The sequence below is a fragment of the Arthrobacter sp. 3Tela_A genome, from assembly GCF_049311025.1.
In the GTDB taxonomy this organism is placed as follows: Bacteria; Actinomycetota; Actinomycetes; order Actinomycetales; family Micrococcaceae; genus Arthrobacter_B.
The window spans coordinates 1-56,201 of the sequence record NZ_JAXIOM010000014.1; the positions used below are offsets into that span (position 1 = coordinate 1).

Here is a 56,201-nt window from a genome sequence, read left to right on the forward strand (position 1 = left end):
CGAAGGGACTGCCCCTGCCGGCCGGACCGCCGCCCGACCCCACCCCCGACAAACCCCGCACACAAAACGCCGCGGCACCCCTTTTGCGGGGGGCCGCTCCTTTTTGCTGAAACCTGTTCGCGCTAGCTGCGGGCGTCGGAGTCCTCTGCCGGTGCGTCCTGCAGGTCCTCTTCGTCGTCGTCATCGTCCCTGCGGTAGGGATCGGCGTCGCCGGCGTAAGCGGCACCCTGCTTCAGCGCTGCGAGTTCTTCGTCGCGCTTCTTGGCTTCCCGGATCAGTTCTTCCAAGTGGCTGGCGTTCACCGGAATCTCGTCAGCGACGAATTCAAGCGTCGGGGTGAGCCGGACCGTGATGTTCTTGCCCACCTCCGAGCGGAGGATGCCGCGGGCGGATTCCAGGGCTGCCTTGGTGTCTGCCTGCTGTGCTTCGTCGCCGAAAACGGTGTAGTAAACGGTGGCGTGCTGCAGGTCATTGGTAACGCGGGCGTCGGTGATGGTCACGAATCCCAGCCGGGGATCCTTGATCCGCCGCTCGAGCGCCTGGGCAACTACCACCTTGATGCGGTCAGCGAGTTTCGCAGCGCGTGCTGGATCTGCCATTACCTCTCCTTAGATTAAGATGTGGGGTTCGCAGCGACGGCGACCGGGAAGGGCCGCCGTCGTGCGCTGAAGTGCCTCCGGCCTGCAGGTACTGCGCGGCCAGCCGAGGCAGAGCGGACCCAAAAGGTCCGCAGGCAGGGGCCCCCCCGGCCGGCGGCCCCAGGCCGGGGTACTAGACCCGCGGCTTCTCGCGCATCTCGAAGGTCTCGATGATGTCGCCTTCCTTGACGTCGTTGAAGGACCCCAGGCCGATACCACACTCGAAGTCCGTGCGGACCTCGGTGGCGTCGTCCTTGAACCGCTTGAGCGAATCAACGGTGAGGTTCTCGCCGATGACCTTGCCGTCGCGGGTGACCCGTGCCTTGGCGTTGCGCCGGATAACACCGGAGCGGACAATCGAGCCGGCAATGTTGCCGAACTTGGAGGAACGGAAGACTTCGCGGACCTCGGCGGTGCCGAGCTGGACTTCCTCGTACTCCGGCTTGAGCATGCCCTTGAGGGCCAGCTCAATGTCATCAATTGCTGCGTAGATGACGGAGTAGAAGCGCATGTCCACGCCTTCGCGCTCGGCCAGGTCGGCCACACGCTCTGCAGGCTTGACGTTGAAGCCGATGATGATCGCGTTGTCCACGGTCGCCAGGTTGACGTCGTTCTGCGTGATGGCACCGACGCCGCGGTGGATAACGCGCAGCTGCACGCCGTCCCCGACGTCGATCTTGAGCAGGGAGTCTTCCAGGGCTTCAACGGCACCGGAAACGTCACCCTTGAGGATGAGGTTAAGGGTGTCAACCTTGCCGTCAGCGACAGCCTGGTCGAAGTCCTCAAGGCTGATGCGCTTGCGGCGCTTGGCCAGAGCGGCGTTGCGGTCCGCAGCTTCACGCTTCTCGGCGATCTGGCGGGCAGTACGCTCGTCATCGGTCACGAAGAAGGTGTCACCGGCACGCGGGACGTTGGACAGGCCGAGGACCTGGACCGGACGCGACGGTCCGGCTTCGGTTACGGCGTCGCCGTTCTCGTCGAACATGGCACGAACGCGGCCGTGGGCGGTGCCCGCCACGATCGTGTCGCCGACGCGCAGCGTACCTGACTGGACCAGGACGGTCGCGACGGCGCCGCGGCCCTTGTCCAGGTTCGCTTCGATGGCAATGCCTCGAGCGTCCTTGTTCGGGTTGGCACGCATGTCCAGGGCAGCATCTGCGGTAAGCAGCACGGCCTCGAGCAGGGCGTCGATGTTCAGGTTCTGGCGTGCCGAGACCTCAACGAACATGGTGTCGCCACCGTATTCTTCCGGAACCAGGCCGTACTCGGTCAGCTGGCCGCGGACCTTCTCCGGGTTGGCGCCTTCCTTGTCGATCTTGTTCACGGCAACCACGATCGGCACGTTTGCTGCCTGTGCGTGGTTGAGTGCCTCAACGGTCTGCGGCATAACGCCGTCGTCCGCTGCCACAACCAGGACAGCAATGTCGGTGACCTTCGCACCACGGGCACGCATGGCGGTGAACGCCTCGTGGCCCGGGGTATCGATGAAGGTGATGGCCCGCTCAGTGTCTTCGTGTTCGAAGGCGATCTGGTAGGCACCGATGTGCTGGGTAATGCCGCCGGCTTCGCCTTCAACAACCTTGGTGTTGCGGATGGCGTCAAGCAGGCGGGTCTTACCGTGGTCAACGTGGCCCATGACGGTGACTACCGGAGGACGGGCCTCAAGTTCGTCGTCGCCTTCGGCTTCCAGCTCGGCTTCGAAGTCGATGTCGAAGCTGGAGAGCAGCTCGCGCTCTTCGTCTTCCGGCGAGACAACCTGGATCTTGTAGCCCAGTTCCTCACCGAGTACACCGAACGTCTCTTCGTCCAGGGACTGGGTGGCCGTGGCCATTTCACCGAGGTGGAACAGCACGGTGACCAGTGCTGCCGGGTTTGCCTCAATCTTGTCAGCGAAGTCCGTGATGGACGCGCCGCGGCGGAGCCGGACAACGGTGTTGCCGTCGCCGCGGGGTACCGAAACGCCGCCCAGCGACGGAGCCGACATCTGCTCCAGTTCCTGCCGCTTTGCCCGCTTCGACTTGCGCTGCTTGCCGCGTCCTGCGCCGCCCTTGCCGAAAGCCCCGGCTGTGCCGCCGCGTCCGGGGCCGCCCTTCCCGACGCCGCGGCCAACGGCACCGCGGCGGGACCCGGGCGCGCCGCGGGGTCCGCGGCGGGGTCCGCCTGCGCCCGGACGTGCCGGGGCTGCGGGCCGCTCAGTGCGGTTGGGCATCATGCCCGGAGTCGGACGGTTTCCGGAAGCGCCGCCGGGGCGCGGAGCGCCGGGACGGGGAGCACCCGGACGCGGTGCACCCGGACGGGGTGCGCCGGGACGGGGACCGCCTGCACCGGCTGCCGGACGGGGTCCTGCTGCGCCGGGAGCTCCGGTGCGCTCGGACTCGTCACGGCGCTGGCCGGGACGGGGCATGCCCTGGGAAGTGGCAAACGGGTTGTTGCCCGGACGGGGACCGCCCTGGCCACGATCGCCGTCGCCGCGGCCGCGGGGACGGGGCATTCCCTGGGAGGTAGCGAACGGGTTGTTGCCGGGGCGCGGGCCGGAAGCTCCGGGGCGCGGTGCACCCGGGCGGGGTGCTGAAGAGGAATCGGCCGGTGCTGCCGGAGCGGCGGGCTTGTCCTCGGTTTTGGGAGCCGGGGCGGGTGCCGGGGCTGCGGGCTTGTTCTCTGCCTTGGGCGCCGGTGCCGCGGGAGCTGCCGGGGTGGGAGCCGACGGCGTGGGTGCGGTCGGCGCCGGAGCAGCGGGCTTCTCTGCAGCGGGAGCGGGGGCTTCTGCTGCCGCCTCCGCTGCGGGTGCTGCCGGTGCCGGAGCCGCCGGGCGGGGGGCAGAGCTGGCCGGCTTTGCGGCCGGCTTTGACGCTGCGTCGGGGAATGCCCCACGAAGCTTCTTGACTACGGGCGCTTCAATGGTTGAAGACGCCGACCGGACGAATTCGCCCAGTTCCTGCAGTTTTGCGACTGCGTCCTTCGAGGTAATGCCGAGCTCTTTGGCGAGCTCGTGTACGCGGACCTTGGCCACATTTCTCCTGTCTCGGTCCGCACCGAGCCAGGCACGAACCGTCTATTTGCTGCGGGCTTCCACTGCGGATGCAGCAGGGCCCATCACAGAGCACAACAAAGTACTCATCGCTGGGTACTCATCGGGTTTCCATCAGATTTCTGACCCGCTTTCAGGTTGGACGGTTTCGAGGGGGTTCCGGGTCGGACCCGCCTCTTGAGCTTCGAACCACTGCTCTACTGCCGAGGGATCAGCCTGCGCCCGGAAGGCGCGGCCAAAAGCCCGGCGTTTCACAGCTGTTGCGAGGCATGCTGTGTCGGGGTGCAACCAGGCGCCCCGGCCAGACATACGGCGGCTCTCATCAACGAGGACGGCGTTACCGCCGTTCCCTGAATCCAGCGCCAGCCGCATCAGTGCAGCCTGGTCATCCTTCTTCCTGCAGCCAATGCATGTCCGTTGTGGAACATGCACCGATCCTGCCGCAGGCCGCACCGATTCAACGGGCTCCTGCGGTTGCTGGAAGGCGGACGGTGACCCGGCCATGTACATTCTACCGCGTTTCTATTCTCTTGCCTTCATCCTGCCCGCCGGGCGGGGATGTTAGGCGGACTTTGCGTCGGAAACGATGTCGATCCGCCAGCCCGTGAGCTTTGCGGCCAGGCGGGCATTCTGCCCTTCCTTGCCGATCGCCAGGGACAGCTGGTAATCCGGCACCACTACCCGTGCGGAACGTGTATCCGCGTCGGTGATGGTGACCGAGTTTACCCGAGAAGGAGAAAGTGCGTTGGCGATGAACGTTGCGGGGTCTTCACTGAAGTCCACAATGTCGATCTTTTCGTCATGCAGTTCGGTCATTACGGCACGCACACGCGAACCCATTTCACCGATGCAGGCGCCCTTGGCGTTAATGCCCGGCACGTTGGCCTTCACCGCAATCTTGGTCCGGTGGCCGGCCTCGCGTGCCAGCGCCACGATCTCCACGGATCCGTCGGCAATCTCCGGAACTTCCAGCTCAAAGAGTTTGCGCACCAGACCCGGGTGGGAGCGGGAGAGGGTGATGGACGGACCCTTGAACCCGCGGCGAACGTCGACGACGAAGGCACGCACGCGTGAACCGTGGAGGTACTTCTCCCCCGGCACCTGCTCGGTGGGCGGCAGCAGCGCCTCCACGGAGCCCAGGTTGACCTGGACCATGTGCGGGTTGTTGCCCTGCTGGATCTGGCCGGAGACCAGTTCGCCTTCACGTCCCTTGAACTCACCAAGGATGTTGTCGTCTTCCACATCCCGCAGACGCTGCAGGATGATCTGCCGTGCGGTGCTGGCAGCGATGCGTCCGAAACCTGCCGGGGTGTCGTCGAACTCGCCAACGGCCTCGCCGTCGTCGTCAAGCTCTGTTGCCCAGATCGTCACGTGGCCGCTCTTGCGGTCCAGCTCGGCACGGGCCTTCTCCTGCGAGCCGGTCGTCTTGTGGTAGGCCACGAGCAGTGCCTGCTCAATCGTGGGGATCAGCTTCTCCAGCGGGATCTCCCGCTCCGCTTCAAGCAGCCTCAGCGCACTCATATCAATATCCATTTAGGCCTCCTCGGCTGTGCTTTTCATTCCGTCGGCGTCCTCGCCAGCCGGTTCGTCCTCAAGGTGGGCGAATTCGATTTCGACCCGTCCCTTGGCAATCTGGTCAAAAGCCAGGTGCATCTTTTCGCCCTGCTTGGGTTTCATTCCCTTTTTGACCGCAAGTTCGGGTATCAGCGTGATGCCTGAATCGTCGACCTCCAGCAGGCGGCCGGTTACGGCATCTCCGCGGACGGGGGTCACGCTGACCATCCGGCCGGCGTTCCGGCGCCAGTGCCTGGGCTCCGTCAGCGGACGGGAGACTCCGGGCGAGGAGACTTCCAGGCTGTACGGGCGTCCGTCGTCCTGCGGGTCCTGGTCCATGGCATCGGAGAGGACGCGGGAAACGTCCGCAATCCGGTCAAGGCTCACGCCGCCGCTTTCCGTTTCCGGAAGGTCAACGATCACGTGGACGGTTCGGTGGGCACCGGCGATCTGGATCTCGATGTCCTCCAGGAAGAGGTTCTCACCGGCAACTGTGGGAGCCAGGTAGTCCTTGAGCCGCTGCGTCTCCGCCGCCACCTCGGCGCGCTGCGCGTTCTTGCGGTAGTTAGACGACGTGTCTTTTTTAGGGCTGGGGCGACCCGCCATTACTGCCTCCCACTAGATGTTGTTGTAGCTCCTAGCCTACCGACTTTTCCCGGCGTCCCGGGTCACCGCCGCAGGTGGGGGCCCGTTCGTGGCATGATCGAGTGTTGTGGAGAAGCCCCTGAAAGCCCCGCAGCCGCCCGCTGCACACCCTTCCCGGGCCGCCGCGGCTGCCGGCTTTCTTCGGCGTACGCTCGCCTTGGGGCTTCTGGCCTGCGTCATCGCCTCGCTGGGCCTGACCGCGGGCACCCAGGCTGAACCCGAGCGGCCCAGGACCTTTTCCGAGCAGGCCTTGAATGAGGCGTTCGCCACGTCCCGCCTTCTGGCCGCCGAAGCAGAGTCCCTGGCAGGCTCCCTCCAGGGCCCCGCAGCCGCTGCCGTGCAGGAAGCGGCAGACACCCTGAACCAGCAGGCGCTGCTGCTGACCAGTCCGGGCGGGGCGGCTGCCCTGCAGACGGCGGAGGAAATCAGCGGCCAGTCCCTGCCGCAGGCCCTGGCGGAATCAGCCCGGAAGAACCTTGCCGCTGCCGGCCGGGCCGATCACGGCACTGCACGGCTGCTGGCCTCCACCGGCACCGGCCAGCTGCTGCTGGCCCTGCGCACGGCTCCCGCGCTGGGCAAGAAACCCGCGGAGGTCCCGAGATCCGGCTGGACACCGGTGCTCGACGACGCCGCGGCGGGCAAGTGCAGCGGTTCCGGCGGGTCAGGGCCGGATGCCGGGCCGGATGCCGCCGCATCGCTGCAGGCCGTGCTCGACGCAGAGTTCGGTGCCGCCTACGCGTATGAAGTGGCGCAGGCGCAGTTCGGTTCAGGCTTCACAGTGGTGGGCCAAGGGCCCGCCGAGCGCCGGGAAGCCCATCTGGAAGCCGGCGGCGAAGGCACTGGGCTCCTCCCGGCACTGTGCCTGCCGGAACTCACTCCCGTTCCGGCCTATGCACTGGCACCGGAGTTCATGACTGATCCGCTGGGGTCCCTCTCGCTGCTGGAGGAGGGCATGCCCACCCTCTATGCCAACCTGGCCGGCAGCAGCGACGGTGCCGTGCGATCCTGGGCGATTGACCGGCTGGTGGCCAGTTCGGTGCTGCTGTATTCCGGCGCCGATCAAATTCCTGCATCGCCGGGATTGGACGCGGAGCCAACGGCCCTGCCCTGGGCCTCCGGGTAGTTTCCGGCTTCCGGGCCCCCGCAGGACGGCAGGTCCCGCAATCCGGCCATGTAAATGCGCCTGCCCGTTCTGGCGCTTGCCGCGTCCCTGCGCATCCTGTGCTGCACTACCGCTGCTTAGGGGGCCGTAATGCCGCGGCTGCGAGTCTGCACAGTCCTGTCGCCGTGCAGCCGACTGCCCGGACACAGCCCGGTTGCCCGCGGGACAGTTGCCACGGCACGTCCGCCGCGGCAGGGACAGCACCAGGCCGCACCCCGGGGCCCGCATCAGCCACTGAATCACCCGGTCACCCGCCCTGCCCCTGCTGCACTGGCCTACGGCAGTGCAGGCACCCTAGGCTGGGTTGGTGGCCGCAACCGTCTCAGGCCCGCGTTTTACCCGCCAGCCACATCCCCCAGCCCGCAGGAGGCACCTTTATGGCATCCGCCGTCGTAGTTCCCGAGGCACTGCGCCAGCGTTACCGGCGCTCCCGCCAGGGCCGGGACTGGGTTGAGAGCCTCCCGGACCTGGTCGATGCGGCGTTCCGGTCCTTCGGAGTTCGGCCGGATGACTCCACCGTCGGCACCTGGCACGGCCACGGGGCGCTGGTGGTTCCTGTCCTCACCGGGACCGGTGCGCCCGCAGTGCTCAAGCTTCCATTCCCGCACCCGGAAGCGGCCTCCGAGGCGCCCGCACTGCAGCTTTGGGCCGGACACGGTGCCGTCCGGTTGCTGGACAGGGACCCGGCCGGAAGCGCGCTGCTGCTCGAACGGCTGGATCCGGACAAGACCCTCCTGGACGTTCCAGTGGAGGAGGCGGTCCGGGTGTGGGGAGGGATAGTCCGGGTGCTCGGCATCTCCGAGTCAGAGGACCCGGAATGGGCCGGCATCCCCTCCGTTGCCGAACGCGCTGAGCAGCTCTCGGATGAGCTGCCGGCCGAGTGGGAGTTCCTGGGCCAGCCGTTTGAACGCTGGCTGCTCGAAGAAGCACTGGCTGTCTGTCAGACCCGCGGCGTGGTGGGACGGCGCAGCAGCCGTGACGTGCTGGTGCATGCGGACCTGCATTTTGGCAACATACTGGCCCGGCCCGGGGACGGGTACGCGGCCATTGATCCGCAGGCTGTCTGCGGGGAGGCGGAGTACGCCGTCGCGCCGATGCTCTGGAACCGGCTCCAGGACCTGGACCCGGAGGCGCCGGAGCGCGCGCTGGTGCAGCGTCTGGAGGACCTCTGCCGGGCCGGCGGACTGGACCCGGCAGCCGCGGTTGAATGGAGCATCCTGCGCGAGGTCGCCAACGCCGTGGACTATCTCCGCGACGGCATGCCCGGCGATGCGCAGCGTTCCGTGTGGGTGGCCTCGGCCCTGGCGGGGCGGACCCATCCGGGCCTGCCGCCTGTGAGCGGGCTGCCCGCTGCCTAGCGGCACTGCAGGCCGGCACCGCACGCGGCCCGGCGGCAGCGACGGCATTGCAGGCGACGCCGGCCGCTGCCTACCCCTGGAAGTTCTCCATCCAGACGTCCGTGCCCAGCTTGATGATCAGCGCACCGACCACCACCAGGAACACGATCCGGATGAACTTGCTGCCCTGCTTCACGGCCATGCGGGCGCCGATGTACCCGCCGGTCATGTTTGCCAGCCCCAGGACCAGGCCCAGGCCCCACAGCAGCGAACCGTGCGGCAGGAAAAAGGCCAGGGCGCCGATGTTCGTCGCCATGTTCACGATCTTGGCCTTGGCGCTGGCTGCGAGGAAGTTGTAGCCGAGCAGCGTCACCATGGCGATGATCAGGAAGGACCCGGTGCCGGGACCGATCAGGCCGTCATAGAAACCGATCACCGCTCCGATTGCACCGGCGGTGACGTAGTGCCGGTTACCGGTGTGGCGGAGCTTGGTCAGCTCCCCCACCGTCGGCTTGGTGGCGGTGAAGATGGCGACGACGATCAGTGCCGCAACAATGATGGGCTTGAAGACCGAGGACGGCAGGGAGGCCGCCAGCACCGCTCCGCCAAAACTGCCAGCCAGCGCCACCCCGGCCATGGGCAGCGCCGTTTTCAGGTCGGGATGGGCGCGCCGGTAATAGGTAATGGCACTCGTGGTGGTCCCAAAGACCGACCCCATCTTGTTCGTTGCCAGCGCCTCCACAGGCGTGATGCCGGGAACCAGGAGAAGGGCAGGCAGCTGAAGCAGACCTCCCCCGCCAACGACGGCGTCGATCCAGCCTGCGGCGAGGCCCGCCACCACCACCAGGGCGATGGTGGCGAGCGTTATGTCCTCAAGCCCTGAGACCACCGAAGGGCTCAGGCCCGGGCAGCGCGGAGCACGTACTCCACTGCCTCGGCAACCGGAACGTTTTCTGCTTCGCCGGTGGCACGGTCCTTGATTTCGACGACACCGTCAGCCAGGCCGCGGCCGACCACCAGGATGGTGGGAACGCCGATCAGCTCGGCGTCGCCGAACTTCACGCCCGGGGAGACCTTGGGGCGGTCATCGTAAATGACCTCCAGGCCGGCTGCTTCGAGGTCTTCGGAGAGCTTGGCGGCGGCTTCGAAGATTTCGTCGCCGCGGCCGGTGGCAACCACGTGGACATCCGCCGGGGCGACGGCGCGCGGCCAGATGATGCCCTTGTCATCGCGGTGCGACTCGGCCAGCGCTGCAACGGCCCGGGTAACGCCCACACCGTAGGAACCCATGGTGACGGTGGCCAGCTTGCCGTTCTTGTCCAGGACCTTCAGGCCCAGGGCATCGGCGTACTTGCGGCCGAGCTGGAAGATGTGGCCCATTTCGATGCCGCGGGCTGCTTCCAGCGGTCCGGATCCGTCCGGAGCCTCGTCGCCTTCACGGACCTCGACGGCTTCGATGACGCCGTCCCAGCCAAAGTCGCGCTCGGCAACCAGGCCAATAACGTGCTTACCCGGCTCATTGGCTCCGGTGATCCATGCGGTGCCGGCAACCACGCGGGGGTCAACGAGGTAGAGCAGACCGGTGGCGGACTCTGCGCCCAGGACTGCTTCCTCCGGGGTCAGGCCCGGGCCGATGTAGCCCTTGACCAGGCCGGGGTGCTTCTTGAGATCCTCATCCGTAGCGGCTTCGACGCCGAGTTCGCCGGACATTTCAAGGTGCGAGCCGATGTTGGCTTCGATGCGCTTGAGGTCCACGGCACGGTCACCGGGAACGCCGACGACGACGATCTGCCGCTCTCCGGTGGGCAGGCTCACGGCGAGCACCACATTCTTGAGCGTGTCTGCGGCCGTCCACTCGCCGTCGTTCTTCGGGAAACGGGCGTTGACGTCCGCCACCAGGGTGTCGATAGTCGGGGTATCCGGGGTATCCACAACCTGCGCTGCGGGGGCGCCGGTGTAGTCGACCGGTTCCGGCGCCACGGTGGTGACGGCTTCGACGTTGGCTGCGTAGCCGCCGGCAGAACGGACGTAGGTATCCTCACCGACCGGTGTCGGGTGCAGGAATTCTTCGCTCTTGGAGCCGCCCATGGCGCCGGAGACAGCGGAGACCACAACGACATCGAGGCCCAGGCGCTCGAAGATACGCAGGTAGGCGCCCCGGTGGGCCTGGTAGCTGGCTTCGAGGCCTTCGTCGTCAATGTCGAAGGAGTAGGAGTCCTTCATGATGAACTCGCGGCCGCGGAGGAGCCCCGCACGCGGACGCGCTTCGTCGCGGTACTTGTTCTGGATCTGGAACAGCGAGACCGGAAGGTCCTTGTAGGAGCTGTAGAGGTCCTTGACCAGGAGGGTGAACATTTCCTCATGGGTCGGTGCCAGCAGGTAGTCCGCGCCCTTGCGGTCCTGGAGGCGGAAGAGGTTCTCGCCGTATTCGGTCCAGCGGTTGGACGCTTCGTAGGGTTCGCGCGGCAGCAGGGCCGGGAAGTGGACTTCCTGGGCGCCGATGGCGGCCATTTCCTCGCGGATGATGGTCTCCACCTTGCCGAGCACGCGCAGGCCCAGCGGCAGCCACGAGTAGATGCCGGGTGCGGCGCGGCGGATGTAGCCGGCACGCACCAGCAGGCGGTGGCTGGCGACGTCGGCGTCTGCCGGGTCTTCGCGCAGAGTGCGCAGGAAAAGGGTGGAAAGTCGAAGGACCACGCGTCGAATCCGTTTCTGCAGCCTGGGCTGCACGCTAAGTAAGAAGTTTCTCCCTACTAATCTAGCCCCTGGCCGGACATGCGCCGGACACACCGGCCGCGTGGCGGAAGGGGCTGCGGCTACAGGGAAGCGGGCTCAAGTTCGGCCAGCACGGCATCGATGAGCAGACCGGCTTCCCCCGCAGCCTGCTGCGCATCCCGGGGCGCCGGAACGGAGACAACCAGGCGCACGTTCCCGGTCCGTGCGCTGACCACCACCAGCTGTGTCGAGCCGGCCGGCGAGGACACCACGGTATGCAGCGCCAGGGTTGCTTCCGCGGCGGTCGCCGCATCCAGCCGGGTGTTGGTCACCGTCACCGTGGATCCGTCCCGTGACATCCGGACCTCCGCGCAGTCGGCGAGGACCGACTCATCAATGAAGTCCAGGGTGTCCAGGACCGAATCACCGCTGTACGCCGCGACGTTCAGGACGCTGGCGGCTTCCGCCTCCGAGCCGTACGCCAGGCCGGCCAGGGCGGCGTCCTGCACAGCCGTAACGGAATCAGCCGCGGCGATCTGCGCGCAGGCAGCCGGTTCAAAGGTCACTTCCGAGCCGATTGACCCGGCCTCGGGCAGCACCGCCCGGAGCGTTTCCCCGCTGAGGACTTCCCCGCCCAGGCCAAGGGAACGGTCTGCTTCCCTGACCGCGGCTTCCAGCCGGGCGGAGGTGTAGGCCGGCGCCGCGCTTTCGGATGCGCTGCCCGGGCCCGGGACGCTGCCGGTGGCGCCCTCTTCCGCGCCGGAGGTGCCTTCCGGTTCTGCTCCGCCGATGCCGTCAGCTCCCGGATCTGCGGGAGGAGGGAGCTCTGCAGTCGCCGTGGGTTCCGGACCGGCAGGCACAGTAACGGAGGGAGCAGTCCGGCCGTTCCCGGGCGACCCGGAACAGGCCGTCAGCAGCACGGCTGCGGCCAGCAGGCAGGAAATGGTTCTTCTCATGGTGGTCCCAGCCTAAGGGGGCACCGGCTGGGAACGTAAGGCTGCGTCCTGCCCGGATTGGTGCGCCCGAATGATCGGCGCCGGAATCAGAAGAGGATGGTGGCGAACGTGCCGACCTGCCGGAAGCCCACCGTTTCGTAGGTGGCCCGGGCAGGGGCATTGTAGGAGTTCACGTAAAGGGTGGTGACGGGCGCCAGCTCCTGGGCGAACTGGACCACGGCGGACATGTAGCCCGCGCTCAGGCCGCGGCCGCGGTAGGCCGGGTTCATCCAGACTCCCTGGACCTGCACGGCACTGCTGGATACCGTGCCCAGCTCGGCTTTGAAGATGACCTGCCCGGAGGGATCGAACTCCACCAGTGAATGCCCGTGCTGGATCAGCGAAAGCACCCGCTGCCGGTAGTGCCGGCTTCCCCCGGCCACGGGAGAGTAGCCGACCTCTTCCTCGAACATGGCTGTACAGGCCGGCAGCAGCCGGTCCAGGTCCGCAGGCCGGGCACGGCGCAGTCCCGGTGCCGGCGGAACCGGAGACGGACCGGTGATTTCCAGCAGCGGCTGGTCGCTGCGCACGTCAAAAGGGCGCGGCGAGGTGTGCTGCAGCTGGGACCAGAGGGACAGTACGGCCTCGGCCGGGCCGAACAGGGACGAAAAGCGCCTCCCGGTGCTGGCCAGGTACGCGCCGAACTCGGGGCCGGTTTCGGCGCTGACGCCGGTGGGCACGACGTTCACCCCGGCCCAGCAGGCAGCGGTAAGTTTCCCGCCGTCGAACATTCCCAGCACCTGGCCGCCGGATGCCGTCGGAGCGGCAGTGCCGGTGGTTTCCAGGTGCGAGAGCAGGAAGGTGTTGGCCACAGGGTCTGCGGCAGCAAGTTCGGTGAGGGCCGCGGTATCGGCCGCACCGAGGATGCGCAGCGTTCCAGTCATGTGTCCGCTGCGCATCTGGTCCGTCCTAGCCGACGGTAACCATGGGGCCACCCGTGCCAGCATCCTCGCCATCGGCTTCCCCCATATCCTCGGCGATCCTCATCGCTTCTTCGATCAGGGTCTCAACAATCTGGTCCTCGGGAACGGTCTTGATGACTTCGCCCTTGACGAAGATCTGACCCTTTCCGTTACCGGAGGCTACACCCAGATCAGCTTCGCGCGCTTCACCCGGGCCGTTTACCACGCAGCCCATAACGGCGACGCGCAGCGGCACTTCCATGCCTTCCAGCCCGGCGGTGACCTGCTCCGCGAGGGTGTAGACATCCACCTGGGCGCGGCCGCAGGAGGGGCAGGAGACGATTTCAAGCTTGCGGGGCCGCAGGTTCAGCGACTGCAGGATCTGGTTGCCTACCTTGATTTCCTCCACCGGAGGAGCGGAGAGCGACACGCGGATGGTGTCGCCGATGCCCTTGGAGAGCAGCGCCCCGAAGGCTGTGGCGGACTTGATGGTGCCCTGGAACGCGGGACCTGCTTCGGTCACGCCCAGGTGCAGGGGCCAGTCGCCCCGCTCGGCGAGCAGCTCGTAGGCACGGACCATAACCACGGGGTCATTGTGCTTCACGGAAATCTTGAAGTCGTGGAAGTCGTGTTCCTCGAACAGGGATGCTTCCCAGACGGCGGATTCGACCAGTGCCTCGGGGGTGGCCTTGCCGTACTTGGCGAGCAGGCGGGGATCCAGGGAACCGGCGTTGACGCCGATCCGGATGGATACGCCTGCGTCCTTGGCCTCTTTTGCGATCTGCTTGACCTGGTCGTCGAACTTGCGGATGTTGCCCGGGTTCACCCGGACTGCGGCGCAGCCGGCTTCGATCGCGGCGTAAACGTACTTCGGCTGGAAGTGGATGTCCGCGATGACCGGGATCTGGGACTTCTTGGCGATGATGGGCAGCGCGGCAGCGTCGTCGGCGCTGGGGCAGGCCACACGCACAATGTCGCAGCCCGACGCCGTCAGTTCGGCGATCTGCTGCAGCGTGGCGTTGATGTCCGTGGTGGGCGTGGTGGTCATGGACTGCACGCTGATCGGGAAGTCGGAGCCGACGCCCACGGAGCCCACCTTGATCTGGCGGGTTTTGCGCCTCGGGGCAAGGACGGGCGGCGGTGCTGCTGGCATTCCAAGGTTGACCGAGGTCAAAACATCCTCCATGTGCCCCGCAGGGGCAGGTATTAGTCTGTGGCGGCGGGGATAAGCACGCCTGTCTTATTATCCACCTGCCCGCAGCACCGTGTGCCGCAGGCGGGTGGAATATCACTCAGGGCTTAGCCTGCCAGGTGCGCAAAGGCTCCCGTAACCGGCTTCCACTCGGTGGTCTTGAGCCCGGAGATGCCTCCGCCGACGGCGAGCGGGTCCTGCTTGAGCAGGCTGTTCAGCTCGTCTTCGTCTGCCGCAGTGAAAATGAGCAGCGCTCCTGCGCCGTCCGTGAACGGGCCGCTGGCCAGGACCTTGCCCTCTTCGACCAGGGATGCAAGCCACTCGCGGTGGGCGGGGCGGTGCTCATCGCGCACCGCGGCTGATTCGGCGTCGTACACGTACTCAACTGCATAAATACTCATGATTTCCACCCTACGGGATTCAGCCGTGCAGCAGCGCCACCCGGACCGCCACGGCAATCCCCACGGCCCACAACATGGACGCGAGGGTGCCGATGATGAACCGCTCTGCGGCGGCAGGGGTCTCCTTCAGCTCCGCGTACCGGCCCAGTCCCTTGATCGCGACGACGTAGGCGATGGCAACCGGCTCATCCGCCAGGACGGCGGTGGCCACGGCGAGGCGTTCCAGGAAACCGATCACCAGTCCCCCGCGCAGGATCACGGGGCCGGCGGGCTGAGGACGCCGGTTCGGCAGCGGCGGCAGCACGGGACGGGCGCCTGCCTCGTGGACCTGGTCTGCTGCCGGGTCACGGGCAGGGTCCGGCCCGGGCCGGGCGGCTTCCACCGCGCGGGCCAGCTTCAGCACTCCGCCGGTGACCGGCCAGCCGCCGACGGCCGCAACCAGCAGCCCGAGCACGATCCAGAGCAGGTCCATGGAACTCCTTGTCATCCATCGAGATGGCAGAAACTGCACGTCTCGGCGCTGTAACGGGCAGTTTCTGCTATCTCGATGGTGCGACGGCTGCCCGGTCCGCCCGCTCCAGGAGCACCGCCGCTGCCGGGCGGGCGGCCCACTCTTCCTGCCACCCGGACCGCTGGACGGCGCTGCTCACTGCCTGGGAACTGACCCCGAGCATACGGGCTGCAGCGCTTTGCGCTCCCCATTTGTGCGGGTCAACGTGTTCCAGGATCCGCCACTCGGCCTCGCTCCGGCGGCAGACCAGGGCGGCAATGAGCACCAGCACGGCTTCAGCATGGGCGGCGGCTTCCGCCGCCTCCGGTCCCGCATTGGGGTCCGCGGCAACGGCGATGGGCGGGCGGTCCCCGGTTTTTTTCGCACGTTCGACGGCGGCGCGCGCAGCGATGAACGCCTCTCCCCCGGCTTCGCGGGAGGATGCCGGCAGCGGCAGCCCCACGCTGCCGACGCCGATTCCCACCGACCAGCCGCCCTGGCGCAGGGCCAGCAGTGCGGCGTTCACGACGGCGTCGGGCGACGAGGCAACAGCCTGCACCTCATCCCCAACGGTGCGTTCAAAGGGAAGTTCGAGTTCCTGCGAGCTGAGCAGTTCCAGCAGCCCGGGCACCCGGTCGGAACTGTTGCGGCTGTCCTTCTGGTCGATCGTCAGTACGAACATGTTGAAACCGTATTCGATTGCAAAATCATTTACAAGCGAAATCGATTTCAAATACGTTTGAAACTAAAAGAGGGTGACAGGTTTGACGATGTCCGCGTAGATCAGCAGCGCGCCCATGCCCATCAGCAGCACGGCCACGGCATAGGTGACGGGCAGCAGCTTGGCCATGTCGAACGGCCCCGGATCCGGGCGGCGGAACAGCTTCGCCACACCGCGGCGCAGCGATTCCCACAGCGCGCCGGCCACATGTCCGCCGTCCAGCGGCAGCAGCGGAATCAGGTTGAACACGAACAGTGCCAGATTCACGCTGCCCACCAGGCCGATCAGGGTGGCCACCCGGGTCTGCACCGGGGCTTCCTCCATGGAGGAGATTTCCCCGGCAATGCGGCCTACGCCCACTACTGACATGGGACCGTTGGGGTCGCGTTCCTCGGACGAGAAAGCCGCCTGCGCCACATCCGCGATCCGCTGCGGGAGGTTGATGACGACGCCGGCAATCCCCTGCAGGTTCTCCCCCACCATGGGCAGCACTTCGGTGGCGGGCTGGCGGACCAGGGCGGTCTGGGAACCGACGCCAATGAAACCGACTTCCTCGGTCACCGGGTTGCCGGCATCGTCCAGGACCGGGGTGCCGTCCTCTTCCGTGACGGGGCGTTCGGTCAGCAGCGGGGTGATGCTGGCTTCGGCTTCCGTGCCGTCCCGCTCGTAGGTCACGGTGACGGAGCGCCCGGCAGCTTCCCGGATCAGGTCGGAGAGCTGCGTCCATTCCGAAACCGGCTGGCCGTCGAACCGGGTGATCGTATCCCCGGGCAGCAGTCCGGCCTCGTGCGCCGGTGCCGCCGGGTCCGTCTCAGCACATTCGGTCTGGCCGGCGGCAGCCTGGCTGCCGCTGATCACGCATTCGTTCACGGATGCCAGGGTGGTGGTTGCCTGCGCGCTGCCGAATCCCATCAGCAGCACCGCGAAGAGCACGACGCCGATGAGCAGGTTCATAAACGGCCCGCCGAGCATGATGATGATCCGTTTCCAGACGGGCAGCTTGTAGAACACCCGGTTCTCATCGCCGGGTTCCAGCCGGTCGGTCTCTGCCTGGCGGGCATCCACGGCCAGCTGCTGGAACATGCCGGTGCTGGAGCGGCGCACATCGCCGTCGTGGGTTTCCTTGTTCGGCGGGAACATGCCGATCATCGACACGTACCCGCCCAGCGGCAGTGCCTTGACACCGTATTCGGTTTCGCCGCGCCTGCGGGAGAACACGGTGGGGCCAAAGCCGATCATGTACTGCGTCACGCGGACCTTGAACGCCTTGGCGGGAAGCAGGTGGCCAACTTCATGCAGCGCGATCGAAACCGCGATGCCGGCGGCCACGAACAGCACACCCAGGATAAAAAGTAGAACGCTCAACGGATTTCCTTAGATTGCTCGGCCTCTGCCGATTCGCGCCCGGGCTGCGGACCGGGCCCACTTTTCAGCCGCCAGCACTGAGTGCAGCGTCAGTTCGCCGGACTCGGTGTGCTCAGCCAGCACGGCGGCGATCGTATCAACTATGTCTGTGAATCCGATGAGACCGTCGTGGAAGGCATCCACGGCTTCCTCGTTGGCTGCGTTGTAGACGGCCATGCCGGTTCCGCCGGAAGCGGCGGCCTCCTTGGCGAGGCGCACGGCGGGGAAGGCCTCTTCGTCCAGCGGCTCGAAAGTCCATTCGGTGGCCTTGGTCCAGTCGCACGCGGCGGCGGCGCCGGGCACCCGCTCCGGCCAGCCCATGCCCAGGGCGATGGGCAGCTTCATGTCCGGCGGGGAAGCCTGGGCAATGGTGGAGCCGTCCGTGAACTGGACCATGGAGTGCACTACCGACTGCGGATGGACCACGACGTCGATCCGGTCCAGCGGGACGTCGAAGAGCAGGTGCGCTTCGATGACTTCCAGCGCCTTGTTCACCATGGTGGCGGAGTTGGTGGTGACCATCCGGCCCATCTTCCAGGTGGGGTGGGCCAGCGCCTGTTCGGGGGTGACGTCTGCCAGTTCTTCCCGGCGGCGGCCGCGGAACGGCCCGCCGGAGGCGGTGACCACCAGGCGGTCAACTTCCTCGAATGTGCCCGAGCGCAGTGCCTGGGCCAGGGCGGAGTGTTCCGAATCGACCGGCACCAGCTGTCCGGGGCGTGCAGCCTGCTTTACAAGCGCGCCGCCGACAATCAGTGATTCCTTGTTGGCCAGCGCCAGCATGTGGCCGGCGGCCAGCGCCGCGAGGGTCGGTTCCAGGCCGATGGAACCGGTCATGCCGTTGAGCACCACCTCGGCCTCGGGCCAGGCTGCGACGGCGGTGGCGGCACCGGGGCCAACGAACAGTTCGGGGTCGTATCCGGTCACGGAGGCGTCGGCGCAGGCCCGGCGCAGTGCGTCCTTCAGCGTGGCCAGGTCCGCTGCGGCGCAGCCGACGGCGGCGGCCCGGGTGTGGACGGCCTGCCGGGCGAGCAGGTCAAGGTTGTTGCCGCCTGCTGCCACGGCTACGATGCGGAACCGGTCGGGGGCTGCGTCGGCGACGTCGATCGCCTGGGTGCCGATTGAGCCGGTGGAACCCAGGAGGACCACACGCCGGGGAATCCGCTCGCCGCCGGATTCGGGCTGCGCGCCGGCTGCCGCTGTTACGGGTTCAAGGGACTCAGATGGCTGCATGCTCTCCAGTATCCCGCACCTCACCCCCGCCCGGCGTCAGCCCCGGCCCTGCCGGCCGGTTTTTTGGCCGCCGGCGCCGGCCGGATTCAGAGTGCAACCGGCAGGGCAGCCACGGCATCCGGGATGGGGTCCGTTCCCGTCACCAGCCCCAGGACCTGTCCGCTGCCGCGCCCGGTTTTTGCCAGCTCGGCCAGGACCGCAGCGACGTCCTGGCGGGGAATTGTGCTGGAAACCACCTCCGGGCCCAGTTCCACCAGCCCCACCGGATCACCGTTGGTCAGCATGCCCGGACGGATGATGGTCCAGTCCAGGTCCGCCCGCGCCATCAGGTCCTCCTCCGCCGCCCGCTTGGCCACCAGGTAGGCATACATCGCGTCCTGGAGCCCTTCCGGGCGCTGGCCGCCGCTGACGGATTCAGTGCCTGCCGAGGAAATCTGGATCAGCCGTCCAACCCCGGCCTGCTCGGCGGCCTCGGCCAGCAGGACAGCTCCGGCGCGGTCCACGCTGTCCTTGCGCTCGATGCTGCTGCCCGGTCCGGCGCCGGCCGCGAACACGGCCAGGTCCGCCCCGGTGAGGACCTGGGTGAGGTCCTCGAGCGTACTGTTCTCCAGGTCCAGGACCACCGGGGCCATCTGGTCTGCCTCGAGGTCTCCGGCCTGGTCTGGGTTGCGGATCAGGCCGGCGACGTCGTGGTCTGCGGCGACCAGCAGGCGGCCGGTTTCGCGTGCAATCTGTCCGTGGGCTCCAGCTATGACTATGCGCATAGCCCCAGTATCAGCGGCCGCGGCCCGCAGCGTCCCGTGCATGCACAAACTCGTGCCTGCCGGGCGGAGAATTGCCGGCGGCTCAGCCCGGGATTCCGGCGCGGCGCAGGGTCTGCTCGGCCTGGCGCAGCAGCGGACCGTCGATCATTTCGCCGCGGAAGCTGAACACGCCGCCCTGGTCCCGGGCGGCTTCCAGCAGTTCGCGGGCGTAGGTCTTTTCCTCTTCGGAGGGCGCGTAGGCGGCCCGGACGGCCGCCACCTGGCCGGGATGGATGCAGGCCTTGGCAGCAAAACCGGACGCGGCGCCGTCGCGCGCTTCTTCCTCCAGTCCCGCGGTGTCCGCAATGTTCCCGTAGATGGAGTCGATGGCGCCCTTGCCGTACGCACCGGCGGCGAGCAGGACCGTAGAGCGGGCCTGGACCGCCACCGGACGGTATGAGCCGTCGGCCCGGCGACTGGATTCCCCGCCCAGGGACGCCAACAGGTCCTCTGCACCCCACATCAGCGCGGCAACGTTCTTCTCCCGGGCAATGTCCGCTGCGCGCAGGACGCCCAGTGCGGTTTCCACCAGGACCACCACACTGACGTGCCGGAGGGCGTGTCCGATCTCCCCCGGGTCCTCTGCCTTGGCTGCCATCACGTACCGGTAATTAGTGGCGGCGAGCGCCTCCATGTCTGCCCGGAAGGAGGTGCTGTTCACCGGGTTCACCCGCACGATTGTCTTTCCCGGGTCCAGCGCCGAGGCCGCGAGGTTTTCCCGGGCCTGTTCCTTGTCTTCAAAGGCTACGGCGTCCTCCAGATCCAGGATGACGGCGTCAGCACGCTCGGCGGCCTTCTGGAAACGTTCCGGCCGGTCAGCCGGGCAGAACAGCAGTGCAGGCCCCATGGGAAAAGTAGTCATTGGCTTGGCTCCTTGGCGATAGTGCGGGTTCCTTTCAACCTACCGGTGAGCTGTACCTGCCCGGTAGCGAAGCCGCTGCCCGGCGGGGTGCGGACCTCAGGTCCGCCGCACAGCCCCGACGGCGTTCACTGCGGCCAGCACCAGGCCCGCGGCGGCGATCGAAGCCCCCAGTGCCGGCGCACCGCCGCCGGGCACTGCCAGCACAGCATCTACCACCACGACGGACAGTGCTGCCCCTACGTACTGGGCTGTGCGGTAGAGCCCGCTGGCGACGCCGATTTCCCCCGCCGGAGCCACGGCGTGGAGCAGTGACTGGTTTCCCACGTTGTTGAAGCCGTTCGGGATGCCCAGCAGGGCACCAACTGCGGCCAGCAGCCACAGCGGCGCACCGGCAGTCCAGGTCAGTGCCAGTACCGTGCCGGCCAGCAGGAACCCTGCCCCGCCGATCAGCAGCAGCCAGCGGGGCCGGAGCTTTTTGCCGGCTGCGGTGGCTGCCATGGTGGAGAGCACGCCGACGCCGAAAACCGGGATCATAAGCGCCCCGGATTCGGCGGGGCTGAGTCCGCGGGTTCCTTCGAACCAGAGCGGCAGGCCGTAGAAGACACAGTAGAACGCCGTGAAGGTGAGGACGGCGCGCCCGCAGGTTCGCAGCACCGCCCGCTCCCTCACAAGCAGCCGCACGTCCACGAACGGCTGTTTCGTGTTCAGCTCACGCCAGGCAAACAGCGCCCCGAGTGCTGCGGACGCTGCCAGCAGGGCGGCGGCGGTGAACAGTGCACCGTCCAGCTCCAGCAGTCCTGCCATCAGGGCTACCAGGGCCAGGACGAACAGGAGCAGGCCGGGCACGTCCAGGAGTTTCAACACCGTCCGCGCGCTGCGCGGCGCAGGCCGGGGATCCGGGTCCACGGTCCGGAAGACCATTAGTGCAGAAGCGGCGACCAGCGGAATGTTGGCCCAGAAGATGGCCTGCCAGCCGCCGGCGACTACCAGGAAACCTCCAATCGAGGGACCAACTGCGGCCATGGTCTGCCCGCACAGGGCGATCGTGCCGATGGCGCGGCGGTTCGAGGCGTCCCTGTCTTCGGCACTGCGCCGGATAATCGCCATGGCGGCCGGGAAGTGGATGGACGCGCCGATTCCCATCAGCACCCGGACGGCAATTAGCTCCCCGATGCCGGGCGCGAACGGACCAAGCACCGAGCCGGCCAGCACGATTCCCAGCCCGGCCAGGTACAGCCGCCTGGCTCCGAACAGGTCAACCAGCCGTCCGGCGGTGGGGGAAGCGACCGCACAGGCGATGTACATGCCCGACACCAGCCAGGGAAGAGCTGACTCATTTCCGTAGAAGACGCCAATGGAGACCATCGCCACGGCGATGATTGAGGAATTGAAGCCCTGCAGGATGGTGCCGGAGCCCAGTGCCCAGCCGAGCCTGCCCGGGAGCTCGGGGCGTACTTCGGCCGCCGGCGCCCTGGTCACGGCCGGACGGCGCCGGCTGCGGCGGCTGGCTGGAGGAGCACGTCGGAGGGCAGCGCGAACACTACGTCAGGGCGGGCGGCGAGCCGGCCCAGGAACGACTCGGCGACGTCGGCGAAGCAGGCCTGTCCCAGGACCCAGCCGAACCAGCTCAGCCCCAGGAACCGTTGCCCGCTGCTGCGGGCGTCCTCGAGAAGCTGGTCTACGGTGTCATCGAGCAGCTGCTCGTAGTCCTCGAAGGGCAGCCCCCGGGCGTAGAGGGCGAACATGTCCTCGGTTTCGAGGCTGAACGGCAGGGCTGTCAGTCCCGCGGCATCCCCGGAAAGGGCGGCGGGCACCTCATCCAGGGTCCAGTCCCCGAACCAGGTGATCCCCTCGGCCGCCAGCAGGGCTGTGGTGCGCGGGGTGGAGGTGCGCTCGGGTGAGAACCAGCCGGTTATGCGCCGTCCGGTGGCTGCCTGGACGGCGTCGACTGACGCTGTGATGTAGGCGTGTTCGGCAGCTGCGTCCATGGCGGGGTCCAGCACCATGTTGGCGGCAGCTCCCCGGGCCGCGATTTCCCCGGCCCGTTCACCCAGCGCCCGCCCCAGGCCGGGCAGCGCTGCGGAATGGGAGTCCAGCGCCACGGCTGCCGGAACGCCGTACCGGTCAGCGATATCCAGCAGCCGGAAGATTCCAGTGGTGAGCCCAAAGTCCCACTGGGACAGGCGGGCCACCTGGCCCGGACGCGGCTCGCCGGTCTCCCGCCCGACGCCGCCCTGCATTGCGAGCGGCTTGTGGCTTCCGGCCGGCACCGGATCGGCGTAGCGCGGGGCGTGCAGCAGCAGGGAGACGGTCAGCGGCGCCTGGCTGCTCCAGGCCGGGCGGAAGGGCTCGTAGCTGCGGGGAATGTCCGGGGCGTACGGCACGGCGTCGGCCGGATGTTCAATGATGGGCACTGGTTCAGCTCCTAGCCAGAGTGGGCTGCCCGGCCGCAGCAGCCAGTTCCTGGGCGTATGCGAGCTGGGCGTCGTAATGGTGTTCGAGGTAGTAGTCGGTGATTTCGCCGGCTGTGGCCAGCCAGACGTCGTCCTGGCTGCGCAGGAACCCGAAGATGTCCCGGACATGCCGGTAGAGGTGCGGCTGGCCGGCAACAAAGGGATGGGTTGCTACGCAGGCAACCCGCCCCTGGCCGTCAACGGCAGCGTCGCGCAGCAGGCGGCGGACCTGTGCTTTGGCCAGGCGGGCGAAATAACCGCCGGAAAAGTGCTTGGCGTGCAGCAGCGGAACGTCGTTGAGCATAAAGGAGTACGGGATGGAGACCAGGCGGTCCCCGTTTGCAGTACGCAGCGGCCGGGGCTGTTCATCGTGGATCCAGTCGGCGTGGTAGGTCATCCCGTGCGCGGCCATCAGCTCGCAGGTGTTCTCCGTGCCGGAGACCTTGGGCCCGAGCATCCCCTTGATGGGCCTGCCCGTGTATGCCAGGGCCAGTGCCTGGTTCAGTTCATAGAACTCGTTCTCCTGTTCCGGGGACATCCCGTAGAGCGGGCGCAGGTTGTTGATGCCGTGGCTCATCACTTCCCAGTTCCGCTCCAGCATGGCGTCGCGCACCTCGGGAAGCTCCTCGAGGACCTGCAGGCTCAGGGACACGGTGGACGGGATCTGGAATTCGTCCACCGCACGCAGCAGCCGCCAGAATCCCACCCGGTTGCCGTAGTCCCGGTGTGTGTAGTGCTGCAGGTCCGGGGTGGACACCCGCCCCTGCACTCCTCCCCCGCCCGGCGGCACGTAGTCATAGTGCTCCACGTTGGGGGCATGCCAGACGGCTACCGTCTTTCCGCCGGGCCAGGTCACCCGGGGGCGGCCGGGCAGCGGCGCGTAGACCAGGCGTTCATCGTGGCGAACCGCGGATTCGTTCATGCCTGGTGCTCTCCCGCTCCGGTGCGTTCGGCGGCGAGGGAGCCCAGCCGGTCCAGGGTCTCTGCCAGTCCCACCACGTCGCCGAAGCGGTCCTGCATGTCCCAGAGGCTGACCTCACCGGAGAGGGTGCGGAAATCATCCACGCACTCTTCGACAACCGACACCCGGTAGGAACGGTAGGCGGCGTCCATGACGGTGGCCCGGACGCAGCCGCTGGTGGAGGTTCCGGCGACAATCAGTTCGTCAGTGCCCAGCTGCGCCAGCAGGTCATCCAGCCGGGTTTTGTAGAACGCGGTGGCCACGGTTTTTTCCACGATGTGGTCCCCCGGCTCCGGCGCAACAACTGCGGAGATTTCGGTCCAGGGGTTTCCGCGCAGGCAGCGTTCGGTGAGCGAGGAGCGTACCCGCTGGGCGAGCATCCGGTCCTCGAGGTCATCGAGGATCATCTTGATGTAGATGACGGGCACGCCGGCGGCTCGGGCTGCAGTTAGCAGTTCAGCCGTTGCCTCAAGCGCAGCGGCGGCCGAGGGGCCGCAGCCCTCGTGTTCCACAAATGCCTTCTGGAAGTCGACGACGACGACGGCCGGCTGCTGCCCGGGTCCAACCCGCGGGCGTTCGGCGCGCAGCTGCCGGATCTTTGCCATTTCCAGGTTCCAGTCGGGGCTTGGGGTGTTCATGGAGGTGTCCTGTTCTGTGGGGTCTAGTTCGGGCCGGGGGCCGGCCGGGCTGCCAGGTAGTCTTCGATACCGGCCACGGTCTGGACGTCGGCGATCTTGGCCTGGATATCCACCAGGTTCGCGCGATGGATATCCGGGTGCCGGTCTCCCACTGCGTCTTCGGCCACGATGGGAATGAATCCGTGCTGGAGGGCATCCAGGGCAGTCGCCCGGATGCACCCGCTGGTGGTGAGGCCGGCGATCAGGACCGTGTCAATCCGTGCTGCGGACAGCAGGGAGGCCAGCGGGGTGCCGAAGAACGCACTGGGGTACTGCTTGGTGATCAGGGTTTCCCCCGTTTCCGGGGCCAGTCCGGGGATGAACTGTCCCCAGGGGCTCGATTCATGCCAGACGCGGGTGGCGGGAACCTTGCGGGCGAACAGGCCGCCGTCGCCGGGCCCGGAATACCGAACCCGGGTGACGTAGACGGGAATCCGGTGCTTCCGGGCCGCGGCCTTCAGGCGGTGCATGCCCTCGACGGCGGTTTCCACGCCGGCGTAGAGCGGGGAAGCCTTATCCGTGTAGGCGGTGGCCGGATCCACCAGCAGCAGGGCCGGGTGCTCTCCGGGTCCCAGGCTGCCGTCCAGCCCGGCGGCGCTGAAGTCGGACGCAAAATCCGTTCCGCTGCGCGGCACCGCCGCCGGAGTCATCCGCGGACCTGGACGAAGGCCTTGGCCGTGATGGCCGGGGCAATGCGCTCCTGCACCAGTGCCACGTGGGCGGGGTGGGACTGGTACGCCCGCCAGGCGGCTTCATCTGCGAACGCGACTTCAAAGTGGATGTCCGCGTTGCCGTCCTTTAGACCGGCATCGCGTGCGGCCTGGACGGATTCGACGCCGGGCACCAGGTCCTGCAGCGCTGCCAGCCCGGCGAGGATTGCTTCGGCTGCGGCCGGGTCTGCGTCCGGCCGCAGGGTCAGCAGGCCAATGTGGCGAAAAGCCATGTGGAACTCCTTCTAGAACTCTTCGAGCAGGCGCCCGAATCCGGTCAGTTTGTCTTCGATTCCCTGGGCACGCAGGGCGTGCCAGATCGTGGCTGCGTTGATGGCGATTACCGGTTTGCCCAGTTCCTGCTCAAGTTCTGCGGCTACTTCCACGGCGCACAGGTTGGTTCCTGCCTGCACCAGGGCGTCCACCTCCGGGCCGTCGACGGCGAGGAACGCCTCGCGGATCTGCTCGCGGGTGACTTCGGAGATGTTGGTGGCGGAAGTGCAGGCGAAGCCATGCACCTTCTGGACTTCGTAGCCCATATCGGTGAAGTAGGCGCGGACCTGCTCATCGCCGATGGGCTGGTAGGGCGTGATGAAGCTGATCCGGCGGGCGCCGAACTTCTTCAGGGCCGCATCGCAGGCAGCCGCGCCGGTGGAGAGTTCCAGGCCGCCGGCCTGCTCACGGATGCCGGCTTCGAAGGCTGCTGCGCCTTCGGCACCACCCCAGAAGGTTTCCGCGGACATGCCCATCACGATGCGGTCCGGCTCGGCGGTCAGGACGTCCCGGACGGCGTACCCGGTCTGGGTGCGAAGGTCCTCGAGGAATTCAACGAAGGACGCGTCGTCGCTCAGTTCAGGCTGGCTGATGAAGATGCGGCTCGCTGCGAAGCTGACGCCCGGCGGGCGCATGAGGTTGTATTCGGCTTCCACCACGGTGTTGGTGGAAGGCACAATCACGCCCAGGACGGCGCGTTCGGAGAGGTAGGAGGGCATCGTATTCCTTTGGTGGTCTAGTTCTTCCGGGCTCCGGCGGCGGCACCGGAGGCAAGCAGGGTGTTCAGGGAGGTCCAGCCGAGCTGTTCCGTGGAAACCGGCCAGGCCTCTTCTGCCAGCGACTCGTAGGCCGCGTGCAGTGCGCTTCCCGCGGCGAGAAGTCCCGTCACCGGGTAAATGATGAGCCCGACGCCGGCTGCGGACAGGTCTTCGAGGGCACCGGGTGCTGGTTCCCGGGCTTCGGAGCGGTTCAGGACCAGCCGCTTGCCGGTGGCCCGGTGCAGGGCGGCCAGTTCCTTAAGGGAAAGCTGCCCCTCGGGGAAGATCAGGTCTGCGCCGGCTGCGGCATAGGCTCGGGCACGCTCCAGGATGCCGGGGAAGCCTTCGGTGGCGTACGCGTCGGTGCGGGCTATGACCAGCATTTCCCGCCGGGCAGCGACAGCTGCGGCGATTTTCGCGGCGGCTTCCTCCGCCCGGAGCACTGCCGGAGCGCCGGAAGGTGCCTTGGGCTGCACCTGGTCCTCGATGGTGATGGCGGCAGCGCCCGCCCGCTCATAGGCGGCGGTGGTGTGCGCTGAGTGGCGGGTGTCGCCGTACCCTCCGTCGCCGTCGGCGATCACGGGCAGTCCCGAGGCGGCAGCCACCGGCCCCAGCTGGGCAAGCATGTCCGTCCGGCCCACAAATCCCTGGTCCTGGCAGCCCAGCCCCGCCGCTGCCGCTGCGGCACCGGAAACGAAACAGGCACCGAACCCGGCATTCCGCACCAGGGCGGCGCTGACGGCGTCGTAGGCCCCGGGGGCCACCACTGTGCCGGCAGAGAGCGCCGCCCACAGCCGGCGTCCTGCCGGTACCGCAGCGCTGCGGGCGGCCCGCAGTCCGCCCTCGAGCAGATCGTTGGAACGGGCTACCGCCGAAAGCATGGAGGAGTTCAGCAGGTAGCTGCGGGAAAGTTCACGGTCGGCGGCAATGCGCCCGAGTTTCACCGTTCGTTCGTGCCGGGCTGCGGTGTCCGTTTCCTGCAGGTCCTTGTAGTTCTGGATGGTGTTCTTCTGCAGGAAGTTCACGGCAGTGCTGCGCCGGGCATCGTCGTAGGCTTTGGCAGCCAGCTCGGCGTCTGCGCCGTCCAGGGCTGCCGCCACCGTCCTGGCGGCGGCAACGGCGTCATGGATGCCGCTGTTCATGCCCATCCCGCCCAATGGGTTGTTCACGTGTGCGCTGTCTCCGGCCAGCAGTACCCGCCCGGCGGCCATGGTCGCGGCCACCCGCTGCTGCACCACGTAGATGTTGGCGTGGTCCAGCGGGTAGGCGCCGTCCTTCGGCGCCACGTTCTGGATGCGGCCTTCGATGGTTGCGGGGTCCAGGGCCTCGGCGTCGGACGTGCCTTCGTCGATGGGCATCAGCACGCGCCAGTGCCGCGGGGTGCGCAGCAGCACGCCCCAGTCGGAGGGATCGGAGAGATACGCCACCAGCGCCAGGTCATCGAATTCCCGGGCCAGTTCGTGGGTCGTGGAGGCGACCAGGAACCGTTCCGGCAGGGTCAGCCCTTCGAACGCGATGCCCAGGGACTTGCGGATCCGCGAGCGCGCGCCGTCGGCGGCAATCAGCCAGTCGGCCGTGTAGCTGGGCTCCCGCCCGTCCCCGTCGAGGAAAACCCGGGCGTTCGCGGTGCCCATTTCAACACGCTGGACCGGTGCGCTGAAGCGCAGGTTAACATGCGGGTAGTCGGCCAGCTTGGCGAGGATGACTTCGGTGAGCCGGTTCTGCTCGCACTGGAGCCGGTAAGGGAAGCGGGTGTCCTCGGAGAGTGCTTCCAGTTTCAGGTCCGCCAGGATGGCACCGGCCTTGTCCCGGTACTGGAACCGGGGAGCCGGCAGGCCCAGTGCCTCGACCTCGGCCAGGATGCCCAGGTCGTCCAGCATTTCGAGGCTGGGCGGATGGAACGTGGAGGCCCGTGATTCCTCGGCCAGCTCCGCGCCTGCTTCCAGGACCGTCACCGGAATTCCGCGCTGTGCCAGGGCCAGGGCGGCGACCATGCCGGTGGGACCCATGCCCGCCACCAGGACCTTCACGTGGGTGCCGGCCTGGCCGTCCGGGCTGAATGTGCTTTTCATCGAGCTGCCACCTCCGTGGTCCGCGTGAATGGTTGGTAGATAAAGGGCTGCCGGGTGGCCACCGGGTCCAGGTGGAACCCCTGGACCTTGGAATGCGAGCCGCGCAGGTCAAGCTCCACCTTCATCTGCTCCTCGAACCCGCCGCGGCAGGTCCAGGCGGTGGGGTACCGCATCAGGGCAATCGGCTGGCCCGGAACGAACTCATCGGATTCAACCACCTGGCTGCCCAGTTCACCGGCGGAATCAAGCCGGGCTGCGGAGACCAGGTGGACCCGGTTTTCCTCGGTCCGCTGCACCGCGGCGACCTTGGCTGCCTCGGGCCGGTCCCAGCCGGTGGGGTGGACGATCAATTCCGCGCCGCGCAGGGTAAGGACGCGGGCGGTCTCGGGGTACCAGACCTCTCCTCCGGTCATAAAGCCGATCCGGCCAATGCCGGTGTGCGCGACGGTGAGGTCCGAGCCCGGCGTGGCCCAGGTCTCCGAAGCTTCCAGATGGGTCTTGCGGTAACTCGCGCACAGGTTCCCGGAGGAATCCACCAGCCAGGTGGTGTTGAAGTAGGCGCCGTCTTCTTCTTCCACCAGGTTCACCGCGACGTACAGGCGGGCCTGCTCGGCTGCGGCCTGGATCTGTTCCAGGGCCGCGGCGCTGAACTGTGCTGCGGCCTGCGGGTCTGCTGCCACCTCGCCGGGCTGGAAGCAGAACAGCTCCGGCAGCACTCCCAGGGTCACGGCGCGGGTGCCGGCGTAGGCGATCTGTCCCAGCGCCCGGGTGAGGGTCCAGTCCCGGTTGTGGAACCAGGAAACCTGCAGCGGGGCAACGGTGATCAGTTTGGAGGGCATGTCCCCGGCCGGGCCGTACATGGCCGCTGCCGGAACTTCTGCCACCGGGAGGAGCAGATCGTCGTAAAGCTCAGGGCGGCGGGCGGCGAAAATGTCCCCGCGCTGCGGGTCCGTCTTGTCATCCGCAGCTGCCGGGTCAAGGTCCGCCCACACGAGCTCCTCAGCTGTTTCCCCTGCCGAGGCCAGTACGGTTCCCCCCGGTGAGACGATCTGCGATCCGCCCATCCAGGGATAGGCGTCCGCCGGGCCGCCCACCGTGTTGGAGGAGACGTGCCAGACACGGTTTTCCATGGCGCGCTGCGGGACGTGCAGGCGGTGTTCGTCCGGTCCGCGGCTGTTCAGGGAGTTCAGCAGCACCTGCGCGCCGTCCAGCGCCAGCAGCCGGGGCACCTCCGGCACAATCCCGTCGGCGCACATCAGCAGGCCCAGGCGGCCCAGTTCGGTGTCGACGGCGGTGACCGGCTCGGTGCCGGGAACAAAGAGCGTGTATTCGTAGTCCCAGAAAATGTGCTTGCGGTGCACCTTGACGACTGCGCCGTCCGCGTCGATCAGGATCTGGCCGATGTAGACGTCGGGGGCGTTGTCCCCGCGCAGGTCCACGCCTGCGGCGACCCAGATTCCCAGCTCGGCGCAGGCGGCGCGCAGGCCGGTGACGAAGGCGCCGTCGAGATCTTCGGCATGCTCCCAGGCACCCTCGCGGGTGCTGAAGTCACGGACCCGGTTGGCGTTTTCCGGCAGTACCAGCAGCTGCACGCCGGCTTCGGCGGCGCGGCGCATCCAGCCGATGCACAGCTGCAGGTTGGCCGCGGTATCCGTACCCGAAAAGAACTGGGCGGTGCCAAAGCGAATATTCGCCACGGGGCTTCCTTTCCTCAGCTACGCCCAAACGTATGATTTCCATATTCTGGGAATAGATTCCTATCAACTGGGAATAACGCTAGTTAGCCCGAAGGGACCGCGTCAACGCAGAACCGGAAGCGAAACAAGCATTTAACATTTGCTGGGACTGAAATTCCCATAGGATGGCACACCAGTGGCCGCAAAATCCTGCGGCCGTGCGTTCTTCCAACCAACCCACAAGGACAAGGGATGACCCCGAACACCCGTGCCAAAGGCACCAGCGGAGCCGAAACCGGCCGGAAGACCATCAGCGTGCTGGGCCTCTTTACCGGCGCCCGGCCAACCTGGACGGTCGCTGAGCTGGCGCAGGAACTGGGCCTGACGACGTCGACCGCCTACCGCTATGTGGGGCTGCTGCGGGAGGAAGGTTTCCTTGAATCTGCGACGGACAGCGCCTACCGGGTCACGGCCCGCGTCCTTGACCTTGCGGCGGCGCACACGGCGAGCCGGACGGACATTGTGGACATCGCCGTGCCGGTCATGGCACGGCTGCGGGACGAGGTCGGTGAAACGGTGCTGATTGCCCGCCGGGCCGGGGACTACGCGTACTGCGTGGAGCGGGTGGAGTCCCAGCAGGCAGTGCGGCTCCAGTTCCGCCGGGGCCAGGCCATGTCCCTGCATTCCGGGTCGATTCCGCGCACCCTGCTGGCTTACATGCCGCGCGGGGAGCGGGAGCGCTATGTTGCCTCCGTGCAGGCCCAGGTGGCCTCCGACGCACACCGTGCCCTGCTCTCCCCCGAGGCCCTGGACGAGCTGGCGCGGACGGGGCACACCGAGAGTTTTGAAGAGATCGACCCGCAGATCTGGGGCTGCGCGGCAGCCGTGCACGCACCGGGCGGCGAGGTCCTGGCGCTGGGCACTGCCGGGCCGGTTTACCGGCTCCAGGACGCTGACCGGGCACGGATCCAGGCACGCATCGTCGATGCCGCGCGGCAGATCACCGACGCCCTCGCCGTCGTCGGCTAGTTTCCGGGCGCAGCAAAGGGCACCTGTCCGCTCCGGAGTGTGGACAGGTGCCCTTTTTCGGCGGCGGGACCGGGCGTTCAGCTGAGTTCGGGGTCGTGCTTGGACTTCGGGCTGCCCGGGGTCAGGGCATCGCGCAGCGAGTCACCGAACGTGTTGAACGTCAGGAGGATGACCATCAGCACGGCGCCGGGGGCGATGGCCGCCCAGGGTGCCAGCCGCAGGTCGGTCTGTCCGTCCGCCAGCATGGAGCCAAGCGTGAACTCCGGGGGCTGCACGCCCAGTCCCAGCAGGGAGAGCCCGGACTCGGCCAGGGTCAGGATGCCGGCCATGTTGGTCCACAGCACCACCACCGGACTGATCACCGAGGGCAGGACGTGGCGGAACATGATCCGCGGCGCTGAGGCCCCGTAGGTCCGGGCGGCGGTCACGTAGTCGACCCTCCGCACCTGGGCGACGGTGGAAACGATGACGCGGGAGAACGTGGTCCAGCCCCAGTAGCCCAGGAAGACGATCAGCATCACCGCCCCCGATCCCACGACGGCGGAGAGCGCGATTCCCACGGCTGCGAACGGCAGGGCCAGCTGCACGTCCGCGAGCCGGAGCAGTACCGTGCCGAGCACCTTTTCGTAGTAGCCGGCGAGTACACCCAGCAGCAGGCCGAGGCAGGCCGCAATGGTGGCTGCCGAGAGCCCGATGACCAGGGACAGCCGCAGCCCGTAGAGCAAGCGGGAGGCAATGTCCCGGCCCAGTGCATCAGTGCCCAGCAGGTGTTCCTGCGGCCCGCCCAGCCAGGCCGGGGCCAGGTTGATGCGCAGCAGGTCCTGTTCCCGGGGATCGAACGGGGCCAGGAAATCCGCGAAGAGGGCGCAGCAGGCCAGCAGCAGCAGGGCAGCCCCGGAAATCCGTGCAGCCCAGCCGGAAAACACGGCGGAGGTCACTTCCCGGAAGCGGGACGGCGCCTTCGGCCGGGGCTTGCCCTCGGCGGAGACCGGTGCTGCTGCCGCTGCGGCCGGCGGCGGGGTCATAACTGTCATTTCGCGACCTTCGTTCGAAGTCGGGGATCCATCAGCGTCACGATCGCGTCGATGGCCAGGTTGATCACGGTGATCAGCGCAGCGATCGCGAAAACGCCGGCCTGCACCACTGGGAAGTCACGGGTGGTGACGCTGCGGACCAGCAGCGCGCCGAGCCCGCCGTAGTTGAAGATCGGCTCCAGCACCACCAGGGAACCGAAGGAGATCGAGAACAGCAGTCCCACGAAGGAGACCAGCGGAGGCAGCGCGGTGGGCATGGCATGGCGGAAGAGGACCCGCGCCGGGGAGATGCCCTTGGACCGTGCCATCTGGATGTGCCCCTCCCCCAGCACGTCCAGGAACTGGCCGCGGACCAGCCGGGACAGGGTGGCCACCGAGCTCAGTGCCAGCACGGCAACCGGAAGCACCGTGTGGGCAAGCGTTCCGCTGCCGGTGGCAGGCAGCAGCCGCCAGGTCAGGGAGAAAACAAGCACCAGGAGCAGGGCGAGGAAGAAGTAGGGAATCCCGTCCAGCAGGAACGCTGCTGACATCAGCACCCTCGAACGCGCCTTGGAACGCTTCAGCGCCGCATAGATCCCGACGACGAAGGCCACGCCGACGCCGATCACCAGGCCCGGGAGCAGCACCTGCAGGGTCAGCGCCATACGCTCGGCGACCAGGGCCGCGGCGTCGATCCCGAAGGTGTAGGAGGTGCCGAAGTCCAGGCGGAGTGCACCGGCGAGGGCAGAGAAGTACTGCTCATGCAGCGGCTTGTCCAGGCCGAAACGCTCCCGGGTCAGCTGGATCTGTTCCTCGCTGGCGTCGGGTTCGGAGAACAGGACGGCGGGGTCTCCGGACATGCGGGCCAGTACGAACAGGAAGGACACAACACCCCAGAGCACAAAGGCGAGCAGTCCGGCCCGTTTCAGCAGGTAGAGGGCAATGCCGCGGACTTTTCCGGAGCGGAGCCGGGGCGCAGCGGCACCCGTGCGGGGCAGGGTTGCAGCGCTCACGGCAGCGTCGCTCCCGCGCCGCGCGCCGCGGCGATCAGCCGTCCGGTGAAGGCCTTGCCGGCCTGCTCAAGTTCGGCCTGGAGCTCAGGGCCGGGAAGAGCGGTGTCAATGTCCTCGCGGCGGAGTCCGGTGAGTTCGGCCAGCAGTGTTTCAGTCACTGCCTGGCGGTCGCGCAGCACGGAAACCTCGGAGGCCAGTTCCAGGATCATGCCCATCAGGGCATCCATGTCCTGGGCGGGATCCAGGTACTTGGCATTTTCAACAGCGAAACCGGGCATTACTTACCTCCTGAGGGGACCGGAACCGGCGCAGGGCGGTTCAGGGAGAAATCTGGTACGTGGGCCAGCGGATGGGGAATGGCCGGGGCCACGGTTTCCTGGCCGGGCACAGCGAGCTCGCCTGCCCGGTGGCAGGCCACCATGCGTCCGGTGCCGTCGTTGGTAAGCACCGGCCGTGAAATCCGGCAGAGGTCGGTGACCAGCGGGCAGCGGGTGCTGAAGGCACAGCCGGACGGGACCTGCGACGGCGAGGGGATATCTCCCCTGGGCACCAGGCGGTGTTCCGGGGCGCGTCCCATGGAGACCAGGGAGACCGTATACGGGTGGCGCGGAGCGGCAAAGATCTGCTCCGCTGTGCCGTACTCGACAACCCGGCCAAGATAGAGGACCAGGACCTTGGAGCTGATGTAGCGCACCAGCTCCAGATCGTGGCTGATGAACAGGTAGGAAATGCCGCGTTCGGTCTGGATATCGCGGAGCAGGTTCACCACCTGGGCCTGGACCGATACGTCCAGGGCGGCTGTGGGTTCGTCGGCCACGATCAAGCTGGGATCAAGCATCAGGGCCCGCAGTACACCAACCCGCTGGCGCTGTCCGCCGGAGAGCTGGCGCGGATAGCGCAGTGACCAGGCCGGATCGATTCCCACGCTTTCCAGCGCTTCTTCCACCTTGGCGGCACGGGATCGTGCGTTGCCGACGCGGTGGACTTCCAGGGGCTCGGCCAGTGACTCGCCCAGCCGCCTGGAGGGGTTCAGGGCCGTGCCCGCGTTCTGGAAGATCATTGCCGAGCGGCGGCGGAGGTGCTGGGTCAGGCGGCGCCCGCGCAGCCGCGTCACGTCCTCGCCTTCAAAATAGATCCGCCCGGCGGTGGGTTCGTAGAGCCGCAGCGCAGCCCGGCCAAGGGTGGTCTTGCCGGAGCCGGATTCACCCACGACGCCGACCGTCTCTCCCTGGAGGACGGACAGGGAGACATCGTCCACGGCAACCACCTTGCTGCCCCTGGCGCCTTTGAAGTGCTGCTCCAGGGACATGATCTGCAGGACGGCCTCCGGGCCGTGCGCGGTTTCCGGGTTCATTCGGTACCTTTCTGGACGGATGCTTCGCGGGGCGCCTGCTGGACGCGGACGCAGGCTGTGCGGTGTTCCGGAACCGTGATGGAAAGCAGCCCGGGCACCGCCGCGGAGCATTCCGGAGCGGCGGAGGCACAACGCGGTGCGAAGGCGCAGCCGGGAGGAAGATCGTCCAGGGCCGGAGGACGTCCGGGGATGGTGAGCAGCCGCTCCCCGCCCTGGCGTTTGGGCTGGGCCTGCAGCAGCGCCCAGGTGTAGGGGTGCTGCGGGTTGCCCATCACTTCCTTCATGGGCCCCTGTTCCATCACTGTTCCGCCGTACATCACCACCAGGTGATCCGCCAGGCCGTCAATGACGTCCAGGTCGTGGGTGGCAATCACGATGGTCAGGCCCATTTCCCGGTTGAGTTCGCGCAGGAGTTCAAGGATCTGCTCCTGGGTGGTGACGTCCAGGGCGGTGGTGGGTTCGTCGCAGAGCAGCACCCGGGGCCGGGCCACCAGGGCCATGGCGATCACTATGCGCTGCAGCTGCCCGCCGGAAACCTGGTGCGGGTAGGAGCGCATCCTGGCTTCCGGGTCGGGGATGCCGACCCGTGCGAGCATGGCCACGGACAGTTCCCAGGCGGCAGCCTTGGACAGGGCCGGATCTGCCGAGCGGGCGGATTCAACGAGCTGCCCGCCGATCGAGTGCATGGCGTGCAGTGCGCTCCATGGATCCTGGAAGATGACCCGGGCGTAGCTGGCACGGAAAGAGCGCATCTGCGCCGGGCTCATGCCGGTGACTTCGTGCGGGCCGACACGCAGTTCCCCGCCGACGCGTGCGCCCCAGGGAAGCAGCCGGACCATGGCGAGCATCGCCGTCGACTTCCCTGAACCGGATTCGCCGGCGAGGGCGACGATTTTCCCGGCTGGGACGTCAATGTCCACGTTGCGCAGGATCTGCAGCTCGCCGGACGCGGTGGGCAGGTGGACACTGACGCCCTTCAGGGAAATGCCGTTTCCGCCCCCGGCCACCGGCAGGGGTGCCTGCGCTGCGGGCAGGGCGGGAGCCGCGGTGCTCATGCGCTCTCCAGCGGCTTGCGGGCGGTGAGGATCCACGGGTAGACACCATCCGGTGTCAGGGCGCCTTCGGTGACGTCCACGAAGCCTGCTGCTTCCGCCCACTCACTCAGCTGTGCCGTGGCCGCGGTGCGCCACCACGGTTCATTGCCGTGCTCGGCGTCCCAGTCATCGTTCCACGCCTTGTAGGGGTCGCAGGCCCGGTACGGCGTCACGTCGGAGAAGTGGATTTCCCCGCCGGGCTCCAGCAGCCGGAAGGACTCGGCCAGGATGGCGCGGGTAATGTGCGGGGGAACCTCGTGGAGCAGGATGAAGGAGGTTACCAGGTCAAAGGAGGCATCCGGCAGTCCGGTCTTTTCCGCCAGCGAGCGTACGCAGCGCCAAGCCAGTCCGGCGTCCAGCGAGCGGCGCTTGGCGTAGTTCAGCGAGGTGCGGGAGGGATCCAGGGCGGTGATCTCCGCCTCGGGGTAGGCTTCGGCCAGCATCATGGTGTACTGGCCGGTGCCGGCGCCCAGGTCCAGAATTCGCCGGTAGCCGCTGCGCGGGGCGGCTTCTGCCACCTGCTTGCGCAGCGCAAAGATGTTGTTGCCGTAGGCGGCCATCAGCAGGTACTTGTAGACCAGTTCAAAGTGGATGAACCCCATGTGTTCGTGGCCGTCCCACCCGCCGGCGGTCCCGTGGAACTCGTAGTCCCAGTAGCGCGGCACGTCCTCGCCAAGCAGGTCTTCCACCAAACCAGCGGGAACCGAAGCCAGCGGTTCGAGGTCTGCGCGGGAGCGTTCAAAGGCTGCGACGGCGCGCGGGGTGGTCTGGTCCCGGCACCAGCGCAGCACCGAACCGACAACGCGCTGTTCCGGAAGACCCGACAGGACGGGTGCTGCAGCGTTTCGCAGTTCCGCGATGTCTGCCCCGGACTCCCCCCCCCGGCCGCCCGCCGCTGCGAGAGCGGCACGGACGTCCTGACGGAGCGGCAGCAGGGCCCCCCGCATCTGCCTGAGGAAGGCCAGCTCGGACCGGCCGCGCTGGTCGATGCGGATCTGCTCCTGGGCGGTCAGGGTGGCTGAGGGAGCTGCCATGGGGTGTGTCCTTCCGTACGGGGTTCTGCGGTGTGGGGCGGGCGCTGGCTAGCTGGTCTTGGTGACGTCGGTGAGGTGCAGCGAGAGGCCGGTGGAGAAGTCCACGCCCTCGACGCCGTCCTGCACGGCGCCGACCGCCGGAGCGGCGAAGGTCCACAGCGCCAGGTTCTGTTCGTTGACGTATTCGCTGGCTTCGATGAGCAGCTCTTCGCGGGTTTCCTTGTCCATCTCGTTGCGGGTCGCATCGTAGAGGGCGGCCCACTCCTCGGAGGAGTTCATGCGGGAGATGGTGGTGAAGCCCCGGTCAATGTCATAGATGCCGTTGAAGGAGAGCCCGCGGTAGAGGATGTCCGCGTCGGTGGTGCCGCGGGCCTGGACTACCCAGTCTGCGATTTCCACCAGGTTGAGCTTCACCTTGAACCCGGCTGCCTCCAGCATCTGGCCCATGGCCTCGTAGAGGTTCTTGTTCTGGCTGGACTGCCCGGTGATGGTGATTTCGGTGCCGGTCGCGCCTTCGGCTTCAACGATCTTCTTCGCTTCTTCCGGATCGAACTCCGGGCGCGTGATGTCCGGCGAGTAGCCGGCCACGCCTTCGAGGGCGAGCTGGCCGTCCTCGATCTCCCCCGCACCGGCGGTCATGGACGCGGTCAGCGCCTCGGCGTCGACCGCCAGGTTCGCTGCGCGGCGCAGCTCAGGGTTCGCAAAGGCGCCCTTGTCGGCATTGAACTGGAAGAAGTTCAGGCTGCCGCCCCATTCGGTGGAGACGTTGTAGTTGCTGCCCAGGACCTGAATGGCGTTGGGGCCCAGCTGGTGGGCAATGTCCACTTCCCCGGCTTCGAAGGCGGACTGCAGGGAGGTCTGGTCGGAGAAGGTGCGCAGCGTGACGTTCGGCGTTGCCGGTGCTTCGCCCCAGTAATCGTCGTTGGCGGTCAGGGTGATGCTCTGGCCGGCGTCGAACCCGGTGATTTCGTAGGGGCCGGTGCCGGCCCCGGTGCTGTTGAAGCCTTCTTCGGTCCAGGCGTCCGACGGCGCAATGTAGGCCAGGCTCAGCTGTGAGAGCAGCAGCGGGGTGGGTTCGCTGGTGACGATCTGCACCTCGTAGTCTCCCACCGCCGTCACGGATTCGACCTGGGTGAGGTAGGTCGCGGGCTGGTAGCCCTTTTCCTGAATGGTCGTGAGGGAGAACACGACGTCCTCGGCCGTGAACTCACTGCCGTCGTGGAAGGTGACGCCTTCGCGCAGCTTGAAGGTCCAGGTGAGTTCGTCTTCGGCCAGTTCCCAGCTTTCGGCCAGGCTCGGCTGTCCCTCGCCGGTGGTGGGATCCACGGTGACCAGCGGTTCGTAGGCGGCCAGCAGCCAGGTGCCGTAGTAGGACATCAGCGGGTTGATCGCACTGGTGCTGACGATCGAGCCGACGGAAACCGAGTCGGCCGCAGCCTGTTCGGAGGATGCTGAATTCCCGCATGCGCTGACGGCCAGGACGCCGGCAAGGCTCAGGGCTGTTCCGGCATAAAGGCGGCGGGACCAAGGTTTGTTCATGGTTCTTCTCTCTCGCGTTGGGGAGGTCCGCATGGAGCCCACGGACGGTTTTTGGGCAGGGAATGGCAGGGCAGGGAGGATAAAGACAGGAAATGGGGTGGTGCGGCAGCGCCTTGGCTGCTTTAGCTCAGGGCTGCGGCGACCCGATCGTCGGAGTCCAGCACGGCGCCGTAGACCCGGGCAGCCAGGCGGCGGCGTTCGGCCGTGAGCCGTTCGGCCAGGTCCTCGTCCGGAACCGCCGCGTCGACTGCCCCGGCAGCCAGGGCGCCGGAGCGCTGCAGCTGGTCTTCCAGGACCAGCACGCGGTCCTTGAGGATCCAGAGTTCGCTGGTGAGTTCGAAGACCATCCGGGCAACGTCGTCGAGGCGGCGCTCACCCAGGTAGGTGGGGCGGTTGGGTACATCTCCACCGGCCATGTTTGTGTCCTTTGCTGAAGTCGTGAAGTCGGTCGTCGGGGTCAGGCCAGCGGTTTGCTGGCCAGGGTGATCCAGGGGTATTTGCGTTCGGTGGCGCCGAAGGACCGGATGTCCGTGAAACCGGCGGTGCGCAGCATGCCCGGCAGGTCCATGGTGAGGGCGTCGCGCCAGTAGGGCTCGCCGCGGTTTTCGGTTTCCCAGTCGAGGATTACGGCACGGAAGGCATCGTGTTCCTCATACGGTGCGACCTCACAGATCATCAGGTCTCCGCCCGGCGCCAGCAGGCGGAATGCCTCATGCAGGATCTGCTGGTTGGATTCGGTGGGAACCTCATGCATCAGGGTGTAGGCAGTCACCAGGTCCGCCTGCCCGGATTCGAGCCGGGTTTCTTCCGCCGGTGCCTGGTACCAGTCCACGGCCAGCCCTGCATCGGAAGAGAGTGCATGGGCGTACTTCAGTGAGCTGGCGGAGAGCTCGACGGCGGTGATGTGCGCCTCGGGGTAGGTGCGGGCCAGGGCCGTGGTGAACCGGCCGGTGCCGGCACCCAGTTCGATGATCCGTTCGTAGCGTTCCCGCGGTGCGCAGCGCGCGCTGACGTGCCGCTGGTCATTGAGGTTCTCGTCATGCCGGACGGCACCGACGCCGCCCGGGCGCAGGATGTACCCGAAAACCAGTTCGTGGATGGCCGGGCCCATCAGCTCGTGGCCGTCCCAGCCGCCCGGTGCCAGGTGGAAACCGTTCTCCCAGTACTCCGGCGCCTCGAATCCGGGGTTGAGGGTGAGGGTGCCGGCAGGGGTGCGCGATTCGACCCATCCGATGATCTCTTCCCGGGCGGTTTCCGCCGCGGGCAGTGCCCGGACGTAGGCTTCCTCCGCCACCCAGCGGGTCAGGAACCGGTCGAAGGCCCAGGCCGCACTGTCAGCGAGGTGGTGCTCCACGGACGCCTTGCGTTCCATAATCGGCACAGGGGGATTCGGCTCGGCTTCCCGGTACTCGGCGGCAGCACGGGTCTGCAGCACACCCCCGGCGTAGGACTGGGTAGCACCCAGGAATTCAAGTCCGGCCCGGGATGCCTGAGTCAAAGGAATCTGCATTGCGCACTGCCTCTCTGCCACTAATTCTCGATATGTAGGAATCTAATACCCACATTTGGCGAGATCGGAGCAAAGAGGCGTTAATTTACCTCCGCGTAACAGAGAGTTTTCACAGCGTGCGTTTTCAGTTCGCGCATGATGAAAAGTGTTCGATTATGTCCTGCAGAACCGGGAAACGGGAGCAGCAGTTCCGCTCAGGTGTTCGTCGCTGGATTCAACCGTAGCCCGGCGGTACCGGGCCGGTGCAGCCGGTTACCCGGCGTTACCCGCGGGCGGAAAACCCCCGGAGGTCCACATCAGCGCAGTTCGGGAGAACGTGGCCACGACGGTGCCGTCCTGGTTGTGGCCGGTGTGCTCCAGTGTGACGATCCCCTGCCCCGGCCGGGATCCGGAGAGCCGCTTGGCGGCTACCCGTGTCTGGGAATAGAGGGTGTCTCCGTGGAAGAGCGGATGTGGAAACTCGATGTCGGTCAGGCCCAGCTGGGCCACCAGGGTTCCCTGGGTCAGCTGGCTGACCGACTGGCCCACCATCACCGCCAGCGTCAGCATTGAGTTGACCAGCCGCTGTCCGTAGGGCTGGCCGGCGCTGTAGGCAGCGTCCAGGTGCAGCGGCTGGGTGTTCATGGTCAGGGTGCTGAACAGCACGTTGTCCGCCACGGTAAGGGTGCGGCCGGGCCGGTGCGCGTACACCGTTCCCGGCTCGAGTTCGTCAAAGAAGAGTCCGCGCTGCACCACCACCCTGCCCGCGGCGGTTTCCCCGGAAGCGGTTCCGCCGGTTGCCTCAGACACCAAGGGCCACCTCCAGCGGCGCTCCGGTGGCGGCCACCACGTCCTCGATGGGAACGCCGGGAGCGGTTTCGCGCAGGACCAGGCCCTCCGGTCCCACCTCGATCACTGCCAGGTCCGTGACGATCAGGTTCACGCAGCCCCGGCCGGTCAGCGGAAGGGAGCACTCCTGGAGGATCTTCGGCCGGCCGGCGCGGTCCACATGCTCCATCATCACGATCACGCGCTTGGCACCGAAGACCAGGTCCATGGCTCCGCCCATGCCCTTGACCATCTTTCCGGGAATCATCCAGTTGGCCAGGTCCCCGTTCGCCGCCACTTCCATGGCGCCCAGCACCGCCACGTCCACGTGGCCTCCGCGGATCATGCCAAAGGACTGCGCAGAGTCGAAGAACGCTGCCCCGCGGTTGACCGTGACGGTTTCCTTGCCGGCGTTGATCAGGTCCGGGTCCAGTGCCGCTTCTTCCGGATAGGGGCCGACGCCGAGAATCCCGTTTTCCGAGTGCAGCACCACTTCCACGCCTTCGGGAATGAAGTTCGGGATCAGGGTGGGCATGCCGATACCCAGGTTCACGTACTCGCCGTTTTGAAGTTCCCGGGCCACACGGGCAGCCAGTTCGCTGCGGGTCAGTGCCATTACATTGCCTCCTTGGCTCCGGTGCTGCTGGTCCCGCGAACCGGGTTCTGTGCCGCGACGGTCCGCTTCTCGATGCGCTTCTCCCCCGGGCCGGTATGCACCACCCGCTGGACGAAAATGCCCGGAACGTGGACTTCCCCGGGATCAAGTTCCCCGGGCTCCACGAGTTCCTCCACCTCGGCAATGGTGATTCCGCCGGCCATGGCACAGAGCGGATTGAAGTTCATGGCGGAGGCATGGAACACCAGGTTTCCGTGCCGGTCGCCCTTCCAGGCGTGGACGAGTGCGTAGTCGGGGGTGAGGGATTCTTCCAGCACAAAATCCCGGCCGCCGAAGCTGCGCACCTCCTTTGGTTCCGATGCCTTCGCCACTGTGCCCTCGGCGTCGTACTTCTGCGGCAGTCCGCCCTCACTGACCTGCGTTCCAACACCTGATGCCGTATAAAAGGCCGGGATGCCGGCACCGCCGGCACGCAGCTTCTCCGCCAGGGTTCCCTGCGGGGTGAGGACCACTTCGAGTTCGCCGGCGAGGAACTGGCGGGCGAACTCCTTGTTCTCCCCCACGTAGGAGCTGACGGTGCGGCGGATACGGTGGTCGGCCAGCAGCAGCCCGAGTCCCCAGTCATCCACGCCGCAGTTGTTGGAGACCGTTTCGAGTTCATCCGCGCCCTGGGCATGCAGGGCGGAGATGAGCACTTCCGGGATACCGCAGAGCCCGAACCCGCCTACGGCCAGGGAGGCTCCGCTGGGGATGTCTGCCACAGCTTCTTCGGCCGTGGCCACTGTCTTGTCAATCATGGTGGTGTCCGTTCGTTAATCGCCGTTGACTAACCCTGTTCCGCCCTAAAGCCCCAGTTCGCGGGCAATGAGCATGAGCTGGACTTCGGTGGTACCTTCCCCGATTTCCAGGATCTTCGAGTCCCGGTAATGCCGCGCCACCGGGAATTCGTTGATGAAACCGTAGCCGCCAAAGACCTGGGTTGCATCCCTCGCGTTGTCCATCGCAGCTTCTCCGGCCACGAGCTTTGCCATGGCGGCCTGGACCTTGAACGGCTTCCCGGCCAGCATCCGCGCCGCGGCGTCGTAGTAGGCAAGCCGGGCGTTGTGCGCACGGGTCTGCATCCGGGCAATCTTGAAGGCGATGGACTGGTTGCTGCCGATCGTTGTGCCGAACGCGGTTCGCTCGTTGGCGTAGCGCAGTGCCTCGTCCACGCAGCCCTGCGCAGCACCGGTAGCCAGCGCAGCAATCGCGATGCGGCCTTCGTCCAGGATCTGCAGGAAGTTCGCGAAGCCGCGGCCTTCGGCACCCAGCAGGTTCTCCTGCGGCACGCGGGCGTCGGCAAGAGTCAGCGGATGTGTGTCCGAAGCGTTCCAGCCCACCTTGTTGTAGGCCTTCTCCACGGTGAAGCCGGGGGTCCCGGAGGGAACAATGATGGTGGAGATCTGCTTGCGCACGCTGCCGTCCGGGTTCTGCGTGGTACCCGTGACGGCGGTGACCGTCACCAGCGAGGTGATGTCAGTGCCGGAGTTGGTGATGAATTCCTTGCTGCCGTTGATCACCCACTGCCCGTCCTCAAGCCGGGCGGTGGTCCGGGTGCCGCCGGCATCGGAGCCTGCCTCGCTCTCGGTCAGGCCGAATCCTGCGAGCGCAGCACCCTGCGCCAGCGGCGGCAGCCAGCGCTGCTTCTGCTCTTCGGTGCCGAACCGGTAGATCGGCATGGCGCCAAGGGAGACGCCGGCTTCCAGGGTGATGGCCACGGACTGGTCCACCCGTGCCAGCTGCTCCAAGGCCAGGGCGAGGGCAAAGTAGTCTCCGCCCATTCCGCCGTATTCCTCCGGGAAGGGCAGGCCGAACAGGCCCATCTCCCCCATTTGTTCCACCACTTTGTAGGGGAAGGAGTGTTCGGCGTCGTGCTGGGCGGCTACCGGGGCAACGACTTCCTCGGCGAATTCCCGGACGGTGTCCGAAAGGACCTGGTGTTCTTCACTGAGTTCAAAGCTCGGCATTGCCTGCTCCTTGGGTTGGGGTTCCGGGATCTGTTTCTCGGGGAACGACTGTGGCCAGGACCTGGCCGGCCTTGACCAGGTCCCCCGGCCGGAGGGTGATCGATACTCGTCCGGCGACGGGGGCGGTGAGCTGGTGCTCCATCTTCATGGCTTCCACACCGAGCAGCACCTGGCCTGCCTCGACGGTGTCTCCGTCCGCTGCCGCCACGGTCACCACGGTGCCGGGCATCGGCGAGCGCAGCACCGGATCCGCTGCTCCTTCGGTTCGTCCGGCTGCAGCAAGCGCGCGGCGCAGCGTTTCCCGGCGGCCGGGCAGTTCCAGCGCCGCGGTGTACCCGTCCCTGGAGGTCCAGAGCACCGGCACTGCAGCGTCTGCTTCGGTAACGCAGAAGTGCAGGGAATGCACGACGCCGTTCAGCACCAGCCGCAGCCGGCTTCCGTCGACGTCCAGGCCGGCGGTGCCGGCGTCCCTGCCGGCTATGCTCACCCGGGCTTGCTGCGGCGTGCCCAGGACTTCCACGGAGCGGGCGGTGCCGGCGGCGTCAACGGTTACGGTCAGCGGTCGGCGTCCGCCGATCCGCCAGCCGTCTGCCCTGCCCCACGGCGGCGGGTTCGCCGCGCCGGTTCCCCGCTGTCCGGGCAGCTGTCCCTGCAGCGCTGCGAGCCGCAGCAGTGCAGCGGCGGCGAGCTCCGGGTCCCCGGGTTCCTGGAAGGCAAGTTCAGGCAGGCGCCGCTCAATCAGCGTGGTGTCCAGTTCCCCGGCCTGCACGGCAGGATCTGCCAGCAGGAGGCGGAGGTACTCAATGTTGGTGCCGATGCCAAGGATCACGGTCTCTGCCAGTGCGGTGTCCAGCCGCTGCAGCGCCTGCCGGCGGTCCGCACCCCACGCAATGACCTTTGCCAGCATCGGATCGTAGCTGGAGGAGACCTTCTGTCCGGCCAGCAGGCCGGAGTCCGTGCGGATTCCGTCCCCTTCAGCTTCCTGCAGGATCTCCACGCGGCCGGCGGTGGGCAGGAACCCGCCGGCCGGATCTTCGGCGTAGACCCGTGCTTCCACGGCATGGCCGTGCAGCCGCACTTCGTCCTGGGAGAAGTCCAGCGCTTCGCCGGCGGCGATCCGGACCTGCCATTCCACCAGGTCGATGCCGGTGACCATTTCAGTCACGGGATGCTCCACCTGCAGGCGGGTGTTCATTTCCATAAAGAAGAACTCATCGGGTGCTTCGCCGGAGACCAGGAACTCGACGGTCCCTGCTCCGGTGTAGTCCACGGAGCGTGCGGCCTCGCAGGCTGCGGCGCCGATCCGTTCCCGGGTAGCGGCGTCGAGCAGGACCGACGGCGCTTCCTCGATGACCTTCTGGTGCCGGCGCTGCAGGGAACATTCACGTTCGCCCAGGTGAATGACGTTTCCGTGGCTGTCCGCGAGGACCTGGACCTCGATGTGCCGCGGCGCAGAGACCAGCCGCTCCAGGAACAGGGTGTCGTCGCCAAAGGCCGACGCCGCCACCCGCCGGGCGGAGGCGAGGGCACCGGGCAGGCCGGCGGGATCCGTGACAACCTGCATTCCCTTGCCGCCGCCGCCGGCGGAAGGTTTGATCAGCAGCGGGTACCCCACGCCTTCTGCTGCCGCCGTCAGGTCTGCGTCGCTCAGTCCGGGTTCGGCGATGCCGGGGATCACCGGCACCCCGTAGCCGGCCACATGGTTCTTGGACTGGATCTTGTCCCCCATCAGTTCCAGCGCCTTTATGCCGGGACCGATGAAGGCAATGCCGTGTTCTCCCAGCAGGCGGGCGAAGGAGGCGTTTTCGCTGAGGAACCCGTAGCCCGGGTGCACTGCCTGCGCGCCGGAGGCCAGGCAGGCAGCAAGCACGGCGTCGGCGTCGAGGTAGCTCCGCCGCGGGTCCGCCGGCCCCAGCCGCAGTGCCGTGTCAGCTTCGCGCACGTGCCGGGCGCCGGCGTCGTCGTCGCTGTACACAGCTACGCTCCGAAGTCCCAGGCGTTTCAGGGTGCGGATCACGCGGCAGGCTATTTCGCCGCGGTTGGCCACCAGAACAGTCGTCATAGTCATTCGCTCACATCCGGAAGAGGCCGAAGGAAGTTTCGGGAAGCGGGGCGTTGGCGCAGACGTCCAGGGCCAGGCCCAGCACGGTGCGGGTGTCCCGGGGATCGATGATCCCGTCATCCCAGAGCCGGGCCGTGGAGTAGTAGGGGCTGCCCTGCGACTCGTAGTCCTGCCGGATGGGTTCGCGGAAGGCTGCTTCGTCCTCCGTGCTCCATTCCTCGCCCCGGGCTTCGAGCCCGTCGCGGCGCACGGTGGCCAGGACGGCGGCGGCCTGGTTTCCGCCCATCACGGAGATCCGCGCGGCAGGCCACATCCACAGGAAGCGCGGCGAGTAGGCCCGCCCGCACATGGAGTAGTTCCCGGCGCCGAAGGATCCACCGATCACCACGGTCAGCTTGGGCACCCGGCAGGTGGCGACGGCCGTGACCATCTTGGCGCCGTGCCGGGCGATTCCGCCGGCCTCATAGTCGCGCCCGACCATAAACCCGGAAATGTTCTGCAGGAAGATCAGTGGAATGCCGCGCTGGTCGCACAGTTCAATGAAGTGCGCGCCCTTCTGCGCGGATTCGCTGAACAGCACGCCGTTGTTCGCCACGATGCCCACGCGGTGTCCGTGCAGTCGGGCGAAGCCGGTAACCAGGGTGGTGCCGTACTCCTTCTTGAATTCGTGGAATTCGCTGCCGTCGGTGATCCGTGCAATGACCTCCCGGACGTCATACGGCGTCTGCAGGTCCGCCGGAACTGCTGCGTAGAGCTCTTCCGGGTCCACTGCCGGTTCCATGGCCGGCACCGGCTCCCACGCACGCAGCGGCTCGGGGAATGTATCCGCAATGTCCCGGACAATTTCCAGGGCGTGCGCGTCGTTTTCGGCAAGGTGGTCGGTAACCCCGGAGGTGCGTGAGTGCAGTTCGCCGCCGCCCAGTTCCTCAGCGGTCACGACCTCGCCGATGGCAGCCTTCACCAGCGGCGGCCCGCCCAGGAAAATGGTGCCCTGGTTGCGGACAATGACTGTCTCGTCACTCATGGCCGGGACGTAGGCGCCGCCGGCGGTGCAGGAGCCCAGCACGGCCGCGATCTGCGGGATCTTTGCCGCGGACATGCGCGCCTGGTTGTAGAAAATCCGGCCAAAGTGCTCCCGGTCCGGAAAAACTTCGTCCTGCAGCGGCAGGAACGCTCCACCGGAGTCCACCAGGTAAATACAGGGGAGCCGGTTCTCCAGCGCAATCTCCTGGGCCCGCAGGTGCTTCTTCACCGTCATGGGGTAGTAGGTACCGCCTTTGACCGTCGCGTCGTTGGAGAGCACCATGACGTGGCGTCCGTGGACCAGGCCAATACCGGCGATCAGTCCGGCAGCCGGGGATTCATCGCCGTACATGCCGTTCGCGGCCAGCGGTGCGATCTCCAGGAACGGGCTGCCGTCGTCGAGCAGGGCCTCGATCCTCTCCCGCGGGAGCAGCTTTCCGCGGGCGGTGTGCCGCTCCCGGGAGCGGGGTGGGCCGCCCTGGGCTGTTTCAGCGAGGCGTTTGCGCAGTTCCTCTGCGAGCACCCGCTGGGCTGCCTCGTTGGCGGCGTATTGCGCGGATGCCGGGTCCAGCGCTGTGGCAAGGGTCTCCATCGACTTCCTTTGGTTGAGCGGCTATGGCGGCTGCGCCGGATCACCGACGTCAGTTAATGCCCGCTAACTCAAATTAGGTTAGTGGCTATTAACTGACCTGTCCACCACAATGGAAGGGTTGCCAAGAAGAACTCCGGAAAGGCAGGCATGGACTCCACGACGAGCACACCGCGCACAGTTACCGGCAGGAGTGCCGCCAAAGCCTCCCGGCGTGCGGCGATGCTGGACGCAGCGGCGGCTCTTTTCGCAGAGAAGGGCTACAACGGTGTCTCCATCGAGGAGCTTGGCGCAGCCGCCGGGGTAAGCGGGCCGGCGGTGTACCGGCACTTCAGCGGCAAGTCCGCCGTACTTTCCGCCCTCCTGATCGGGGTCAGCAAGGACCTGCTGGAAGGCGGGATCGCCGTCGTCGCCGAATCTGACACGGCTGAGGTGGCCCTCAGCGGGCTGATCGAGTTCCAAGTGGACTTCGCCCTGCGCCAGCCCAACGTCATCCGGGTCCAGGACCGGGACCTCGCCAGCCTTCCCGAAGACGACGAGCGCACGGTCCGCCAGCTTCAGCGCCAGTACGTGGAGGTCTGGGTGGATGCCATTTCGGCACTGCACCCGAATTCCGAGCTGCCGCTGCTGCGCCACCGTGCACAGGCGGTCTTTGGGCTGATCAACTCCACTTCCCACACCCTGACGAGCAAAACCACTGCCCGCGAGACCGTCAAACTGCGGTCGCTGCTCGAACGCATGGCGTGGGCAGCACTGAATGCCTAGTAGGCTAAGAAAAACCCCCGAGCAGAAAGACCTGCTGTGATTGAGCTTCGTGCCGTAGAACCGGGCGACGTTGATGAGTTCTTCAGCCATCAGCTGGACCCGGGCGCCAACCATATGGCTGCCTTTGCCGCCAAGAATCCCTCGGACCGGGGTGTCTTTGACCTCCACTGGCAGCAGATCCTCAGCGACTCGGGCATCACCGTACGCACTATCGTTGCCGACGGCGACGTAGTTGGCTCCATCCTCGCCTACCGCGACGGCAGTATTCCGGAGATCAGCTACTGGATCGACCGTTCGCGCTGGGGACAGGGAATTACGACGGCGGCCGTGGGCCTTTTCCTCGAAGAGTTCCCTGAGCGCCCCATTCGGGCGCGCGCCGTGGCTGACAATGTGAGCTCCATCCGCATCCTGGAGCGCTACGGGTTCAAGGTCATCGGTGAGGCACAGACCTTTGCCAACGCCCGCGGTGCCGTGGTGCGCGAGCTCGAACTCGAGCTGGCCTAGCCGCACTTCGTAACTGCAGCAGGGCCCCTTACCCGCGGACGGCGGGAAAGGGGCCCTGCTGCCCTTTAACGGCGGTGGTGCCTCAGTCCATCGCCAGGACCATCGCGGGCTCGGCGAGCACGTCGCCGATGTCGCGCAAAAATGCGGCGCCTTCAGCCCCGTCCACCAGCCGGTGGTCGAAGGAAAGGCTCAGGGTCGTAACCTGGCGGAGGGCGATGCCGCCTTCGTGCTCCCACGGCTGTTTCCGCACCGCGCCCAGGGCCAGGATTGCAGCCTCCCCCGGGTTGAGGATGGGGGTTCCGGCATCCACTCCGAACACACCCACATTGGAGATGGAGACGGTGCCTCCGCTCAGGGCTGCCGGCGGTGTCCGCCCGTCCCGCGCGGTGCCGGCAAGATCGGAAATCGCCAGGGCAAGCTCGCGCAGGCCAAGATCCTGCGCATCCTTGATGTTCGGAACCATCAATCCCCGCGGAGTGGCCGCGGCGATGCCCAGGTTCACGTAGCGGTAGCGGATGATCTCCCGGGCCGCTTCATCCCAGCGTGCATTCAGCTCAGGGTGCCGCCGCAGGGCCAGACAGACGGCTTTCGCGGCCAGGACCAGCGGCGTCAGCCGGACGCCGTCGTACTCTTTGCGGCTGCGCAGCTTCTCCAGCAGGTTCATGGAGGACGTGACGTCCACGGTGAGGAAGACCGTGGCGTGCGGCGCCGTGAAGGCACTGGCCACCATGGCAGCCGCGGTGTGCTTCCGGATTCCCGCGATCGGAATCCGCTCCTCCCGGCCCTGGCCCAGGTGCGGTGCGTCCGCCACTACCGGCTGAACATCCTGGGGTGCTCCGGCAGGCCCGCTGGAAGAGCGCAGCAGTGCGGCCTCCACGTCGTGGCGCACGATCCTGCCCTGCGGCCCGGTGCCGTCCAGCGCAGCCAGGTCAATGCCGAGGTCACGGGCGAGTTTGCGAACCGGCGGCGTGGAGCGCGGGCGTTCCCGGACCGGAGCGTCCTGCAGCATGGGCGCCTTTGGCTCAGCGGGCGCCTCCGGAGCGGTGGGCACGTCCGGCACAGCGGGCACGTCCGGCACAGCGGCCGCCGGAACCGGCGTTGGTGCAGGCGGCGCGGCAGCTGCGGATACCGGAACACCTGCGAACCCGCGGCGGGGCCGGCGCGCCGGCCGTCCCCCCTTGTCCGGTTCCGCGCCGTATCCCACCAGGGTCGGCTGCCGACGCTGGGCGCCGTCTTCGGCCGCCGGCGCTGCCGGAACGGGCACACCAGCTGCGTCCGGAACATCGAAGCTGATGATCGGTGAGCCGACTTCCACGACGGTGCCTTCGGCCTCGTGCAGCCGGGCCACCACACCTTCGAACGGAGACGGCAGTTCAACCACTGCCTTGGCGGTTTCGACATCGGCGATGACCTGGTTCAGCGTCACCGCCTGGCCCTCGGCGACCCGCCAGGAGAGGATTTCGGATTCAGTCAGTCCTTCGCCCAGATCCGGGAGCCGGAATTCGCGGATCATCGGCCGGCTCCTTCCAGCACGGCTGCCTGCTCCAGGGAGTTGGACCGGCGCATGACCCGGTCCACCCCGTCCAGGATCCGGTCCAGGTCCGGGAGGTGGTGCTTCTCCAGCCGGGCGGGCGGGTACGGGATATCAAAGCCGGTCACGCGGACCGGGGCGTGCTCCAGGAAGTCGAAGCAGCGTTCGGTGATGCTGGCGGCGATTTCTGCGCCGAGCCCGCCGGACTGTGCTGCTTCATGGGTGATAACCAGCCGGCCGGTCTTGCGCACGGAGGCTTCCACCGCTGCGTAATCCACCGGTGCCAGCGACCGCAGGTCGATCACTTCCACGGAGATGCCTTCGTCCCCCGCCGCGGTGGCTGCGTCCAGGGCAGTCATCACCAGCGGCCCGTAGGCCACCAGGGTGACGTCGGTTCCGGCAGCTGCCACGCGGGCCGACCCCATCGGCAGGGCGTCGTCGAGGGTCCGCTGGACCTCACCCTTGGTGTGGTAGCGCCGCTTGGGTTCGAAATAGAGCACCGGGTCATCACAGGCAATGGCCTGGCGGATCATCGTGTAGGCGTCCTGGGGGTTGGACACACTGACCACCCGCAGGCCGGAGGTGTGCGTGAAGTACGCTTCCGGAGACTCGGAGTGGTGTTCCGGCGAACCGATTCCGCCGCCGAAGGGCACCCGGATGGTCAGCGGGAGTTTCACCGCTCCGCGGGTCCGGTAGTGCATCTTGGCAACCTGGGACACGATCTGGTCGAAGGCGGGGTAGATAAACCCGTCGAACTGGATCTCCACCACCGGCCGGTAGCCGCGGTAGGCCAGGCCGACGGCGGTGCCCACAATGCCGGATTCGGCCAGCGGGGTGTCCATCACCCGCTTGGGGCCGAACTCGGCCTGCAGCCCGTCGGTGATCCGGAAGACTCCGCCGAGCTTGCCGATGTCCTCTCCCATCAGCACCACCTTGGGGTCCTGGGCCAGGGCGTCGTTCAGTCCGGCCGTGATTGCGCGGCCGAAGGTCATGCTGCTCATCGGGTGGCTCCTTCCGCAGGCCCGTCCATCATGGCCAGGTAAGCCGTGTAGTGCTCCTGCTGCCGGTCCAGCCAGCTGTTCGGTTCTGCGTAGACATGCGCAAAGACGTCTTCCGGGCCGGGGTCCGGAAGGGTCAGGCAGGCGTCGCGGAGCGCGGCGGCGAGGGTATCGGCGTCGGCCTCCACGGACGCGAGGAAAGAGTCATCAGCTTCCCCTTCGTTTTGCAGGAGCGCTCCGAGCCGGCTGACCGGGTCCCGGCGGCGCCAGTCCTCAAGCTCTGCGGCGTCGCGGTAGCGGGTGGGGTCATCGGCGGTGGTGTGCGGGCCCATCCGGTAGGTGACGGCTTCAATGAAGGTGGGGCCGCCGCCGGTGCGGGCGCGGTCCAGGGCTTCCCGGGTGGCTGCCAGTACTGCCAGCACGTCGTTGCCGTCCACCCGGATGGACGGGATGCCGAACCCCGGGGCGCGGTTGGCCAGCGGGACGGCGGCCTGGAGCCCTACCGGCTCGGAAATTGCCCACTGGTTGTTCTGGCAGAAGAAGATCACCGGTGCCTGAAAGCTCGCCGCGAACACCATGGCTTCATTGACATCGCCCTGGCTGGTGGCGCCGTCGCCGAAGTAGCTGATCGCGGCGTCGTCCGCACCGTCCTGGGCAATGCCCATGGCGTACCCGGCGGCGTGCAGGGCCTGCGCACCAATGATCACCTGGGTGGGAGCCATGTTCACCGAGTAGGGATCCCAGCCGCCTGCGGCGTTGCCGCGCCAGACGCGCATGAGGTCCGCGAAGCCGACTCCGCGGCACCAGGCGACGGCGTTCTCGCGGTAGCTGCTGAAGACGAAGTCGGACGGGCGCAGTGCGCGGGCCGAGCCGATCTGGGCTGCCTCCTGGCCCAGGAGCGGGGGCCAGAGCCCCAGTTCGCCCTGGCGCTGCAGGGAGGTTGCCTCCGTGTCGATCCGCCGGACCAGGACCATGTCCCGGTACAGGCCGCGCAGGGTCTCGGCGTCGACATCCTGGACCCAGCGGCCGTAGAACGCGTCGTCAACGCGGGACCCGTCGGGACGGATGAGCTGGACATAGGGGTCATTCGGTTCCGTCCCGGTGTTTTCGGGATGGTCTACCGGGATATGCAGGGACACTTTGATACGCATCCTTCCGTGTTGGGGCCCCGGGGATGGTGGGGTCCGAACCTGATGCCGGGCGCCTTTGCCCAGATAGATGTGACCCTACTCACATGAAGCAGGCGGCACAACTGCACCCGCTTCGGTTGGGCATCCTGCCCTACATCGACGTTTTGGGCCGTGCTAGCGTTGCGCACTATGCAGATTCTGGACAGCACCGATTTCCGCGTCCTGCGGGCCATGGCCACCGATCCGCGCCGGACGGTGGTTGCTCTGGCACAGCGTCTGGGGATCTCGCGCAACACCGTGCAGGCCAGGTTGTCCCGGATGGAGAAGAAAGGCGCGTTCCTCTCCTTTGAGCGGCGCATCAATCCGGTGGCGCTGGGCTATCCGCTGATGGCCTTTGTGCATGTGCATGTGCAGCAGCCGCGCCTGGCGGAGATCACCGCCGATCTTTCCGCTGTGCCGGAGGTGATCGAGGCGCACGGGCTGACCGGCGCCGCTGACTTGCTGCTGCGCATTGTGGCGGTCGACGCCGAGGATCTGTTCCGGGTCAACAAGGCCATCCTCGCCGTGCCCGGCGTCGAGCGCTCCGATACCACCCTGGCAATGGGTGAGCTGATCCCCTACCGGGTCGCTCCCCTGCTCGACCGTGGACCTGCCGGCACCGAATAGCCTGCTTCCGGGCCCGCAGGCGGACCGTCGCGGCGTCGCCCATCCCCCATGCTGCACTGCCACCAGCATCCAGCCATCCTGTGGGGAGATAACGTCCCTTAGCGCCGACTCCGTACATCCTGTGGGCAGTTAACGTCCCTTAGCGCCGACTCCGTACATCCTGTGGGCAGTTAACGTCCCTTAGCGCCGACTCCGTACATCCTGTGGGCAGTTAACGTCCCTTTCCGGCAGCCAGAACAGCGTTATCTCCCCACAAGATGCTGGGCCCGACTCCTAAACAGCGTTATCTCCCCACAAGATACTGCCGGTCCGGCCGGGACGGCACCGCCTGCCAGGCCCCGCTTGCCCATGGACAGCCGCCACGCCCCTAAACACCTCCGGACCCACGTCCCACACCAGCACCCTGGCACGGAAAAGGGCGCCTCCCCCGTCCAGGGAGGCGCCCTTTTTACCGTGCGGTGAACCTAGTGGTCCACTGCCTTTTCTGCTCCAACACCGGTGAGCGAACGGACTTCCATTTCCGCCTGCTTCTCCGGGGACTCGTTGTCCTTGCTGGTGACCGTTCCCAGGAAGCCCAGGAAGAACGCCAGCGGAATCGAGACCAGTCCCGGGTTGTTCAGCGGGAAGATCGCGAAATCGGCTCCAGTGATCATCGAGGTTTCAGCACCGGAAACAACCGGCGAGAAGATGATCAGCAGGATGGCCGAGCCCAGGCCGCCATACATGCTCCAGACAGCGCCGCGGGTGTTGAAGCGCCGCCAGTAGAGCGAGTAGATGATCGTGGGCAGGTTGGCACTGGCCGCGACGGCGAAGGCCAGGGCGACCAGGAAGGCCACGTTCTGGCCCTGGGCACCGATGCCGCCCAGGATCGACACCACACCAATCACCAGCACGGTCCGGCGTGCCACCTTCACCTCGCCGTCGGCGTCCACCTTGCCTTTGCGGACAACGTTGGCGTAGATGTCGTGGGCGAAGGACGCAGCCGCGGTGATCGTCAGGCCGGCCACAACAGCAAGGATGGTGGCGAACGCGACGGCGGCAATCAGTCCCAGCAGGACCGGACCGCCCAGGGCGAACGCCAGCAGCGGAGCCGCGGAGTTCACGCCGCCCGGAGCTCCCATGATGGTCTCCCGCTCAATCAGGGCCGCGGCGCCGTAGCCGAGGACCAGGGTGAACAGGTAGAACAGGCCAATCAGCCAGATAGCCCAGACCACGGAGCGGCGGGCTTCCTTGGCGGTGGGAACCGTGTAGAAGCGCATCAGCACGTGCGGCAGGGCCGCGGTGCCAAGCACCAGGGCCAGGCCCAGGGACACGAAGTCGAGCTTGGAGGTTTCAGACTTGCCGTACTGCAGTCCCGGATCGAGGATCGCGGCGTTGCCGGACATCTCGACGGCGGAGCCAAGCAGCTCGGAGAGGTTGAAGCCGTTGATTGCCAGGACCCACACGGTCATGACGCCGGCGCCGGCGATCAGCAGGCAGGCCTTGATGATCTGCACCCAGGTGGTGCCCTTCATGCCGCCGACCAGTACGTAGATGATCATGAGGCCGCCGACGACGGTGATGACCAGGGACTGGCCGATCTTGGAGTCGATGCCCATGAGCAGCGAAACGAGTCCGCCGGCACCGGCCATCTGGGCCAGCAGGTAGAAGAAGCAGACAGCCAGCGTGGTGGTGGCCGCGGCAATGCGGACCGGACGCTGCTTGAGCCGGAAGGAGAGCACATCGGCCATGGTGAACTTACCGGTGTTGCGCAGCATTTCGGCCACGAGCAGCAGTGCCACGAGCCAGGCCACCAGGAAGCCGATGGAGTACAGGAAGCCGTCATAGCCGTTGATGGCGATGGCGCCGACGATGCCGAGGAAGGAGGCCGCGGAAAGGTAGTCGCCGGCAATGGCGGTGCCGTTCTGCGGGCCGGTAAAGGAACGACCGGCGGCGTAGTAGTCGGCAGCGGTCTTGTTGTTGCGGCTGGCGCGGAGCACCACCACAAGGGTGACGGCTACGAACAGGCCGAAGATCAGCATGTTCAGCCAGCCGGTTTCCCGGACGGCGTCGGCGGTGACGGCGGCGGGGACGTAGAGGGTGTTCATTTGGTCTCCTCGGGAAGGGACACGCCCTTGGCCTCCAGCTCGCCGCGCAGCTCGGAGGCGATCGGATCGAGGCGGCGGTTGGCGTAGCTGACGTACCACATGGTGATGCCGAAGGTGCTGACGAACTGCAGCAGGCCCAGGATCAGACCGATGTTGATGTTGCCGATGACCGGGGTGGACATGAAGTCGTGCGCGTAGTCAGCGAGCAGCACGTAGGCGAAGTACCAGACGAGAAAGACCACGGCCATGGGAAAGATGAAGCTGCGCTGGCGTTTGCGCAGCTCCTGGAACTGCGGCGACCGCTGGACTTCCCGGAAGTCGACCGGCGCCTCGCTTTCGGGGTGTGATTGTGGCTGGTGTTCAGCCATCTCTCCTCCTTGGGTAGGGGCACGTGCGGCGGTACGGCCTAAAAACCGCAGGTCCATCGGGAACCCGGGCCGCCAGCACGCCGGCTGTGATGGGGATCACTTTTCCAATGCGGACGCATCTGGTGCCACTTATCGCGCCCCTGCGTCGGTGAACGGGGCAATCCGTGCGCCAAACGGCATGTTTGGTGCCTTCGGGCGCTCCCCCGAGTCGGTACTCTGGGTTCCATGCCCGCTGCCGTCGAAGTCGCTCTGGTCTGCGCCGTTGCTGTTTTGACGCTCGCAGCAGTGGCTGCTTTGGGCTACCGGCTCAGCCGCTCCCAGCGTGATCTGGGTTCCGACGCCGAACGCGCGGCCTATGCCACGCTGCACACCGCGTCGCTCGCCTCCCGCCACCTTCGGTCCGGGCTGACGCCGGCGGGGGCGTCCCGTGCCAGCCGGCACCTGCGGGGGCTGCTGCGCTGCGAAACGCTGCTGATGACGGACACTGCGGCGGTACTCGCCTGGGAGGGAACCCTGGCAGACAACGCGATGCGGCGGGAACGGATCCTGCTGGCAGCCCGTGGAGTCCTGGAAAGCGGCCGGACCAAGGTTTTCCGCGGCCCGGCGCTGCGTGCGCTGGGACTGCAGGACGGCGGGGAGCTGCTGATCTGTCCGCTGCGGGTCAATTCCCAGGCTGCAGGCACGCTGGGAGTATTTGCGCCGTCGATCAGCGCCGGGCTGATCCGGGCCACGAACGACGTCGCTGACTGGGTTGCTGCGCAGGTGGAACTGGCGGAGCTGGACACCTCCCGGGCGCTGTTGATGGAGGCAGAGGTGAAGGCGCTCCGGGCGCAGATCAGCCCGCACTTCATCTACAACTCGCTGAACGCGATTGCCTCCTACATCAATACCGATCCGCAGCGGGCCCGCGAGCTGGTGGTGGAGTTCGCTGACTTCACCCGGTATTCCTTCCGCCGGCACGGGGACTTCACCACCCTGGCGGAGGAGCTGCAGTCAATCGACCGCTACCTGCTGCTGGAACGGGCACGTTTTGGCGAACGGCTCAAGGTCAGCCTGCAGATCAGCCCGGAGGTCCTGGGCACCGTGATCCCGTTCCTGTCCCTGCAGCCGCTGGTGGAGAACTCGGTGCGGCACGGCCTGGATTCAAACGACGGCGAAGGTCACATCACCATTTCCGCGCGCGACGCCGGGGCCCTGGCGGAAATCACGGTGGAGGACAACGGGGTGGGCATGGACCCGAAGAAACTGGAGGATCTGCTCGCCGGGCATGTCGACGGCGACCACGTAGGCCTGCGCAACGTGGACCTGCGGCTGCGCCAGGTTTACGGCGACGCCCACGGGCTTGTCATCGACACCGCGGAGGGGGCCGGCATGCTGATCACCATGCGGATCCCCAAGTCGCAGCCGGGTCACCAGACGTAAAGGAAGTAGTCTGTCTTCCATGCCGAAATCCGCAAAGCTGCTGACCGTGGTGGTGGCCGACGACGAAGCTCCGGCCGTCGAAGAGCTGGCATTCCTGCTGGGCAGGGATGCCCGCATCGGCACCGTGCTGCGCGCCTCGAGCGGCGCCCAGGCACTGCACGCCATCGAGAATTCGGACGTCGACGCCGTGTTTCTGGACATTCACATGCCGGCTCTCTCCGGGCTGGACATAGCCCGGGCTCTGGCGCGCAAGGAGCGCCCGCCCGCCGTCGTTTTTGTCACTGCCGATGAGGACCACGCCCTGGCCGCCTTTGAACTGGCTGCCCTGGACTATCTGCTCAAGCCGGTCCGGCAGGAACGGCTCAACGAATCCGTGCGCCGG

At 67.1% G+C, this 56,201-nt stretch carries 54 protein-coding genes (1 of these 54 running past the window's edge); 8 read left to right on the forward strand and 46 right to left on the reverse strand.

Annotation, left to right across the window (positions count from 1 at the left end; all coding sequences use genetic code 11):
• Positions 1 to 122: 122 nt before the first annotated feature.
• The 5 genes from rbfA to rimP all read right to left on the reverse strand — a co-directional run bounded on the left by rbfA (position 123) and on the right by rimP (position 5,826).
• Positions 123 to 599: a 30S ribosome-binding factor RbfA gene (rbfA, locus tag TVC13_RS06310; RefSeq protein ID WP_325791048.1), complete on the reverse strand. Its 477-nt coding sequence runs from the start codon at positions 597 to 599 to the stop codon at positions 123 to 125.
• 172 nt (positions 600 to 771) lie between these two features.
• Complete coding sequence (gene infB / locus TVC13_RS06315) at positions 772 to 3,648, reverse strand: translation initiation factor IF-2 (protein ID WP_422400378.1); 2,877 nt, start codon at positions 3,646 to 3,648, stop codon at positions 772 to 774.
• Positions 3,649 to 3,780: 132 nt separating this feature from the next.
• Positions 3,781 to 4,176 (reverse strand): YlxR family protein, encoded by a 396-nt coding sequence (locus TVC13_RS06320; RefSeq protein ID WP_422400379.1) that lies wholly within the window; start codon positions 4,174 to 4,176, stop codon positions 3,781 to 3,783.
• A gap of 51 nt (positions 4,177 to 4,227) precedes the next feature.
• Entirely contained in the window at positions 4,228 to 5,199 is a 972-nt protein-coding gene (gene nusA / locus TVC13_RS06325; RefSeq protein WP_422400380.1) for a transcription termination factor NusA, read from the reverse strand.
• Positions 5,200 to 5,826, reverse strand: coding sequence for a ribosome maturation factor RimP (gene rimP / locus TVC13_RS06330; RefSeq protein WP_422400381.1), 627 nt, complete (start codon positions 5,824 to 5,826; stop codon positions 5,200 to 5,202). It abuts the gene before it with no gap.
• 196 nt (positions 5,827 to 6,022) lie between these two features.
• On the opposite strand from rimP, the gene TVC13_RS06335 reads away from it, so the two are divergent.
• Both TVC13_RS06335 and TVC13_RS06340 read left to right on the forward strand, forming a co-directional pair.
• Positions 6,023 to 6,988, forward strand: a complete 966-nt coding sequence (locus tag TVC13_RS06335) for a DUF4439 domain-containing protein (RefSeq protein ID WP_422400382.1) — start codon at positions 6,023 to 6,025, stop codon at positions 6,986 to 6,988.
• 416 nt (positions 6,989 to 7,404) lie between these two features.
• A complete protein-coding gene (locus tag TVC13_RS06340) occupies positions 7,405 to 8,385 on the forward strand; it encodes an aminoglycoside phosphotransferase family protein (RefSeq protein WP_422400383.1) in 981 nt (326 codons plus the stop codon).
• Positions 8,386 to 8,455: 70 nt separating this feature from the next.
• Here the strand turns inward: TVC13_RS06340 and TVC13_RS06345 are convergent, their stop codons facing one another.
• The 21 genes from TVC13_RS06345 to TVC13_RS06445 form a co-directional block, all read right to left on the reverse strand.
• Positions 8,456 to 9,253, reverse strand: coding sequence for a sulfite exporter TauE/SafE family protein (locus TVC13_RS06345; protein ID WP_422400384.1), 798 nt, complete (start codon positions 9,251 to 9,253; stop codon positions 8,456 to 8,458).
• 8 nt (positions 9,254 to 9,261) lie between these two features.
• Positions 9,262 to 11,061, reverse strand: a complete 1,800-nt coding sequence (locus TVC13_RS06350; RefSeq protein ID WP_422400385.1) for a proline--tRNA ligase — start codon at positions 11,059 to 11,061, stop codon at positions 9,262 to 9,264.
• 119 nt (positions 11,062 to 11,180) lie between these two features.
• Positions 11,181 to 12,035, reverse strand: coding sequence for a hypothetical protein (locus TVC13_RS06355; RefSeq protein ID WP_422400386.1), 855 nt, complete (start codon positions 12,033 to 12,035; stop codon positions 11,181 to 11,183).
• An 86-nt stretch (positions 12,036 to 12,121) separates the two neighbouring features.
• Positions 12,122 to 12,973 carry a GNAT family N-acetyltransferase gene (locus TVC13_RS06360; protein ID WP_422400387.1) on the reverse strand — a complete coding sequence of 284 codons (852 nt, stop codon included), beginning with the start codon at positions 12,971 to 12,973 and terminating at the stop codon, positions 12,122 to 12,124.
• 10 nt (positions 12,974 to 12,983) lie between these two features.
• On the reverse strand, positions 12,984 to 14,150 hold the full coding sequence (ispG, locus tag TVC13_RS06365; protein WP_055240429.1) for a flavodoxin-dependent (E)-4-hydroxy-3-methylbut-2-enyl-diphosphate synthase: 1,167 nt from the start codon (positions 14,148 to 14,150) through the stop codon (positions 12,984 to 12,986).
• Positions 14,151 to 14,275: 125 nt separating this feature from the next.
• Positions 14,276 to 14,569 (reverse strand): YciI family protein, encoded by a 294-nt coding sequence (locus TVC13_RS06370; protein WP_422400388.1) that lies wholly within the window; start codon positions 14,567 to 14,569, stop codon positions 14,276 to 14,278.
• A 19-nt stretch (positions 14,570 to 14,588) separates the two neighbouring features.
• On the reverse strand, positions 14,589 to 15,041 hold the full coding sequence (locus TVC13_RS06375; RefSeq protein ID WP_422400389.1) for a hypothetical protein: 453 nt from the start codon (positions 15,039 to 15,041) through the stop codon (positions 14,589 to 14,591).
• A 67-nt stretch (positions 15,042 to 15,108) separates the two neighbouring features.
• Complete coding sequence (locus TVC13_RS06380; protein ID WP_422400390.1) at positions 15,109 to 15,741, reverse strand: MarR family transcriptional regulator; 633 nt, start codon at positions 15,739 to 15,741, stop codon at positions 15,109 to 15,111.
• Positions 15,742 to 15,804: 63 nt separating this feature from the next.
• Entirely contained in the window at positions 15,805 to 17,145 is a 1,341-nt protein-coding gene (locus TVC13_RS06385) for a M50 family metallopeptidase (protein WP_422400391.1), read from the reverse strand.
• Positions 17,146 to 17,154: 9 nt separating this feature from the next.
• Positions 17,155 to 18,414, reverse strand: a complete 1,260-nt coding sequence (dxr, locus tag TVC13_RS06390) for a 1-deoxy-D-xylulose-5-phosphate reductoisomerase (protein ID WP_422400392.1) — start codon at positions 18,412 to 18,414, stop codon at positions 17,155 to 17,157.
• A gap of 86 nt (positions 18,415 to 18,500) precedes the next feature.
• Positions 18,501 to 19,178, reverse strand: a complete 678-nt coding sequence (locus TVC13_RS06395; protein ID WP_422400393.1) for an NAD(P)-binding oxidoreductase — start codon at positions 19,176 to 19,178, stop codon at positions 18,501 to 18,503.
• A gap of 82 nt (positions 19,179 to 19,260) precedes the next feature.
• Positions 19,261 to 20,079, reverse strand: coding sequence for an HpcH/HpaI aldolase/citrate lyase family protein (locus TVC13_RS06400; protein WP_422400394.1), 819 nt, complete (start codon positions 20,077 to 20,079; stop codon positions 19,261 to 19,263).
• Positions 20,080 to 20,175: 96 nt separating this feature from the next.
• Complete coding sequence (locus TVC13_RS06405; protein ID WP_422400395.1) at positions 20,176 to 21,558, reverse strand: MFS transporter; 1,383 nt, start codon at positions 21,556 to 21,558, stop codon at positions 20,176 to 20,178.
• Positions 21,555 to 22,493, reverse strand: a complete 939-nt coding sequence (locus TVC13_RS06410; protein ID WP_422400396.1) for a hypothetical protein — start codon at positions 22,491 to 22,493, stop codon at positions 21,555 to 21,557. Before TVC13_RS06410 ends, TVC13_RS06405 begins: the two co-directional genes overlap by 4 nt.
• A 4-nt stretch (positions 22,494 to 22,497) precedes the next feature.
• A complete protein-coding gene (locus TVC13_RS06415) occupies positions 22,498 to 23,454 on the reverse strand; it encodes a polysaccharide deacetylase family protein (protein WP_422400397.1) in 957 nt (318 codons plus the stop codon).
• A complete protein-coding gene (locus TVC13_RS06420) occupies positions 23,451 to 24,131 on the reverse strand; it encodes an isochorismatase family protein (protein ID WP_152228507.1) in 681 nt (226 codons plus the stop codon). Before TVC13_RS06420 ends, TVC13_RS06415 begins: the two co-directional genes overlap by 4 nt.
• A 23-nt stretch (positions 24,132 to 24,154) precedes the next feature.
• Positions 24,155 to 24,820 (reverse strand): isochorismatase family protein, encoded by a 666-nt coding sequence (locus TVC13_RS06425; RefSeq protein WP_422400398.1) that lies wholly within the window; start codon positions 24,818 to 24,820, stop codon positions 24,155 to 24,157.
• Complete coding sequence (locus TVC13_RS06430) at positions 24,817 to 25,113, reverse strand: Dabb family protein (RefSeq protein ID WP_422400399.1); 297 nt, start codon at positions 25,111 to 25,113, stop codon at positions 24,817 to 24,819. The genes TVC13_RS06425 and TVC13_RS06430 overlap by 4 nt, the downstream gene beginning before the upstream one ends.
• A gap of 12 nt (positions 25,114 to 25,125) precedes the next feature.
• Complete coding sequence (locus TVC13_RS06435) at positions 25,126 to 25,872, reverse strand: maleate cis-trans isomerase family protein (protein ID WP_152228510.1); 747 nt, start codon at positions 25,870 to 25,872, stop codon at positions 25,126 to 25,128.
• A 17-nt stretch (positions 25,873 to 25,889) separates the two neighbouring features.
• Positions 25,890 to 27,983 (reverse strand): FAD-dependent monooxygenase, encoded by a 2,094-nt coding sequence (locus tag TVC13_RS06440; protein WP_422400400.1) that lies wholly within the window; start codon positions 27,981 to 27,983, stop codon positions 25,890 to 25,892.
• Positions 27,980 to 29,680: a nitrilase-related carbon-nitrogen hydrolase gene (locus tag TVC13_RS06445; RefSeq protein WP_422400401.1), complete on the reverse strand. Its 1,701-nt coding sequence runs from the start codon at positions 29,678 to 29,680 to the stop codon at positions 27,980 to 27,982. The genes TVC13_RS06440 and TVC13_RS06445 overlap by 4 nt, the downstream gene beginning before the upstream one ends.
• A gap of 231 nt (positions 29,681 to 29,911) precedes the next feature.
• Here TVC13_RS06445 and TVC13_RS06450 point away from each other — a divergent pair, with 231 nt between their 5' ends.
• The gene (locus TVC13_RS06450) at positions 29,912 to 30,688 is read left to right on the forward strand and encodes an IclR family transcriptional regulator (RefSeq protein WP_387015854.1); all 777 of its coding nucleotides are present in this window, start codon (positions 29,912 to 29,914) and stop codon (positions 30,686 to 30,688) included.
• Positions 30,689 to 30,765: 77 nt separating this feature from the next.
• On the opposite strand, the gene TVC13_RS06455 is transcribed toward TVC13_RS06450, so the two are convergent.
• From TVC13_RS06455 to TVC13_RS06525, 15 genes are all read right to left on the reverse strand, one after another.
• On the reverse strand, positions 30,766 to 31,722 hold the full coding sequence (locus TVC13_RS06455) for an ABC transporter permease (protein WP_422400402.1): 957 nt from the start codon (positions 31,720 to 31,722) through the stop codon (positions 30,766 to 30,768).
• Entirely contained in the window at positions 31,719 to 32,714 is a 996-nt protein-coding gene (locus tag TVC13_RS06460) for an ABC transporter permease (protein WP_422400403.1), read from the reverse strand. Before TVC13_RS06460 ends, TVC13_RS06455 begins: the two co-directional genes overlap by 4 nt.
• Positions 32,711 to 32,992 carry a hypothetical protein gene (locus TVC13_RS06465; RefSeq protein ID WP_422400404.1) on the reverse strand — a complete coding sequence of 94 codons (282 nt, stop codon included), beginning with the start codon at positions 32,990 to 32,992 and terminating at the stop codon, positions 32,711 to 32,713. Before TVC13_RS06465 ends, TVC13_RS06460 begins: the two co-directional genes overlap by 4 nt.
• Positions 32,992 to 34,068: an ABC transporter ATP-binding protein gene (locus tag TVC13_RS06470; RefSeq protein WP_422400405.1), complete on the reverse strand. Its 1,077-nt coding sequence runs from the start codon at positions 34,066 to 34,068 to the stop codon at positions 32,992 to 32,994. The genes TVC13_RS06465 and TVC13_RS06470 overlap by 1 nt, the downstream gene beginning before the upstream one ends.
• Positions 34,065 to 35,123 (reverse strand): ABC transporter ATP-binding protein, encoded by a 1,059-nt coding sequence (locus TVC13_RS06475; protein WP_422400406.1) that lies wholly within the window; start codon positions 35,121 to 35,123, stop codon positions 34,065 to 34,067. The genes TVC13_RS06470 and TVC13_RS06475 overlap by 4 nt, the downstream gene beginning before the upstream one ends.
• Complete coding sequence (locus tag TVC13_RS06480) at positions 35,120 to 36,196, reverse strand: class I SAM-dependent methyltransferase (protein WP_422400407.1); 1,077 nt, start codon at positions 36,194 to 36,196, stop codon at positions 35,120 to 35,122. The genes TVC13_RS06475 and TVC13_RS06480 overlap by 4 nt, the downstream gene beginning before the upstream one ends.
• A gap of 48 nt (positions 36,197 to 36,244) precedes the next feature.
• Positions 36,245 to 37,735 carry an ABC transporter substrate-binding protein gene (locus tag TVC13_RS06485; RefSeq protein WP_422400408.1) on the reverse strand — a complete coding sequence of 497 codons (1,491 nt, stop codon included), beginning with the start codon at positions 37,733 to 37,735 and terminating at the stop codon, positions 36,245 to 36,247.
• Between the two features lie 122 nt (positions 37,736 to 37,857).
• Positions 37,858 to 38,151: a hypothetical protein gene (locus TVC13_RS06490; RefSeq protein WP_422400409.1), complete on the reverse strand. Its 294-nt coding sequence runs from the start codon at positions 38,149 to 38,151 to the stop codon at positions 37,858 to 37,860.
• A gap of 41 nt (positions 38,152 to 38,192) precedes the next feature.
• Complete coding sequence (locus TVC13_RS06495) at positions 38,193 to 39,245, reverse strand: class I SAM-dependent methyltransferase (protein ID WP_422400410.1); 1,053 nt, start codon at positions 39,243 to 39,245, stop codon at positions 38,193 to 38,195.
• 252 nt (positions 39,246 to 39,497) lie between these two features.
• The gene (locus tag TVC13_RS06500; RefSeq protein WP_422400411.1) at positions 39,498 to 40,034 is read right to left on the reverse strand and encodes a MaoC family dehydratase; all 537 of its coding nucleotides are present in this window, start codon (positions 40,032 to 40,034) and stop codon (positions 39,498 to 39,500) included.
• Complete coding sequence (locus TVC13_RS06505) at positions 40,027 to 40,668, reverse strand: CoA transferase subunit B (protein ID WP_422400412.1); 642 nt, start codon at positions 40,666 to 40,668, stop codon at positions 40,027 to 40,029. Before TVC13_RS06505 ends, TVC13_RS06500 begins: the two co-directional genes overlap by 8 nt.
• Positions 40,668 to 41,465, reverse strand: a complete 798-nt coding sequence (locus tag TVC13_RS06510) for a CoA transferase subunit A (protein ID WP_422400413.1) — start codon at positions 41,463 to 41,465, stop codon at positions 40,668 to 40,670. The genes TVC13_RS06505 and TVC13_RS06510 overlap by 1 nt, the downstream gene beginning before the upstream one ends.
• Positions 41,466 to 41,510: 45 nt before the next feature.
• Positions 41,511 to 42,674: an acyl-CoA dehydrogenase family protein gene (locus TVC13_RS06515; RefSeq protein ID WP_422400414.1), complete on the reverse strand. Its 1,164-nt coding sequence runs from the start codon at positions 42,672 to 42,674 to the stop codon at positions 41,511 to 41,513.
• Positions 42,661 to 44,742, reverse strand: coding sequence for a biotin carboxylase N-terminal domain-containing protein (locus TVC13_RS06520; protein WP_422400415.1), 2,082 nt, complete (start codon positions 44,740 to 44,742; stop codon positions 42,661 to 42,663). The genes TVC13_RS06515 and TVC13_RS06520 overlap by 14 nt, the downstream gene beginning before the upstream one ends.
• Before the next feature lie 4 nt (positions 44,743 to 44,746).
• The gene (locus TVC13_RS06525; protein WP_422400416.1) at positions 44,747 to 46,351 is read right to left on the reverse strand and encodes a carboxyl transferase domain-containing protein; all 1,605 of its coding nucleotides are present in this window, start codon (positions 46,349 to 46,351) and stop codon (positions 44,747 to 44,749) included.
• A gap of 147 nt (positions 46,352 to 46,498) precedes the next feature.
• On the opposite strand from TVC13_RS06525, the gene TVC13_RS06530 reads away from it, so the two are divergent.
• Positions 46,499 to 47,113, forward strand: a complete 615-nt coding sequence (locus TVC13_RS06530; RefSeq protein WP_422400417.1) for a TetR/AcrR family transcriptional regulator — start codon at positions 46,499 to 46,501, stop codon at positions 47,111 to 47,113.
• A gap of 36 nt (positions 47,114 to 47,149) precedes the next feature.
• Positions 47,150 to 47,617, forward strand: a complete 468-nt coding sequence (locus TVC13_RS06535) for a GNAT family N-acetyltransferase (RefSeq protein WP_422400418.1) — start codon at positions 47,150 to 47,152, stop codon at positions 47,615 to 47,617.
• 82 nt (positions 47,618 to 47,699) lie between these two features.
• On the opposite strand, the gene TVC13_RS06540 is transcribed toward TVC13_RS06535, so the two are convergent.
• Genes TVC13_RS06540 through pdhA form a run of 3 tightly spaced genes read right to left on the reverse strand, consistent with a single transcriptional unit; the run spans position 47,700 to position 51,297 of the window.
• Positions 47,700 to 49,130 (reverse strand): dihydrolipoamide acetyltransferase family protein, encoded by a 1,431-nt coding sequence (locus TVC13_RS06540; protein ID WP_422400419.1) that lies wholly within the window; start codon positions 49,128 to 49,130, stop codon positions 47,700 to 47,702.
• Positions 49,127 to 50,149, reverse strand: coding sequence for an alpha-ketoacid dehydrogenase subunit beta (locus tag TVC13_RS06545; RefSeq protein ID WP_422400420.1), 1,023 nt, complete (start codon positions 50,147 to 50,149; stop codon positions 49,127 to 49,129). The genes TVC13_RS06540 and TVC13_RS06545 overlap by 4 nt, the downstream gene beginning before the upstream one ends.
• Positions 50,146 to 51,297, reverse strand: a complete 1,152-nt coding sequence (gene pdhA, locus TVC13_RS06550; RefSeq protein WP_422400421.1) for a pyruvate dehydrogenase (acetyl-transferring) E1 component subunit alpha — start codon at positions 51,295 to 51,297, stop codon at positions 50,146 to 50,148. Before pdhA ends, TVC13_RS06545 begins: the two co-directional genes overlap by 4 nt.
• Positions 51,298 to 51,465: 168 nt before the next feature.
• Between pdhA and TVC13_RS06555 the strand changes: the two genes are divergently transcribed.
• A complete protein-coding gene (locus TVC13_RS06555; protein ID WP_422400422.1) occupies positions 51,466 to 51,942 on the forward strand; it encodes an Lrp/AsnC family transcriptional regulator in 477 nt (158 codons plus the stop codon).
• 464 nt (positions 51,943 to 52,406) lie between these two features.
• Here the strand turns inward: TVC13_RS06555 and TVC13_RS06560 are convergent, their stop codons facing one another.
• Together TVC13_RS06560 and TVC13_RS06565 are read right to left on the reverse strand one after the other, a co-directional pair.
• Complete coding sequence (locus TVC13_RS06560; protein WP_422400423.1) at positions 52,407 to 54,029, reverse strand: cation acetate symporter; 1,623 nt, start codon at positions 54,027 to 54,029, stop codon at positions 52,407 to 52,409.
• Complete coding sequence (locus TVC13_RS06565) at positions 54,026 to 54,397, reverse strand: DUF485 domain-containing protein (RefSeq protein WP_422400424.1); 372 nt, start codon at positions 54,395 to 54,397, stop codon at positions 54,026 to 54,028. The genes TVC13_RS06560 and TVC13_RS06565 overlap by 4 nt, the downstream gene beginning before the upstream one ends.
• A 225-nt stretch (positions 54,398 to 54,622) precedes the next feature.
• On the opposite strand from TVC13_RS06565, the gene TVC13_RS06570 reads away from it, so the two are divergent.
• Entirely contained in the window at positions 54,623 to 55,819 is a 1,197-nt protein-coding gene (locus tag TVC13_RS06570) for a sensor histidine kinase (RefSeq protein WP_422400425.1), read from the forward strand.
• A gap of 37 nt (positions 55,820 to 55,856) precedes the next feature.
• Positions 55,857 to 56,201: the start of a LytR/AlgR family response regulator transcription factor gene (locus TVC13_RS06575; RefSeq protein WP_422400432.1), read on the forward strand. Its footprint extends 381 nt past the window's final position; only the first 345 of its 726 coding nucleotides appear in the window; its start codon is at positions 55,857 to 55,859; its stop codon lies off the right edge, out of view.

Coding starts and splice junctions, on each gene's coding strand:
- rbfA (WP_325791048.1), bottom strand. CDS start 599: ATGGCAGATCCAGCACGCGCTGCGAAACTCGCTGACCGCATCAAGGTG.
- TVC13_RS06515 (WP_422400414.1), bottom strand. CDS start 42,674: ATGCCGAGCTTTGAACTCAGTGAAGAACACCAGGTCCTTTCGGACACC.
- TVC13_RS06320 (WP_422400379.1), bottom strand. CDS start 4,176: ATGTACATGGCCGGGTCACCGTCCGCCTTCCAGCAACCGCAGGAGCCC.
- TVC13_RS06415 (WP_422400397.1), bottom strand. CDS start 23,454: ATGAACGAATCCGCGGTTCGCCACGATGAACGCCTGGTCTACGCGCCG.
- TVC13_RS06570 (WP_422400425.1), top strand. CDS start 54,623: ATGCCCGCTGCCGTCGAAGTCGCTCTGGTCTGCGCCGTTGCTGTTTTG.
- TVC13_RS06565 (WP_422400424.1), bottom strand. CDS start 54,397: ATGGCTGAACACCAGCCACAATCACACCCCGAAAGCGAGGCGCCGGTC.
- TVC13_RS06375 (WP_422400389.1), bottom strand. CDS start 15,041: ATGGACCTGCTCTGGATCGTGCTCGGGCTGCTGGTTGCGGCCGTCGGC.
- TVC13_RS06370 (WP_422400388.1), bottom strand. CDS start 14,569: ATGAGTATTTATGCAGTTGAGTACGTGTACGACGCCGAATCAGCCGCG.
- TVC13_RS06395 (WP_422400393.1), bottom strand. CDS start 19,178: ATGCGCATAGTCATAGCTGGAGCCCACGGACAGATTGCACGCGAAACC.
- TVC13_RS06465 (WP_422400404.1), bottom strand. CDS start 32,992: ATGCCCGGTTTCGCTGTTGAAAATGCCAAGTACCTGGATCCCGCCCAG.
- TVC13_RS06360 (WP_422400387.1), bottom strand. CDS start 12,973: ATGCGCAGCGGACACATGACTGGAACGCTGCGCATCCTCGGTGCGGCC.
- dxr (WP_422400392.1), bottom strand. CDS start 18,414: ATGCAGCCATCTGAGTCCCTTGAACCCGTAACAGCGGCAGCCGGCGCG.
- TVC13_RS06560 (WP_422400423.1), bottom strand. CDS start 54,029: ATGAACACCCTCTACGTCCCCGCCGCCGTCACCGCCGACGCCGTCCGG.
- TVC13_RS06450 (WP_387015854.1), top strand. CDS start 29,912: ATGACCCCGAACACCCGTGCCAAAGGCACCAGCGGAGCCGAAACCGGC.
- TVC13_RS06520 (WP_422400415.1), bottom strand. CDS start 44,742: ATGACTATGACGACTGTTCTGGTGGCCAACCGCGGCGAAATAGCCTGC.
- TVC13_RS06430 (WP_422400399.1), bottom strand. CDS start 25,113: ATGGCTTTTCGCCACATTGGCCTGCTGACCCTGCGGCCGGACGCAGAC.
- TVC13_RS06555 (WP_422400422.1), top strand. CDS start 51,466: ATGCAGATTCTGGACAGCACCGATTTCCGCGTCCTGCGGGCCATGGCC.
- TVC13_RS06505 (WP_422400412.1), bottom strand. CDS start 40,668: ATGGCACTGACCCGCAGCGAACTGGCTGCCCGTGTGGCCCGGGAACTT.
- TVC13_RS06340 (WP_422400383.1), top strand. CDS start 7,405: ATGGCATCCGCCGTCGTAGTTCCCGAGGCACTGCGCCAGCGTTACCGG.
- TVC13_RS06435 (WP_152228510.1), bottom strand. CDS start 25,872: ATGCCCTCCTACCTCTCCGAACGCGCCGTCCTGGGCGTGATTGTGCCT.
- TVC13_RS06530 (WP_422400417.1), top strand. CDS start 46,499: ATGGACTCCACGACGAGCACACCGCGCACAGTTACCGGCAGGAGTGCC.
- TVC13_RS06490 (WP_422400409.1), bottom strand. CDS start 38,151: ATGGCCGGTGGAGATGTACCCAACCGCCCCACCTACCTGGGTGAGCGC.
- TVC13_RS06400 (WP_422400394.1), bottom strand. CDS start 20,079: ATGACTACTTTTCCCATGGGGCCTGCACTGCTGTTCTGCCCGGCTGAC.
- nusA (WP_422400380.1), bottom strand. CDS start 5,199: ATGGATATTGATATGAGTGCGCTGAGGCTGCTTGAAGCGGAGCGGGAG.
- TVC13_RS06470 (WP_422400405.1), bottom strand. CDS start 34,068: ATGAACCCGGAAACCGCGCACGGCCCGGAGGCCGTCCTGCAGATCATG.
- TVC13_RS06380 (WP_422400390.1), bottom strand. CDS start 15,741: ATGTTCGTACTGACGATCGACCAGAAGGACAGCCGCAACAGTTCCGAC.
- TVC13_RS06425 (WP_422400398.1), bottom strand. CDS start 24,820: ATGACTCCGGCGGCGGTGCCGCGCAGCGGAACGGATTTTGCGTCCGAC.
- TVC13_RS06355 (WP_422400386.1), bottom strand. CDS start 12,035: ATGAGAAGAACCATTTCCTGCCTGCTGGCCGCAGCCGTGCTGCTGACG.
- TVC13_RS06495 (WP_422400410.1), bottom strand. CDS start 39,245: ATGCAGATTCCTTTGACTCAGGCATCCCGGGCCGGACTTGAATTCCTG.
- rimP (WP_422400381.1), bottom strand. CDS start 5,826: ATGGCGGGTCGCCCCAGCCCTAAAAAAGACACGTCGTCTAACTACCGC.
- TVC13_RS06485 (WP_422400408.1), bottom strand. CDS start 37,735: ATGAACAAACCTTGGTCCCGCCGCCTTTATGCCGGAACAGCCCTGAGC.
- TVC13_RS06455 (WP_422400402.1), bottom strand. CDS start 31,722: ATGACAGTTATGACCCCGCCGCCGGCCGCAGCGGCAGCAGCACCGGTC.
- pdhA (WP_422400421.1), bottom strand. CDS start 51,297: ATGCGTATCAAAGTGTCCCTGCATATCCCGGTAGACCATCCCGAAAAC.
- TVC13_RS06440 (WP_422400400.1), bottom strand. CDS start 27,983: ATGAAAAGCACATTCAGCCCGGACGGCCAGGCCGGCACCCACGTGAAG.
- TVC13_RS06510 (WP_422400413.1), bottom strand. CDS start 41,465: ATGATTGACAAGACAGTGGCCACGGCCGAAGAAGCTGTGGCAGACATC.
- TVC13_RS06525 (WP_422400416.1), bottom strand. CDS start 46,351: ATGGAGACCCTTGCCACAGCGCTGGACCCGGCATCCGCGCAATACGCC.
- TVC13_RS06480 (WP_422400407.1), bottom strand. CDS start 36,196: ATGGCAGCTCCCTCAGCCACCCTGACCGCCCAGGAGCAGATCCGCATC.
- TVC13_RS06540 (WP_422400419.1), bottom strand. CDS start 49,130: ATGATCCGCGAATTCCGGCTCCCGGATCTGGGCGAAGGACTGACTGAA.
- TVC13_RS06420 (WP_152228507.1), bottom strand. CDS start 24,131: ATGAACACCCCAAGCCCCGACTGGAACCTGGAAATGGCAAAGATCCGG.
- TVC13_RS06475 (WP_422400406.1), bottom strand. CDS start 35,123: ATGAGCACCGCGGCTCCCGCCCTGCCCGCAGCGCAGGCACCCCTGCCG.
- TVC13_RS06545 (WP_422400420.1), bottom strand. CDS start 50,149: ATGAGCAGCATGACCTTCGGCCGCGCAATCACGGCCGGACTGAACGAC.